The 57,671-nt window shown below is 70.6% G+C and carries 48 protein-coding genes, 2 tRNA genes and 1 pseudogene (1 of these 51 running past the window's edge); 33 read left to right on the top strand and 18 right to left on the bottom strand.

The genetic code is table 11. The annotated features are described in order from the left end of the window. The 7 genes and pseudogenes from ACZ4WH_RS13655 to ACZ4WH_RS13625 all read right to left on the bottom strand — a co-directional run. On the bottom strand, positions 1-356 hold the 5' end (the start) of the coding sequence (locus ACZ4WH_RS13655) for an amino acid permease (RefSeq protein ID WP_468179871.1). The gene continues 1,030 nt to the left of window position 1, outside the view; only the first 356 of its 1,386 coding nucleotides appear in the window; the start codon lies at positions 354-356; its stop codon lies beyond the left edge, outside the window. A gap of 122 nt (positions 357-478) precedes the next feature. Continuing rightward, positions 479-1,369 (bottom strand): TauD/TfdA dioxygenase family protein, encoded by an 891-nt coding sequence (locus ACZ4WH_RS13650; RefSeq protein WP_468179995.1) that lies wholly within the window; start codon positions 1,367-1,369, stop codon positions 479-481. Between the two features lie 21 nt (positions 1,370-1,390). After that, positions 1,391-2,725, bottom strand: a pseudogene (locus ACZ4WH_RS13645) (LLM class flavin-dependent oxidoreductase); the annotation flags it as partial. Beyond that, positions 2,722-3,456 carry an ABC transporter ATP-binding protein gene (locus tag ACZ4WH_RS13640; protein ID WP_468179869.1) on the bottom strand — a complete coding sequence of 245 codons (735 nt, stop codon included), beginning with the start codon at positions 3,454-3,456 and terminating at the stop codon, positions 2,722-2,724. The gene ACZ4WH_RS13640 and the pseudogene ACZ4WH_RS13645, both read right to left, overlap by 4 nt. Further along, positions 3,432-4,277 (bottom strand): ABC transporter permease, encoded by an 846-nt coding sequence (locus tag ACZ4WH_RS13635; RefSeq protein ID WP_468179867.1) that lies wholly within the window; start codon positions 4,275-4,277, stop codon positions 3,432-3,434. The genes ACZ4WH_RS13640 and ACZ4WH_RS13635 overlap by 25 nt, the downstream gene beginning before the upstream one ends. Continuing rightward, positions 4,274-5,317, bottom strand: a complete 1,044-nt coding sequence (locus ACZ4WH_RS13630) for an ABC transporter substrate-binding protein (protein WP_468179865.1) — start codon at positions 5,315-5,317, stop codon at positions 4,274-4,276. Before ACZ4WH_RS13630 ends, ACZ4WH_RS13635 begins: the two co-directional genes overlap by 4 nt. Before the next feature lie 206 nt (positions 5,318-5,523). Beyond that, the gene (locus ACZ4WH_RS13625) at positions 5,524-6,723 is read right to left on the bottom strand and encodes an ROK family protein (RefSeq protein ID WP_468179863.1); all 1,200 of its coding nucleotides are present in this window, start codon (positions 6,721-6,723) and stop codon (positions 5,524-5,526) included. 435 nt (positions 6,724-7,158) lie between these two features. Here ACZ4WH_RS13625 and ACZ4WH_RS13620 point away from each other — a divergent pair, with 435 nt between their 5' ends. Next, a complete protein-coding gene (locus tag ACZ4WH_RS13620; RefSeq protein ID WP_468179861.1) occupies positions 7,159-7,740 on the top strand; it encodes a biotin transporter BioY in 582 nt (193 codons plus the stop codon). A 387-nt stretch (positions 7,741-8,127) separates the two neighbouring features. Here ACZ4WH_RS13620 and ACZ4WH_RS13615 read toward each other — a convergent pair whose 3' ends face one another. Continuing rightward, a complete protein-coding gene (locus tag ACZ4WH_RS13615) occupies positions 8,128-9,546 on the bottom strand; it encodes an amino acid permease (RefSeq protein ID WP_468179859.1) in 1,419 nt (472 codons plus the stop codon). A 214-nt stretch (positions 9,547-9,760) separates the two neighbouring features. On the opposite strand from ACZ4WH_RS13615, the gene ACZ4WH_RS13610 reads away from it, so the two are divergent. Then, on the top strand, positions 9,761-10,249 hold the full coding sequence (locus ACZ4WH_RS13610) for a ribose-5-phosphate isomerase (RefSeq protein WP_468179857.1): 489 nt from the start codon (positions 9,761-9,763) through the stop codon (positions 10,247-10,249). Between the two features lie 31 nt (positions 10,250-10,280). Beyond that, positions 10,281-11,090, top strand: coding sequence for an Fpg/Nei family DNA glycosylase (locus tag ACZ4WH_RS13605; protein ID WP_468179854.1), 810 nt, complete (start codon positions 10,281-10,283; stop codon positions 11,088-11,090). A 65-nt stretch (positions 11,091-11,155) separates the two neighbouring features. On the opposite strand, the gene ACZ4WH_RS13600 is transcribed toward ACZ4WH_RS13605, so the two are convergent. Continuing rightward, a complete protein-coding gene (locus ACZ4WH_RS13600) occupies positions 11,156-12,397 on the bottom strand; it encodes a GNAT family N-acetyltransferase (protein WP_468179852.1) in 1,242 nt (413 codons plus the stop codon). Between the two features lie 160 nt (positions 12,398-12,557). Between ACZ4WH_RS13600 and ACZ4WH_RS13595 the strand changes: the two genes are divergently transcribed. After that, positions 12,558-13,730, top strand: a complete 1,173-nt coding sequence (locus tag ACZ4WH_RS13595) for a SpoIIE family protein phosphatase (RefSeq protein WP_468179850.1) — start codon at positions 12,558-12,560, stop codon at positions 13,728-13,730. Positions 13,731-13,798: 68 nt separating this feature from the next. Continuing rightward, the gene (locus tag ACZ4WH_RS13590) at positions 13,799-14,245 is read left to right on the top strand and encodes an HD domain-containing protein (protein WP_468179848.1); all 447 of its coding nucleotides are present in this window, start codon (positions 13,799-13,801) and stop codon (positions 14,243-14,245) included. Between the two features lie 46 nt (positions 14,246-14,291). Here the strand turns inward: ACZ4WH_RS13590 and ACZ4WH_RS13585 are convergent, their stop codons facing one another. After that, entirely contained in the window at positions 14,292-15,470 is a 1,179-nt protein-coding gene (locus ACZ4WH_RS13585) for an acyltransferase family protein (protein ID WP_468179846.1), read from the bottom strand. 440 nt (positions 15,471-15,910) lie between these two features. Here ACZ4WH_RS13585 and ACZ4WH_RS13580 point away from each other — a divergent pair, with 440 nt between their 5' ends. After that, positions 15,911-16,105 carry a hypothetical protein gene (locus ACZ4WH_RS13580; protein WP_030648672.1) on the top strand — a complete coding sequence of 65 codons (195 nt, stop codon included), beginning with the start codon at positions 15,911-15,913 and terminating at the stop codon, positions 16,103-16,105. A gap of 598 nt (positions 16,106-16,703) precedes the next feature. Here the strand turns inward: ACZ4WH_RS13580 and ACZ4WH_RS13575 are convergent. Next, positions 16,704-16,774 (bottom strand) — tRNA-Gly (locus tag ACZ4WH_RS13575). Positions 16,775-16,934: 160 nt separating this feature from the next. Here ACZ4WH_RS13575 and ACZ4WH_RS13570 point away from each other — a divergent pair. The 5 genes from ACZ4WH_RS13570 to clpX all read left to right on the top strand — a co-directional run bounded on the left by ACZ4WH_RS13570 (position 16,935) and on the right by clpX (position 21,621). Then, positions 16,935-17,011, top strand: a tRNA-Pro gene (locus ACZ4WH_RS13570). A 194-nt stretch (positions 17,012-17,205) separates the two neighbouring features. Beyond that, positions 17,206-18,594 (top strand): trigger factor, encoded by a 1,389-nt coding sequence (gene tig, locus ACZ4WH_RS13565; protein WP_468179844.1) that lies wholly within the window; start codon positions 17,206-17,208, stop codon positions 18,592-18,594. A gap of 229 nt (positions 18,595-18,823) precedes the next feature. Continuing rightward, positions 18,824-19,429: an ATP-dependent Clp protease proteolytic subunit gene (locus tag ACZ4WH_RS13560; RefSeq protein ID WP_365699986.1), complete on the top strand. Its 606-nt coding sequence runs from the start codon at positions 18,824-18,826 to the stop codon at positions 19,427-19,429. 67 nt (positions 19,430-19,496) lie between these two features. Next, positions 19,497-20,162 carry an ATP-dependent Clp protease proteolytic subunit gene (locus ACZ4WH_RS13555; protein ID WP_030648613.1) on the top strand — a complete coding sequence of 222 codons (666 nt, stop codon included), beginning with the start codon at positions 19,497-19,499 and terminating at the stop codon, positions 20,160-20,162. 172 nt (positions 20,163-20,334) lie between these two features. After that, positions 20,335-21,621, top strand: coding sequence for an ATP-dependent Clp protease ATP-binding subunit ClpX (gene clpX, locus ACZ4WH_RS13550; RefSeq protein WP_030648610.1), 1,287 nt, complete (start codon positions 20,335-20,337; stop codon positions 21,619-21,621). Positions 21,622-21,698: 77 nt separating this feature from the next. Here clpX and ACZ4WH_RS13545 read toward each other — a convergent pair whose 3' ends face one another. After that, on the bottom strand, positions 21,699-22,658 hold the full coding sequence (locus ACZ4WH_RS13545; RefSeq protein WP_468179842.1) for a hypothetical protein: 960 nt from the start codon (positions 22,656-22,658) through the stop codon (positions 21,699-21,701). 137 nt (positions 22,659-22,795) lie between these two features. On the opposite strand from ACZ4WH_RS13545, the gene ACZ4WH_RS13540 reads away from it, so the two are divergent. The 16 genes from ACZ4WH_RS13540 (at position 22,796) to ACZ4WH_RS13465 (ending at position 40,651) form a co-directional block, all read left to right on the top strand. After that, on the top strand, positions 22,796-25,420 hold the full coding sequence (locus ACZ4WH_RS13540; protein ID WP_468179839.1) for a valine--tRNA ligase: 2,625 nt from the start codon (positions 22,796-22,798) through the stop codon (positions 25,418-25,420). Between the two features lie 212 nt (positions 25,421-25,632). After that, entirely contained in the window at positions 25,633-27,147 is a 1,515-nt protein-coding gene (gene folC, locus ACZ4WH_RS13535; protein ID WP_468179837.1) for a bifunctional tetrahydrofolate synthase/dihydrofolate synthase, read from the top strand. A 9-nt stretch (positions 27,148-27,156) separates the two neighbouring features. After that, complete coding sequence (locus tag ACZ4WH_RS13530) at positions 27,157-27,519, top strand: DUF4233 domain-containing protein (RefSeq protein ID WP_468179835.1); 363 nt, start codon at positions 27,157-27,159, stop codon at positions 27,517-27,519. Positions 27,520-27,584: 65 nt separating this feature from the next. Further along, entirely contained in the window at positions 27,585-27,998 is a 414-nt protein-coding gene (ndk, locus tag ACZ4WH_RS13525) for a nucleoside-diphosphate kinase (protein WP_468179834.1), read from the top strand. Positions 27,999-28,259: 261 nt separating this feature from the next. Further along, a complete protein-coding gene (locus tag ACZ4WH_RS13520; RefSeq protein WP_014672705.1) occupies positions 28,260-29,279 on the top strand; it encodes a rod shape-determining protein in 1,020 nt (339 codons plus the stop codon). 165 nt (positions 29,280-29,444) lie between these two features. After that, complete coding sequence (gene mreC / locus ACZ4WH_RS13515) at positions 29,445-30,383, top strand: rod shape-determining protein MreC (RefSeq protein ID WP_468179832.1); 939 nt, start codon at positions 29,445-29,447, stop codon at positions 30,381-30,383. A 13-nt stretch (positions 30,384-30,396) separates the two neighbouring features. Then, positions 30,397-31,074 (top strand): rod shape-determining protein MreD, encoded by a 678-nt coding sequence (gene mreD / locus ACZ4WH_RS13510; protein ID WP_468179830.1) that lies wholly within the window; start codon positions 30,397-30,399, stop codon positions 31,072-31,074. Positions 31,075-31,214: 140 nt separating this feature from the next. Then, complete coding sequence (mrdA, locus tag ACZ4WH_RS13505; RefSeq protein WP_468179828.1) at positions 31,215-33,467, top strand: penicillin-binding protein 2; 2,253 nt, start codon at positions 31,215-31,217, stop codon at positions 33,465-33,467. Beyond that, complete coding sequence (gene rodA, locus ACZ4WH_RS13500) at positions 33,464-34,660, top strand: rod shape-determining protein RodA (protein ID WP_468179826.1); 1,197 nt, start codon at positions 33,464-33,466, stop codon at positions 34,658-34,660. The genes mrdA and rodA overlap by 4 nt, the downstream gene beginning before the upstream one ends. 76 nt (positions 34,661-34,736) lie before the next feature. Beyond that, the gene (locus tag ACZ4WH_RS13495; RefSeq protein ID WP_468179825.1) at positions 34,737-36,239 is read left to right on the top strand and encodes a CYTH and CHAD domain-containing protein; all 1,503 of its coding nucleotides are present in this window, start codon (positions 34,737-34,739) and stop codon (positions 36,237-36,239) included. A gap of 70 nt (positions 36,240-36,309) precedes the next feature. Beyond that, a complete protein-coding gene (locus tag ACZ4WH_RS13490) occupies positions 36,310-38,235 on the top strand; it encodes a TIGR03960 family B12-binding radical SAM protein (protein WP_468179823.1) in 1,926 nt (641 codons plus the stop codon). A gap of 2 nt (positions 38,236-38,237) precedes the next feature. After that, entirely contained in the window at positions 38,238-38,426 is a 189-nt protein-coding gene (locus ACZ4WH_RS13485) for a hypothetical protein (RefSeq protein ID WP_468179821.1), read from the top strand. Between the two features lie 166 nt (positions 38,427-38,592). Next, positions 38,593-38,802, top strand: a complete 210-nt coding sequence (locus tag ACZ4WH_RS13480; protein WP_468179819.1) for a hypothetical protein — start codon at positions 38,593-38,595, stop codon at positions 38,800-38,802. Further along, positions 38,786-39,283 (top strand): DUF6879 family protein, encoded by a 498-nt coding sequence (locus ACZ4WH_RS13475; protein WP_468179817.1) that lies wholly within the window; start codon positions 38,786-38,788, stop codon positions 39,281-39,283. Before ACZ4WH_RS13480 ends, ACZ4WH_RS13475 begins: the two co-directional genes overlap by 17 nt. Continuing rightward, on the top strand, positions 39,280-40,113 hold the full coding sequence (locus tag ACZ4WH_RS13470; protein WP_468179815.1) for a helix-turn-helix domain-containing protein: 834 nt from the start codon (positions 39,280-39,282) through the stop codon (positions 40,111-40,113). Before ACZ4WH_RS13475 ends, ACZ4WH_RS13470 begins: the two co-directional genes overlap by 4 nt. A 295-nt stretch (positions 40,114-40,408) precedes the next feature. Continuing rightward, positions 40,409-40,651, top strand: coding sequence for a DUF7848 domain-containing protein (locus tag ACZ4WH_RS13465; protein ID WP_468179993.1), 243 nt, complete (start codon positions 40,409-40,411; stop codon positions 40,649-40,651). A gap of 204 nt (positions 40,652-40,855) precedes the next feature. Here ACZ4WH_RS13465 and ACZ4WH_RS13460 read toward each other — a convergent pair whose 3' ends face one another. The 5 genes from ACZ4WH_RS13460 to ACZ4WH_RS13440 all read right to left on the bottom strand — a co-directional run bounded on the left by ACZ4WH_RS13460 (position 40,856) and on the right by ACZ4WH_RS13440 (position 45,837). Next, positions 40,856-41,440, bottom strand: coding sequence for a recombinase family protein (locus ACZ4WH_RS13460; RefSeq protein ID WP_274238907.1), 585 nt, complete (start codon positions 41,438-41,440; stop codon positions 40,856-40,858). Between the two features lie 277 nt (positions 41,441-41,717). Further along, positions 41,718-42,152, bottom strand: coding sequence for a hypothetical protein (locus ACZ4WH_RS13455; protein WP_468179813.1), 435 nt, complete (start codon positions 42,150-42,152; stop codon positions 41,718-41,720). 779 nt (positions 42,153-42,931) lie between these two features. Next, positions 42,932-43,282: a hypothetical protein gene (locus tag ACZ4WH_RS13450; protein ID WP_468179812.1), complete on the bottom strand. Its 351-nt coding sequence runs from the start codon at positions 43,280-43,282 to the stop codon at positions 42,932-42,934. Positions 43,283-43,689: 407 nt separating this feature from the next. Continuing rightward, positions 43,690-45,264, bottom strand: a complete 1,575-nt coding sequence (locus ACZ4WH_RS13445) for a recombinase family protein (RefSeq protein ID WP_468179810.1) — start codon at positions 45,262-45,264, stop codon at positions 43,690-43,692. 324 nt (positions 45,265-45,588) lie between these two features. After that, positions 45,589-45,837 (bottom strand): hypothetical protein, encoded by a 249-nt coding sequence (locus ACZ4WH_RS13440; RefSeq protein WP_468179808.1) that lies wholly within the window; start codon positions 45,835-45,837, stop codon positions 45,589-45,591. A gap of 462 nt (positions 45,838-46,299) precedes the next feature. Here ACZ4WH_RS13440 and ACZ4WH_RS13435 point away from each other — a divergent pair, with 462 nt between their 5' ends. Continuing rightward, on the top strand, positions 46,300-47,592 hold the full coding sequence (locus ACZ4WH_RS13435; protein WP_468179806.1) for a vanadium-dependent haloperoxidase: 1,293 nt from the start codon (positions 46,300-46,302) through the stop codon (positions 47,590-47,592). 74 nt (positions 47,593-47,666) lie between these two features. On the opposite strand, the gene ACZ4WH_RS13430 is transcribed toward ACZ4WH_RS13435, so the two are convergent. Then, a complete protein-coding gene (locus ACZ4WH_RS13430; protein WP_468179805.1) occupies positions 47,667-48,398 on the bottom strand; it encodes a hypothetical protein in 732 nt (243 codons plus the stop codon). 285 nt (positions 48,399-48,683) lie between these two features. Here ACZ4WH_RS13430 and ACZ4WH_RS13425 point away from each other — a divergent pair, with 285 nt between their 5' ends. The 5 genes from ACZ4WH_RS13425 (at position 48,684) to ACZ4WH_RS13405 (ending at position 57,552) form a co-directional block, all read left to right on the top strand. Continuing rightward, entirely contained in the window at positions 48,684-49,817 is a 1,134-nt protein-coding gene (locus ACZ4WH_RS13425) for a glycosyltransferase (protein ID WP_468179804.1), read from the top strand. Between the two features lie 217 nt (positions 49,818-50,034). After that, positions 50,035-50,634: a DUF3159 domain-containing protein gene (locus ACZ4WH_RS13420; RefSeq protein WP_468179802.1), complete on the top strand. Its 600-nt coding sequence runs from the start codon at positions 50,035-50,037 to the stop codon at positions 50,632-50,634. 37 nt (positions 50,635-50,671) lie between these two features. Further along, complete coding sequence (locus ACZ4WH_RS13415; RefSeq protein WP_468179800.1) at positions 50,672-51,784, top strand: hypothetical protein; 1,113 nt, start codon at positions 50,672-50,674, stop codon at positions 51,782-51,784. A 46-nt stretch (positions 51,785-51,830) separates the two neighbouring features. Next, positions 51,831-52,601, top strand: a complete 771-nt coding sequence (locus ACZ4WH_RS13410; protein WP_468179798.1) for a TIGR03936 family radical SAM-associated protein — start codon at positions 51,831-51,833, stop codon at positions 52,599-52,601. A gap of 262 nt (positions 52,602-52,863) precedes the next feature. Beyond that, a complete protein-coding gene (locus ACZ4WH_RS13405) occupies positions 52,864-57,552 on the top strand; it encodes an Rne/Rng family ribonuclease (protein WP_468179796.1) in 4,689 nt (1,562 codons plus the stop codon). Positions 57,553-57,671: the final 119 nt, after the last annotated feature.

Genomic DNA, 57,671 nt, shown 5'->3' with positions numbered 1-57,671 from the left:
CCCTCCAGACCCACCGCCGTACAGAGCAGGACCCAGAAGGACCAGCCCGCCGCGAAGCCCGCCCAGGGGCCGATCGCGCGTTCGGCGTGCGCGGAGAAGGAGCCCGAGGACGGGTAGGCGGCGGACATCTCGCCGAGCATCCGCATCACCAGCATCACCAGGACGCCGGAGAGGGTGTAGGCGATCACGATGGACGGGCCGGCGGCGGCGATGCCCGCGCCGGAGCCGACGAAGAGGCCCGCGCCGATCACCCCGCCCAGGGCGATCATCGACAGATGGCGCTGCTTGAGGCCGTGGGAGAGGGAGGCGTCCGCCCGCTGCTGCGGCGGCGTCTCCGTGGTCGTGCTGCTGGGCATGGGGGGCGGCTCTCCCAGTGCAATAGGCGGGCAAAAACTCCGCCAGTCTGGGCGGCCCGTCCGCTCACGCGGCAGGGCTGCCCATTATCCGGACACCCGGCGTACACAGGGTGAATTCACGGTTACGCCGCCACCGGCGTGTAGTGCGACGCGTCACCCTCGATGGAGTAGCTCTCCTTGCCCTCGACGCCGACCGGGACCTCACCGGCGACGGTCACCCGGTGCAGGCGGCGCGGCAGGCCGTCGTAGTTGTCGATGGCGTAGTGCTGGGTGATGCGGTTGTCGAACAGGACCAGCTGGTGCTCCGACCAGCGGTGGCGCAGCACGTTCTCCGGGCGGGTGACATACGCCTGGAGCAGGTCCAGGATCGTGCGGGACTCGCCCGCCGACAGGCCGACGATCCGCTGCGCGAACCCGCCGATGAACAGCCCGCGCTCGCCGGTCAGCGGATGGACCCGGACCACCGGATGGGCGGTGCGGTACGTGATGGAGGTGAACCGGGCGCGCTGGGCCGCCCGCTCCTCGTCGATCTCCTCGTCCGGCACCGCGTAGTCGTAGTCGTTCGTGTGCTCCGCCCACAGGGTGTCGGCGAGGCGGCGCAGCGGCTCGGGCAGGCCGCGGTAGGCCGCCGCCGCGTCGGCGATCAGCGTCTCGCCGCCGTACGGCGGGACGGTGAGCGAGCGCAGGGTGCTGGCCTGCGGCGGGTTGAGGACGAAGGTGACGTCCGTGTGCCAGTGGTTGGCGCGGCCACGCTCGCTGTCGACCGGCAGCACGTTCGGGGCGCCGTCGACCGCGCCGACCGTCGGATGGGCGGTGGTGAGGTCGCCGAGGTGCCGGGCGAAGGCCTGCTGGCCGGCGTCGTCCAGATGCACGCCGTCGAAGACGAGCGCCTTGTGGACGTTGAGCGCCTCCCGGATCGCGGTGACCTCCTCCGGGGCGAGCGGGCGGGAGATGTCGACGCCGGAGACGCGCGCGCCGATGCGGGCGGTGACCTTGGTGATCTCGATGGACATGACGGGTTCCTCTCGGACGAGGGCGGGCGCGGGCGTGAGGTACTGGTTGGCGGGGCGGGGCAGGCCGTAGCGCTCCCGCAGGGTCCGGCGGGGGCCGTACTCGCTGCGCAGCAGGCCACGGGCGCGCAGCAGCGGTACGACGTGCTCGACGAAGGCGTCCAGACCGGAGGGCAGCACGGCCGGCATGACGTTGAAGCCGTCGGCGGCGCCTCGCGTGAACCAGGTCTCGATCCGGTCGGCGACCTGCTCGGGCGTCCCGGCGAAGGTGAGGTGCCCGCGCCCGCCACCGAGCCGGCCGATGAGCTGCCGGACGGTGAGCCGGTCGCGCCGGGCCAGCTCCACGACGAGCGTGTAGCGGCTCCTGGCGCCCTCGATGGCGGACTCGGGCGGCAGGTCGGCGGGGAGCGGGCCGTCCAGCTCCAGCGTGCCCGCCGGGAGGTGCAGCAGGTTCTCCAGGCGGTCCACCCCGTGCCGGTACACGATGTGGTCCTCGAGCAGCTGCTCGGCGGCCCGCGCCTCGGCCTGCGTCGACCCGAGCACCGGGACGATCCCGGGCAGCACCTTCAGGCGCCCGGGGTCCCGGCCGGCCTGTGCGGTACGGGCCTTCAGGTCGGCGTAGAAGGCCTGGGCACCGGCGAGGGTCTGCTGGGCGGTGAACACCGCCTCCGCGTACCGGGCGGCGAAGGCCTTGCCGTCCTCGGAGGACCCGGCCTGGACCAGCAAGGGGTACCCCTGCGGGGTGCGCGGCACATTGAGGGGGCCGGCGACGCTGAAGTACGTCCCCCGGTGCCGGGGCGGGTGGATCTTGCCGTCGTCGCCCCAGACGCCGGCCGCCTTGTCGGCGACGATCGCGTCGTCCTCCCAGCTGTCCCACAGCTTGAGGGCCACGTCCAGGAACTCGGCGGCGCGCGCGTACCGCTCCGCGTGCGGGGGCTCCTCGGCGAGCCCGAAGTTGCGGGCGGCCTCCTTGCCCGCGGTGGTGACGATGTTCCAGCCGGCCCGGCCGCCGCTGATGATGTCCAGCGAGGCGAACCTGCGGGCCAGGTTGTAGGGGGAGTTGTAGGAGGTGGAGGCGGTGGCGATCAGACCGATGTGCTCGGTGGCCGTCGCCAGCGCGGTCAGCAGGGTGAGCGGTTCCAGCGCGCCGGCCGGCCGCTGGGCGAGGTCGCTCCACAGCTGGGGGCCGTCGGCGAGGAACAGCGAGTCGAAGGTGCCGCGCTCGGCGATCCGGGCCAGCTCGACGTAGTGACCCAGCTCCACGTGGGCGTACGGGTCGCTCTCGGGGAGCCGCCAGGACGCCTCGTGATGGCCGGTGTTCATCAGGAACGCGTTCAGACGGAGCTTTCTCGTGGTCACCGGTGGTCCTCCGTGACGCCGAGGGCGGCCAGCAGCCGCTCGCGGTACTCGCCCAGCAGCGGCTCGCGGTAGGAGCGCGGGTGGGGACGGTCGATGGTCAGGTCGAGGCCGATCCGGCCCCGGTCCAGGACGAGGACCCGGTCGGCGAGCACGATCGCCTCGTCCACGTCGTGGGTCACGAGCAGGACGGACGGCCGGTGGCGCGTCCACAGCTCGCGCAGCAGGTGGTGCATCCTGATCCGGGTGAGCGCGTCCAGCGCCCCGAACGGCTCGTCCGCCAGCAGCAGCTCCGGCTCGCGGACCAGGGAGCGGGCCAGCGCCGCCCGCTGGGCCTCGCCGCCGGACAGCTCACCGGGCCAGGCCCGCTCCCGTCCCGCGAGGCCGACCTCCGCCAGCGCGGCCCGGCCGCGCTCCTCGGCGTCCTTGCCGTCCAGACCGAGCAGGACGTTGTCCAGCACCCGGCGCCAGGGCAGCAGCCGTGAGTCCTGGAACACCACCGACACCCGCTCGGGCGCGGTGAGCCGCCCGCCGCCCGCCACTCCGTGGTCGAGCCCGGCGACCGCCCGCAGCAGGGTCGACTTGCCGGAGCCGCTGTGCCCGAGCAGCGCCGTGAACTGTCCGGCGGGCAGCTCGAGGTCGATGCCGTCGAGGACGGTACGGCCCGCGAACGACCGGGTCAGACCGCGCAGCCGCACGGCGGGCCGGGTCAGTTGCTCAGTGTGCGGCGCCATGACAGCACCCTCCGTTCGATCAGACGGACCACGCTGTCGGAGACCAGGCCGAAGACGCCGTAGATCAGCAGGCCGACCAGGATGACGTCGGTCTGGCCGTAGTTCTGCGCCTGGAACATCAGGTAGCCGAGCCCGCTGGTGGCGTTGATCTGCTCCAGGACCACCAGGCCCAGCCAGGAGCCGGTGACGCCGAGCCGGAGTCCCACGAAGAATCCGGGCAGCGCGCCGGGGATGACGACCTGGCGGACGAAGGCGAACCTCGACAGGCCCTGCGCCTCGGCGAGTTCGACGAACCGGCTGTCGATGCCGGACAGCGCGGCGTGCGTGTTCAGGTAGAGGGGGATGTAGACGACGATCGCGATGATGGCGATCTTGAAGGTCTCGCCTATGCCCAGCCAGAGGATGAACAGCGGGATCAGACCGAGGGTCGGGATCGCCCGGTTCAGCTGCACGGTCCCGTCGATCAGCGCCTCCCCGGCCCGGCTCAGGCCGGAGGCGAGCGCGAGCAGCACCCCGGCGGTCAGGCCGATCGCGAAGCCGTATCCGGCCCGCGTGAGGGAGGTCAGCACATCGGTGGGCAGGGTGCCGTCGGTCCACAGACGGCCGGCGGTGCGCAGGACGGTCCAGGGCGCGGGGATCGCCCCCGGATCAAGCGCTCCGGCGGCCGAGGCGGCGGCCCACACGGCGAGCAGCACCAGCGGGCCGGCCAGCCGGGCGGCGGGCAGCCGGCGGCCGGGGGAGAGCCGGCGGCGCCGGCGGACCTGGGGGAGGTCCCCGGCGGCGGTCCGGGGGACGGCGGTCGTCGTGGTCACGGCGGTCACCTCCGGTACTCCGCCGGTACGGACCGGGCGGCGATCGACTCGAAGCGGTGGTCGAACAGCGACGACACGTCGAACTTCTTCACGAAGCCCCCCTCGGCGAGCAGATCGGCGGTCTCCTGCTCCCACCTGATCGCCTCGTCCCAGCTGGGCGGGAACAGCGGCTTGTTGGCCAGTGCGGAGATGCCCCGTGCCTGCTCCGGGGTCAGGTTCTGCGTCTTGACGTAGAACTCCTCGTTCCACACGTCCGGGTGCTCGTACGTCCACACCTGGCCCTGGGCCCACCGGGGGACGTAGGCGGCGATCGCGGCGGCCTTCGCCGGGTCGTTCAGCACGGACTGCGGCGCCCACAGCAGGTTGAGCAGGTCGACCACGTCGGTCCTGATGACGTGGGCGCCCTTCCCCTCGTACTGCTTCAGATACGCCGGCGCCTGACTGTTGGCGAGCGGGGCGATGTCGACCTGGCCGGACTGGAGGGCGGTCAGGAACTGGTTGCTGGTCAGCGGGACCAGCTTCACCTCGTCGTAGGCCAGGCCCGCCCGCTTCAGCGCCCGCAGCAGGACGACGCCCTGGGCCTGTCCCTGGGAGAAGGCGAGCTTCCTGCCCCTGAAGTCCCCGACCGTGCGGATGTCGCTGCCGGGCTTGGTGGCGAAGAGGTAGTTGGGCTTGCGGGTGATGCCGATCGCCACGATCTTCGCGTCGAAGCCCTGGTAGTGGGCCTGGATCGGCGGGATGCCCGCGTTGTTGGCGAGGTCGAGGGACTGGGCGCGGAAGGCGTTGATCACGTCAGGGCCCGCCCCGATGTTCACCCAGTCCGCCACGGTGAACGGCGGCTTGGGCAGCTTCGCCAGCCGGAACTGGAGTTGCTGGGTGTTCTGGTAGGAGGCGATCTTCAGGCTGGTGCCGGCCGGGACCTTGTCGGCGAGCGGCCTGGTGGCGGCGCCGTGGGTGTCGGCGGCGGCGTTGCCCCGGGCGCAGCCGCTGAGGCCCGTGGCGGCGGCGGACGCGCCGAGCAGGGAGGCGAGAAAGACACGACGGTGCATGGGAGGACTCCCAGGAGAAAAAGAAGAGAAAAGCAGGAAGAATTCCGGGAGAAGCAGGCCGGAGGAAGAGAACTCACGCAGCGGGAAACACGCGCTTCATGCGCGGCAACATGTCAGCAACAGAGGGTGCGACAGTGCGTGAGAGGGCTCATGGCCAGGATGTTCCCGGCCGTGCTCGATCCCTGTCAACATTCCGAGTTTCTGAATTAAATACCCTCAGGTGACGCACCCAGCGGATCCCGGAACAACGCGTCCAGGACGACGGATCCGCCCGCCACCGCCAGCACGGAATACGGGAAACTCGTCGGGACGACAACGGCGGAACGCGTCGCACCGACGGCGTCCCGCAACGCGTCGAGGCAGCCCTCGACATGGATGACACCGACCTCGGTGACGACGACCGTCTCCGGGTTGAGCACGTCCAGCAGCAGCCCGGCCGCCCGTCCGGTCGTGCGCGCCCGCTCCACCAGCAGCCGCCGGGCCACCGGGTCCCCGCCCGTTGCCGCGGCCACCACGCGCATCGGGTTGGCCGAGTCGGTCACCCCGGCCGCCCGCGCCCGCCGGCACAACGTCCGTTCGCTCAACTCCGCTTGCAGGCAGCCGGTACGGCCGCACGCGCACGGCTCGGTGCCGCCGGGCACCGGCAGATGGGCGATGGCTCCGGCCGCCGACCGGGGGCCGTAGTGCACCGCGTCATGGGTGGCGAAGGCGGCGTCCACCATGTTGCCGACGAAGAGATGCAGCACGCTGCGGCTGCCCCGGGCCCGCCCGAACAGCCGCTCCCCGTGCACCAACGCCCGCGCGTGCCCGTCCACCTGGACCGGCAGGCCGGTGCGGGCGCCGAGCAGCTCCCGCACCGGCACGTCCCGCCAGCCCAGCAGCTCGTGCTCGACCACGGTGCCCGTCTCCCGGTCCACCCAGCCGCCGACCGCCACCCCGACCCCCAGCGGGCGCCGGCCCGGCACCCCGGCGAGCAGCCCCGCGAGCCCTTCGGCGGCGCGGGCCACCACCCAGCCCGGGTCGGTCCGTTCGTGCCGCAGCTCCCGCCGCGCCACCACCCGGCCCCGCAGATCCAGCAGCGCCACCGTGGTGTACGGCACGGCCACATGCACCCCGGCGACCAGGAAGCGGGAGTCGTCCAGGTCGACGGGGACGTGCGGCCGGCCGACCCCGTTCGAGCGGCGGGGCGCGGCCGACTCCCGGATCAGGCCCCGCTCGGTGAGCCGGGCGCAGTGCTCGGTCACCGACGCCGGGGACAGCCCGGTCAGCCGGGCGATGGTGCTGCGCGCCACCGGGCCGTGCTCCAGCACGGAGCGCAGCACGACACTGGCGCTGGTGCGCCGCCGGTCGCTGTCGGCGGCACGCGGCACGGGTGAGGGCAGGATGGGAACGGCGGTGCGGGGCATGGAGGACCGTCCTCGGGAGCGGGGCCGACACGTCTCGGAGACTCGGAGAGGCTGAGGCGTGCCGGACGGCCCGCCCCTATCCCGGGCGGCGACAGGTGGCCGTGCCCTGGCGTCGCAGGTCGACATAGCGACGCGAGGTGAGAAAGCGGGCCTGGGCAACCATGGCTGAAGGGTAGGGCAGGAAGAGGGAATCCGACCAGATGACCAGGGTTCGTTTGGTGAGACCGCACAGTTCCGCCGGCACCCGCTTCACGTGAGCGAAACGTCCCTGCCTCAGTGATCAGGGTCACGCCCGACCCGTGTATCCGGCACTCTTTGTCCGGAGCCCACGAAGCTCTTGTTCCGCCCTTTGTCGGGCGCTGACGGTGATCGGCCGCAGCCCGCTCGGATAGCGTCACCCTGTCCCAGCATGTCCCCGTCACCCGCGGAGTCCCCATGAGCACCGCCATCGCCACCGCCCGCCCCGGCGCCGTCCTCGCCGACCTGCTGCCCGCGTCCCGCGTCCGTGACGTCGCCCTCGTCGTCGGCGGCGCGGTGCTCACCGGTCTCGCGGCCCAGCTGTCCGTGCCGGTGCCCGGCTCCCCGGTGCCGGTGACCGGCCAGACCTTCGCCGCGCTGCTCGTCGGCACCTCGCTCGGCGCCCGGCGCGGTTTCCTCTCCCTCGCGCTGTACGCGGTCGCCGGTGTGGCGGGTGTGCCGTGGTTCGCGCAGGGCGACTCCGGCGCGGGCATGGTCTCCTTCGGCTATGTCCTCGGCATGCTGCTCGCCTCCGCCCTCGTCGGCGCCCTGGCCCGGCGCGGCGCCGACCGCTCCCCGCTGCGCATGGCCGGCACGATGATCCTCGGCGAGGCCGTCGTCTACGCGGTCGGCGTCCCCTACCTGGCCCTGGCCGCCCACCTGTCCGCGTCCCAGGCCGTCGCGGCCGGCCTCACCCCGTTCCTGATCGGTGACGCCCTCAAGGCCGCCCTGGCGATGGGCGTGCTGCCCACCGCCTGGAAGCTGGTCGACAAGCGCTGACGCCGTAGTACCCGCGGAAGAGGCTCGCCGGATCGCAGATCTCCTGCACCCCGGCGAGCCCTTCCGCGTCTCGGAACCGCGCAGCCCCGCCTGGACCACCCGCCCTCAGCGGACGCCGCCCGCACCCGGGACCGTACGCGCCGCGGGGCGACGGTGATCCCGCCCAGCCGCTTCGTCGTCGCCAGCAGCCCGCCCTCGTAGCCGCGCCGGGCGGCCGTCCCCGGTAGCCCGCACACCCACGGGCAGGCCCCGCCGGGCCGCGTACCGTACGGCGTCAGTCGGTGCGCCGGTCCGTGTGCGTCAGGGAACGCAGCACGGCCGCATGACCTGACAATTTCCGTCAGGTCATGCGGCCAGGTCATGCGGCCACGCCGGGCCGGTGTCGGATCAGCCGACGGACACCTTGTCGGCCGGGGCCTCGGCCGCGGGGGCCGGGCGGCCCGCCCGGATCCGCTCCTTCACCACGGCGATCACCAGCACGATCGCCGCGACCAGCAGCGACAGCAGCACGGTCTCGCGGCCGTCGTGCTCGGTGTCGGTCAGCATGTAGCCGAGGACGAACACGATCAGCGCGGCCGTCGCCCAGGTCAGGTACGGGTACAGCCACATCCGCACGACGAGCTTCTCCGGCGCCTCGCGCTGGATGATCTTCCGCATCCGCAGCTGCGAGAAGCAGATGACCAGCCACACGAACAGGGCCACCGCGCCGGAGGAGTTGACGAGGAAGAGGAAGATCTTGTCCGGGGACAGGTAGTTGAAGAAGACGGCGACGAAGCCGAACACCACCGACGCGAGGATCGCCGCCATCGGCACGCCCCGGCTGTTGACCCGTGCGAACGCCTTCGGCGCGTCGCCCCGCTCGCCGAGCGAGAAGGCCATGCGGGAGGCCGTGTACAGGCCGGAGTTCAGGCAGGACAGCACCGAGGTCAGCACGATGAAGTTCATGATCTGACCGGCGTGCGCGATGCCCAGCGAGTTCAGCGCGGCGACGTAGGAGCCGTCCTTCGCGATGGACGCGTCGTCCCACGGCAGCAGCGAGACCACGACCAGGATCGAGCCCAGGTAGAAGACGCCGATCCGCCAGATGATGCTGTTGGTGGACTTGGTGACCGCGCGCTGCGGGTCCTCGGACTCGCCGGCCGCCAGGGTGGCGATCTCGCTGCCCATGAAGGAGAAGACGACCAGCAGCACACCGGTGAGGATCGCGCCCGGACCGTGGGGGAGGAATCCGCCGTGCGAGGTCAGATTGCCGAAGGAGGCCTTGTCGGCGTCCACGCCCGGCAGCACGCCGAACACGGCGAGCAGGCCGACGACGATGAACGCGCCGATCGCCACGACCTTGATCCCGGCGAACCAGAACTCGAACTCGCCGTAGGAGCCGACGGAGACCAGGTTGGTCGCGGTCAGCACGGTCATCACGATGAGTGCCCAGCCCCACTGCGGGACGGCCGGGACCCAGCCTTCGAGGATCTTGGCGCCGGCGGTCGCCTCGACGGCGAGCACGACGACCCAGAAGAACCAGTAGAGCCAGCCGATGGAGAACCCGGCCCAGCGGCCCAGCGCGCGGTCGGCGTGCGCGGAGAACGAGCCGGAGGTCGGGTTGGCGGCGGACATCTCGCCGAGCATGCGCATCACGAGGACGACGAGCGTGCCGACGAGGGCGTACGACAGGAGGATGCCGGGTCCCGCGGTGGCGATACCCGAACTGGAACCGACGAAAAGACCGGCTCCGATGACGCCACCGATCGCGATCATCGACAGGTGGCGGTTTTTCAGTCCTGCTTGGAGGCCCGAACCAGGGGTCATGGACGGATTTCCTTTGCGCCAGGTAGAGCTGCCCGTACGAGCGGTGTACGAGTCGGTCCAGTGAATCCGAGGTGAACGAATTCGGGAACCTCTGAATCCGTATCGTTACTTGAGGTTCCCATGAGGTTCTATGGTCTGCCTCACATTTTTCCGTCTGTGTGTCCGCCGACACCCTGGGGCTGCTGCCCGGACAGGGGCGTGTCACACTCGTCGCATGCGCGTGTATCTCGGCTCCGACCATGCGGGCTACGAACTCAAGAACCACCTCGCCGAGTGGCTGAAGGCCGCCGGCCACGAGCCCGTCGACTGCGGGCCGCACATCTACGACGCCCAGGACGACTATCCGCCCTTCTGCCTCCGGGCGGCGGAGCGGACGGCCGCCGACCCGGACGCCCTCGGCATCGTCATCGGCGGCTCCGGCAACGGCGAGCAGATCGCCGCGAACAAGGTGAAGGGCGTGCGCGCGGCGCTGGCCTGGAGCGAGGAGACGGCCGCCCTCGGCCGGCAGCACAACAACGCCAACGTGGTGGCCGTGGGTGCGCGCATGCACAGCACGGAGGAGGCGACCAAGTTCGTCGAGGTCTTCCTCAACACCCCGTTCTCCGGTGACGAGCGTCACATCCGCCGCATCGACATGCTGTCGGCGTACGAGACCACCGGCGACCTCCCGCCGATCCCGGCCCACCACCCGCAGCAGGACTGAGCCCCCAGGGGGCGGGAAGGAACAGGGACCCGTGCCAGAGGGGCACACGATCCACCGGCTGGCCCAGGACTACGCCGAGCGCTTCTCGGGACGGGCCGCCCGCGTCACCAGCCCCCAGGGCAAGTTCTCCGACGCCGCCGCCCTTCTGGACCGTACCGAGCTGACCGCCACGGAAGCCCACGGCAAGCACCTCTTCCTGGGCTTCCGGGACAGCGACTGGGTCCACATCCACCTCGGCCTCTTCGGCAAGGTCGGCTTCGGGGACGCCCCGGCGCCCCCGCCGACCGACACCGTCCGGCTCCGGCTCGCGAACGACACGTCGTACGTCGATCTGCGCGGCCCCACCACCTGCGCACTGATCACGGACGCCGAGAAGCGGGCGGTCCACGACCGGCTCGGCCCCGACCCGCTGCGCGCGGACGCCGACCCGGGCACGGCCTACCGAGGGATCTCCCGCAGCCGTACGACGATCGCCGCGCTGCTCATGGACCAGAAGATCGTGGCCGGCGTCGGCAACGTCTACCGCGCCGAGGTGCTGTTCCGGCACGGCATCGACCCCTACCGCGCGGGCCGGGACATCACGCCGGCCGAATGGGAGGCGATCTGGGCCGACCTGGTCGCGCTGATGCGGGAGGGGGTGCGGAACAACCGGATCGACACCGTCCGCCCGGAGCACACCCCGGAGGCCATGGGCCGCCCGCCCCGCGTGGACGACCACGGCGGCGAGGTGTACGTCTACCGCCGGGCCGACCTGCCCTGCCACATCTGCGGCGACGAGATCCGCACCGCCGGCCTCGCCGCCCGCAACCTCTTCTGGTGCCCGACCTGCCAGAAACGCTGAGCCAGAGGCTCCGGACCTGCCGGAAACGCTGACTTGGAGGCTCCGGACCTGCCAGAAGCGCCGAGCTAGAAGCCGTGGGGCAGCCACGGGGCCACCGGTGAGCCGAACGCCACCGACGCCTCCGTCAGCGCCCCCGGCCGCAGCTCCCGCACCCGCCCGGCCGCCGCCAGCGACAGCAGGCTCACCCCGCCCAGATAGGCCGCGCCCAACTCCCGCACCGACAGGGCGAGATCGGCCGCGTCGGTCGTCCGCTCGCAGGACGCGCCCTTCGGGTCGCCGGTCAGCCGCCAACGCCCCGCGTTCCACGCACAGAAGGAGTCCTCGACCTCGAACACGACGTCGACGGACGTCAGATACGTACGAGCCGACAGGGCCGCTCCCACGTCCACCAGCCGGACGTGCCCGGCGTCCCGTGGCTGCGGCAGACAGCGGCGGAGGTCGGAGACCAGGTGCTGCCAGGCGTCGTCGACCGGCCGTGCCCGCACCTTCAGCGTCGTCATCAGGTCGATGCCGAACAGAAAACGCCACAGCGCGGCCTCGCTCGCCGGATCGAGCGCGGCCAGACCCTCCAGGGTCACCGTGCCGTCGTGACCACTCGGCCCCCAGCCCATCTTGGTACGGAAGCGCGCGTACCCGGTGATCTCGCCGTCCCGTTCGGCGACCACGCACTGGAGGGCCGACGCGCCCTCCCGCTCGCCGACCGGGTCGATCAGCGCGGCCCGCTCCCAGCCGGGCTGCCGCGCCAGCATGCCCGGGCGCCGGGGCACCAGGGCCGCGTACACCGCCTCGCACTCCTCCAGGACGTCGGCGGGCGGCGCGTAGCGCACCACCACCCCGTCGGTGCCCTCGGGGAGCGCCAGGGTCACCCGGCCGGTGTCGATCTCGGCGTTGAGCTGGAAGGTCGCCGTGCCGTACCCGAAGCGGCCGTAGATCGCGGGCTCGGAGGCGAACAGCGCGGCCAGCGGCTCGCCCTTGGCGCGCGCGTCGTCCAGCAGCCGCCGCATCATCGACGTCAGCACCCCGCGCCGCCGGTGCGTCGCGGCCACGCTGACCATCGTCACGCCGGCGGTGGGCACCACCGCCCCGCCCGGCACGGTCATCCGGAAGCTGAAGGCCCCGGAGGTGCCCACGAGCGCGTCTCCGTCCCAGACGGCCAGGGAACGGTCGAACTCGGTGAGCGATTTGTCCAGTTCGCGTTCCTCCTCGGAGGCCGCTCCGCCGCCGAACGCCCGGATCAGGTGGTCCCACCACCGGTCGAACTCCTCCGGGCGCAGCGTCTTCAACTCGGTCCCGTGTTCTGTCCCCATGGGCCATGCCTATCAGGGCGAAGGGGGACGAGCCAGTGATTTTCTCCCCGGCCCGGCCCTGCGAAACCCGGCCGACGGGCGACGAAGTGGAATCCCGCAGGGGGGACAAGTGGGACCTCCCGTGCCAAGCAGCCGGTCCGCTGGATAGGGTCGCGAACTAATGGCAGCAGGACGACAGCGGCGCGCGAAGGCCGAGACGTTCACGGCCCGGTGGAAGATGCAGTGGCACCGGGCCCGCGTCGGCCTGCGCAGAAGCGCCGTGGACTACTTCCGCGGGGACGGTTCCGACTGGATCGCCTTCGCCGGCCTGCTGCTGATGATCCCGGTCCTCGCGGCCATGACCCTCATCGACTCCGTGTGGTGCTCCCCGGCCACCCTGGTGCTGCCGATCGTCGCGGGCGGCCTGCTGCTGCGCCCGGCGAGCCTGCTCGGCCTGTACGCGGCGGCGGCCACCGCGCTGATCGTGGAGTCGGTACGGCTCGGCCCGTACACCGAGGGCCCCTCCCGGGTCACCCCGGGCGTGGTCCTGGTGGTGGCCGCGTGCGGCTTCTTCGGGCTGCTGACCGCGCAGTTCCGCAGCCGGGTCGGCGTGCCCTGGCGGCGCGGCGGCACCATGCTCTTCGACCTGCGCGAGCGGATCCGGGTGCAGAGCAAGCTGCCGAAGCTGCCGCAGGGCTGGCACCACGAGATGGCGCTGCGCCCGGCGGGCGGCCAGTCCTTCTCCGGTGACTTCGTCGTCGCCGCCCGCACGAACGGCGGCCGGACGCTGGAGGTCGTGCTCACCGACGTGTCCGGCAAGGGCATGGACGCGGGCTCACGCGCCCTTCTGCTGTCCGGCGCCTTCGGCGGCCTGCTGGGCTCCCTCCCGCCGCACGCCTTCCTCCCGGCCGCCAACGGCTACCTCCTGCGCCAGGACTGGGAGGAGGGCTTCGCCACCTCCATCCACCTGGTCCTGGACCTGGACTCCGGGGACTACGAGCTGTACTCCGCCGGCCACCCGCCGGGGCTCCAGCTCAGCGCGGGCAGCGGACGCTGGGAGGAGAAGGCCGCCGAGGGCCCGCTGCTCGGGGTGTACGACGGCGCCCAGTTCGACCCCGTCAAGGGCTCACTCCGCCCGGGGGACGTGCTGATGCTGTTCACGGACGGACTGGTGGAGACCTCCGACCGGGACATCGTGGAGGGCATCGACCGGCTCACCGGCGAGGCCGACCGCTATGTGGCCGGCGGCTTCGACGGCGCCGCCTGGCACCTCATCGAGGCGGTCGCCAAGGACGTCAACGACGACCGCGCCCTGCTCCTGATCTGCCGCCAGCCGACGGCGAACGGCCGCTGAGCCGATCGCCGGGCCGCGGTCGTTCTCCGTGGTGGCCGCCGGGCTCGGGCCGGGGGGACACTGGAGCCATGACCCAGCTCACGCTCGCGGAGGTCGAGGCCGTCGCGCGAGCCGCCCACGAGGGGCAGACCGACAAGGCGGGGCGGCCGTACGCCGAACACCTCGCGGCCGTCGCCGAGGGCGTGCGGGCCCGCGGTGGCGACCCGGAGCAGATCGCGGCGGCCTGGCTGCACGACTCCGTCGAGGACGACGCGCTCAGCCGGGAGTGGCTGGCCGCCGCCGCCCTGCCCCCGCGCACCAAGGCCATCGTGGACGCCCTCACCAAGCGGCCGGGGGAGGAACTGGAGGCGTACACGCGCCGCATCCTCGCCACCCCGGGCGCGCTGCTGGTGAAGGAGGCCGACCTGGCGCACAACGCCGATCCGGGCCGGCTCGCGGTGCTCGACGAGCCGACCCGGAAACGGCTGACCGAGAAGTACGCCCGGACGCGCGCACTTCTCGGCCTCCAGCCATGAGCGGAGCCGTGAACCGGGAGCGGACTTCCGGCGCCGGCAGAACCGGCTAGACGCCGGCCTTCTCCCGCTGCTTCTGCCGCTCGCGGGCCAGTTCGGCCGCGTCCTGCCGGAACGCCCACTCCATCCTCGGCTCCATCGCGAAGCGGAAGACGCGCTGCACCGGCCGGGTGCACAGCACCGTGACGGCCGCCGCGGCGACCACGGTCACCAGGATCTCGCCGAGCGGGCGGTGCAGCCCGGGGTGCTCGAACCAGCCCTGGTAGTCGCCGTACTTCACCAGGAAGCCGTGCAGCAGGTAGCCGTAGAGCGTGCCCGCGCCGAGCGCCGTGAACCACATCGTCCGGCGCGGCACCCAGGCGAAGAAGCAGGCCGTGAGCACCAGCGAGCAGCCCATCATGGCGAGCGTCATCACCGGGCCGCACCACCACGGGGCGCCCAGTTCCTGCGCCGAGTCACGGTGGTAGAACCACGCGGTGTTCATTCTCGGCACCGCCCACCAGCCGACCGCGAGCGCCGCCGCGAACACCGGCACCGAGGCGATCCGCACCGACCGGCGGCGCACCAGCTGGAAGTGCTCGGGCTTCATGCACAGACCCAGCACGAAGTACGGCAGGAATTGCAGGACCCGCTGGAGGTCGAGGTCGTCACCGATGTTCGGGGTGACGGTCGCCAGCATGGCGACGCCGAGGGCCAGCGGCAGCGGCCAGCGCACCAGCTTCCAGATGGGCGTGGTCAGCCGCCAGACGAACAGCGCGACCAGGAACCAGGTCAGGTACCAGGGATCGAGGAGACTGATCTCCTCGTGGGAGCCGGTGACGGCGTTCTTGAAGAGCGGGTACGCCGTCTCGAACAGGACGTACGGCACGGCGACCCCGGTGATCAGCCGCTTCAGCCGGTCCGGGCGCATGTCGAAACTGCGGGAGAAGAAGCCGGAGATGAGGATGAACGCCGGCATGTGGAAGCTGTACACGACGGTGTACACGCCCTCCAGAATCCGGCTGTCGCCCTTCAGCGGCTCCCACGCGTGCCCCATCGCGACGAGCACGATGGCCAGGTACTTGGCGTTGTCGAAGAACGCGTCGCGCTGCCGGCCGGGTCTGTCCGCCTTCGTCCGCCGTTCCTGCGCACTCAGCGGGGTACGCGGACCGGGCACTCCGTCCACCGGCGGCTGTGCCGGGGGGAGCGGCCTGCGGTTCTGGCCGGGGGACGAGGCGGCGTCAAACATCTCAGGCACCCTAGCGTCGTCTGTGGGATTTCGTAAAACTCCCGCAGTCATTCCTGGTTATCCCCTCCGAGTACCCACTGATTTACCGAACTTGCCACCCTTGTTCACGTGATGGTGGGCACACACGGGTCGTCCGTTCACCCGTGATGTCCCGATTCATCCTGACTAATTGGGGCATACGTCGCCTCTCTGTCATCAATTCGAATTACCTGCGCACATGATGTGTGGACGCGGAAACGAAGTCGCGTAATTTCCCGCCGAGTCATGTGCCGGTGCCGCGTCGAATTGCCGTGCGGGGCATCGCCCGCGCCGGGCCGCCGCCCGACGATCTGTCACGGGCCGCATACGGAGGGCGGGTTGGTGGCACGATGGTTCTGGCGGGGGTGCGCGGGCCGTACCTCCGGGCCGGGAGAGCGGACCGACCGAGGGTGTGATCAGTTGTGGCCATTTCACTGTCTGTGGTGCTGCTGTTGGCGATCATCCTGGTGGTGTTGATCCGAGGGGGGAACATCAAGGCCGGCCCGGCCATCGTCGCCATCCTCTTCGGTTTCTTCCTCGCCTCGACCGGCATGGCACCATCGATCAACCGCTTCCTGAACTCGATAGCGGAGTCCATCAACTCGATCAGGTTCTGACGGAGGCCGGCGGCCACCGGATCGAGCACCGCCTCGGCGGCGACCGGCGGCCCCCCGCTCAAACGCAGCCGAGAGCGAGGGAGGGCGTGGTCACCTCGCCCACTCCGCCGCCGGCCGCCGGCAAGCTCGTCACGGCCGGTACGCCGCCGACGACGATCTCCGCACCCGCTTCCGCCGCGAGGCGCCCGCCGCCCGCCAGGCCGGCGGCGCCCGCACAGCACCCGTGGCGAACGCGGACGCCGCCGGGCCGCGCCCCTGGATGGCCACCCTCCACATCCCCGGCGAGCCGGTCCGACGGACGGTCGTCGCAAGCTCTACTTGTCCTCGCCCACCGGCCGGCCGCCCCGGACCCGGCACCGGCAAGGTCGTCGGCACGCTCCCCGGCCGCGACGACAGCGACACCACGGCGCCTGCCTGTGACGATGCGGCCCGGCGCACTGCCGTCCGGGGAAACTCTTCTTCGCCGCCGCAGGAGCCGCCCTCACGGTCCTCGGCCCGGCGATCCTGCGGCACTGAATCGACGCGGCTGATCGCCCCCGCCGGGAAACGATCAGGGCCAGGTGGAGGAATCATCCTCCGACCTGGCCCTGTCGTGCAGAGCGGGCGACGGGAATCGAACCCGCGTAGCTAGTTTGGAAGACTAGGGCTCTACCATTGAGCTACGCCCGCAGCAGTGCGCCGCAGGTCGGTGACCGCGGCACTGAAGGCATCGTAGCGGGTCGCCCGCCACCGAGGCCAACGACTGGGCCACGCCGGTACCACGCGTCCCGCCTCGGAGAATGCGGCCGACGGATCGGGCCGGGGCATGTACCCTACGTGTCGCAACAGACGGGGTGTGGCGCAGCTTGGTAGCGCGTCCGCTTTGGGAGCGGAAGGCCGTGGGTTCAAATCCCGCCACCCCGACCACCGGCTCGTGACGTCCGGCTCAGTGACGTCGTGATGATCGCCTTTTGGGGCGCTGACCGGCTGCGGTTACTATGCAAGCTGCGCGCCCGTGTGTCCCGGCCCACTCGGCCTACGAACTCCTCCGGGCGGCGAAATCCGCCGGACCCGTCTGGCTCCGGCAGAAACCAAGAAGTCAGCCACAAGGAGACCGAACCGTGAAGAGCGCCGTGGAGACCCTGAACCCGACCCGGGTTCGGCTCACTGTCGAGGTGCCCTTCGAGGAGCTCAAGGACAGCCTCGACGCGGCGTACAAGAAGATCAACCAGCAGGTCACGGTGAAGGGCTTCCGCAAGGGCAAGATCCCCGCCCGGGTCATCGACCAGCGCTTCGGCCGTGGCGCCGTGCTGGAGGAGGCCGTCAACGACGCGCTGCCCAAGTTCTACACCGAGGCGGTCAACGAGGCCGAGCTGAACCCGCTGGGCCAGCCCGAGGTCGACATCACCGAGCTGAAGGACGGCGAGACGCTGAACTTCACCGCCGAGGTCGACGTCCGCCCGGCCCTGGAGATCCCGGACTACTCCGGCATCGAGGTCGAGGTCGACGCCGTCGAGGTGACGGACGAGGACGTCGAGAAGTCCGTGGAGCAGCTGCGTGAGCGCTTCGCGTCGACCTCTCCCGTCGAGCGCGCCGCCGAGGACGGCGACGTCGTCACCATCGACCTGGAGGCCAAGGTCGACGGCGAGGTGCTGGAGGACGGCATCGCCAACGGCGTCTCCTACACCATCGGCTCCGGCGAGCTGCTCGACGGCATCGACGACGCCGTCAAGGGCCTGTCCGCCGGTGAGGAGGCCACCTTCACCTCCGAGCTGAAGGGCGGCTCCGCCGCGGGCAAGGAGGCCGAGGTCACCGTCAAGGTCACCCAGGTCGCCGCCCGTGAGCTCCCCGAGCTGGACGACGAGTTCGCGCAGCTGGCCTCCGAGTTCGACACCCTGGAGGAGCTGAAGGCCGACAGCCGCAAGCGCCTCGCCAACATGAAGCAGTTCGACCAGGCCACGCAGGCCCAGGAGCGCGTCCTGGAGAAGCTGCTGGAGCTGGTGGAGGTCCCGGTCCCCGAGAAGCTCCTCGAGGACGAGATCAACACCCGCAAGCACAACCTGGAGCACCACCAGCTCGCCCAGATGGGCCTCACCCTCGACAAGTACCTGGAGATCCAGGGCAAGACCGCCGAGGAGTTCGAGACCGAGACCCGCGAGGCCGCGGTCAAGGGCATCAAGACCCAGTTCGTCCTCGACGAGCTGGTCAAGAAGGAGAACCTCAACGTCAACCAGGAGGAGCTCACCGAGCACCTCATGCGGCGTGCGGCCTCCTCCGGCATGTCCCCCGACCAGTTCGCCCAGGCCGTCGTCGAGGGCGGCCAGGTGCCGCTCCTGGTCGGCGAGGTCGCCCGTGGCAAGGCCCTGGCCGTCGTGGTCGAGTCCGCCACGGTGAAGGACACCAACGGCGAGATCGTCAACCTGGACGACGAGGAGGAGACCGAGGAGGCGCCGGCCGAGGCCGAGGCCACCGAGGCGTCCGACTCCGCCGAGGAGAAGACCGAGGGCTGAGCCGGCCCTACGGCGCCTGTAAGGCACGTACGACGGGCCCTGGGGGCTTCCCCCGGGGCCCGTTGCCTTCCCCCCGGAAACGCCCCCGTGGAGCGACCTGCGCTGACAGCGAACAGCTCACTTACCGGGATTCCCTGGAGGGAACGTCGCGTTAGGGTCCATGAAAGGCAGAACAATGAGACGGCCCGGCGCCGTCGTAAGACGAGCAGGTGGATACGTGACGAATCTGATGCCCTCCGCCGCCGGCGAGCCTTCCATCGGTGGTGGCCTCGGCGACCAGGTCTACAACCGGCTGCTCAACGAGCGGATCATCTTCCTCGGCCAGCAGGTTGACGACGACATCGCCAACAAGATCACCGCGCAGCTGCTGCTCCTTGCCGCCGATCCGGACAAGGACATCTACCTCTACATCAACAGCCCCGGCGGCTCGGTCACGGCCGGCATGGCGATCTACGACACCATGCAGTACATCCCGAACGACGTGGTGACGATCGCCATGGGCATGGCCGCCTCGATGGGCCAGTTCCTGCTGACCGGCGGTGCCGCCGGCAAGCGCTTCGCCCTGCCGCACGCGGACATCATGATGCACCAGGGCTCCGCGGGCCTCGGCGGTACGGTCTCGGACATCAAGATCCAGGCCGAGTACCTGATGCGCACCAAGAAGCGCATGTCGGAGCTGACCGCGCGGCACTCCGGCCAGACGGTCGAGACGATCATCCGCGACGGCGACCGCGACCGCTGGTTCACCCCGGAGGAGGCCAAGGAGTACGGTCTCATTGACGAGATCATCACGCACGCCTCGGGTGTTCCGGGAGGCGGCGGCACCGGTGCCTGACCGGTCCGGCCACGCCACGCACCGCCGAGACACCAGCCCCCCGAACGCCACCAGGACGGTGAACCCCATGAGCAACTTCCCCGGCGCCGCCAGCGGCATGTACGAAGGGCCCCGCCCCGACAGCCGCTACGTCATCCCGCGCTTCGTCGAGCGCACCTCCCAGGGCATTCGCGAGTACGACCCGTACGCGAAGCTCTTCGAGGAGCGCGTGATCTTCCTGGGCGTCCAGATCGACGACGCCTCCGCCAACGACGTCATGGCGCAGCTGCTGTGCCTGGAGTCGATGGACCCGGACCGGGACATCTCGATCTACATCAACAGCCCCGGTGGCGACATGACCGCCCTCACGGCGATCTACGACACCATGCAGTTCGTGAAGCCCGACATCCAGACGGTCTGCATGGGCCAGGCGGCCTCCGCCGCGGCCATCCTGCTCGCCGCCGGCACCCCCGGCAAGCGCATGGCGCTGCCGAACTCCCGGGTGCTGATCCACCAGCCGGCCGGCTCCACGGGCCGCGGCCAGCTCTCCGACCTGGAGATCATCGCCAACGAGTTCACCCGGATGCGTGAGCAGCTGGAGAACATGCTGGCCAAGCACTCGAACCGGCCGATCGAGCAGGTCCGCGAGGACATCGAGCGAGACAAGATCCTCACGGCCGAGGAGGCGCTGGAGTACGGCCTCGTCGACCAGATCATCTCCACCCGCAAGCTGAACAACAGCGCGGTCCGCTGACAGCGGAACCACGCACGTCCGGCCCCTCTTGGCACGGTGCACGTCAAAGTGAACCCTGCCAAGGGGGGCCCGAACACCGGGCCCGGCAAGGTACCGTCGGACATAAGGCAGCACCAGGAGCCGCTGGACTCGTAAGCGTCCAGGCGTCTCCCAGGCGAAGGGGAAGCACACCGTGGCACGCATCGGTGACGGCGGCGATCTGCTCAAGTGCTCGTTCTGCGGCAAGAGCCAGAAGCAGGTCAAGAAGCTCATCGCAGGGCCCGGTGTGTACATCTGCGACGAGTGTATCGATCTCTGCAACGAGATCATCGAGGAAGAGCTCGCGGAGACCAGCGAGGTGCGCTGGGAGGAGTTGCCCAAGCCCCGCGAGATCTACGAGTTCCTCGAGGGCTATGTGGTCGGCCAGGAGGCGGCGAAGAAGGCCCTCTCCGTCGCGGTGTACAACCACTACAAGCGGGTCCAGGCGGGCGAGAACGGCGGCGCGAGCGGCCGGGACGACGCCATCGAGCTGGCGAAGTCCAACATCCTGCTGCTGGGCCCCACGGGCTCCGGCAAGACGCTCCTCGCGCAGACGCTGGCGCGCATGCTGAACGTCCCGTTCGCGATCGCCGACGCCACGGCGCTCACCGAGGCGGGCTACGTGGGCGAGGACGTCGAGAACATCCTGCTGAAGCTGATCCAGGCGGCCGACTACGACGTCAAGAAGGCCGAGACCGGGATCATCTACATCGACGAGATCGACAAGGTCGCGCGGAAGAGCGAGAACCCGTCGATCACCCGTGATGTGTCGGGCGAGGGCGTGCAGCAGGCCCTCCTGAAGATCCTGGAAGGCACCACGGCCTCGGTCCCGCCCCAGGGCGGCCGCAAGCACCCCCACCAGGAGTTCATCCAGATCGACACGACGAACGTGCTGTTCATCGTGGGCGGCGCCTTCGCCGGGCTGGAGAAGATCATCGAGGCCCGGGCCGGCGCCAAGGGCATCGGCTTCGGTGCCACGATCCTCTCCAAGCGCGAGCTGGAGTCCAAGGACGTCTTCGAGGACGTCATGCCGGAGGACCTGGTCAAGTTCGGCATGATCCCCGAGTTCATCGGCCGCCTGCCGGTGATCACGTCGGTCCACAACCTGGACCGCGAAGCGCTCCTGAAGATCCTGGTCGAGCCCCGCAACGCGCTCGTCAAGCAGTACCAGCGCCTGTTCGAACTCGACGGCGTGGAGCTGGACTTCGAGCGCGAGGCGCTGGAGGCCATCGCCGACCAGGCGATCCTGCGCCAGACCGGGGCCCGCGGCCTGCGCGCCATCATGGAGGAGGTCCTCCAGGGCGTGATGTACGAGGTCCCGTCCCGCAAGGACGTGGCCCGAGTCGTCATCACCGCCGACGTGGTCCTCTCCAACGTCAACCCGACCCTGATCCCCCGGGACGCCCGCGGGCGGGGTTCGGGGGAGCAGAAGACGGCGTAGGCGGAAGCGGACGTACGAAGGGGCCCCGGTCGACCGACCGGGGCCCCTTCGCCGCTGAGAGTGCCGAGCGGAACGCGTCAGGCCTTGACGCGGACCTGGCTGCGGAGCTTGGCGGCCAGCTCGGCGTCGGCGGCCGGGTCGCTGCTGCGGCCCGCCACGAGGTTGGCGTAGTCCATCGGCATGACGAACCCGATGGTGCTGTGGTCGCCCCAGACGCAGATGGAGAGCGTCACGTCCTTCGGGCCGCCACTGTTCGCGCCGGTGGGCGCCGTGGCCTGCTGGCACTTGAGGACCGCGCCGTCGAGCCCGGCCGGCTTGTACTCCTTCGGCTCGCCCTTCAGGGCGACCTCCGCGCTGGCACCGTCTTTCTGCGACTCGGACTTGAAGTACGCGAACATCGCGTCGACGGTCTTCTCGGGGTCGTCGATGGTGCCGTAGACACCGCCGAAGTTGATCCCCTTCTTGCTCAGCGGATTGTCCGGGTCTCCCGCCTCGTACGCGGCGCTGACGTCGTGGGGATTCTTCACGCCCCACTTCTCGGCGTCCTTCATGTCGTTGTCCGACATGGTGCCGCTGTCGCCCTTGGACTTCTTGTACTCGGACAGCACCGTCGCCGGAGTCGTCAGCTTGTGCGGGCCGTCGTCCGCGACACCGCCGCTGCTGCTGCCGCCCAGCAAGAAGTACGCGCCCACCGCAACGGCCGCCACCACGGCCACCGCGCCGATGATCAGCCCGGTCTTCTTCTTGCCCCCGCCGGGCTGCGGCGCCTGCGGCACGCCGTACGGCTGCTGCTGCCCGTAGGGGTTCGGCTGCTGGCCGTACGGGGCGGGCTGCTGGGGCGCGCCCTGCTGCGGGTAGCCGTACCCCGGCTGCGGGGCCTGCGGGGCCTGCTGGGGGTAGCCGTAGCCGGGCTGGGGGGCCTGCGGCTGCTGGCCGTAGGGGCCCGGCTGGCCGTATGGCCCAGGCTGCCCCTGCTGGCCGTACGGACCCGGCTGCTGGGGCTGCTGGCCGTACGGGCCCGGCTGGTTGTTGCTCATTCCTGGGTTCCCCTCCAGAAGCTTATGTGTTCCTGACATCCTCACCCAGGCGCGGGAACAGCACGGCACCGGGGGCGGCACCGTTACAGAACAAAGGCGTTTCGGGACCACCCCGTGACACCTCTAAACTGACCCCCGTGACCGAGAACGCTCAGCAGCAGCCACCCGCGCCCGACACCGAACTGCCGACCCAGTACGCGCCGGCCGATGTAGAGGGGCCGCTGTACGAGCGCTGGGTGGAGCGGGGTTACTTCGAGGCGGACGCGAAGAGCGACAAGCCGCCGTACACGATCGTCATCCCGCCGCCGAACGTCACGGGCAGCCTGCACCTCGGGCACGCCTTCGAGCACACCCTCATCGACGCGCTGACCCGGCGCAAGCGCATGCAGGGCTACGAGACGCTGTGGCAGCCCGGCATGGACCACGCCGGCATCGCCACGCAGAACGTGGTCGAGAGGGAGCTGGGCAAGGAAGGGAAGTCCCGGCACGACCTGGGCCGCGAGGCCTTCGTCGAGCGCGTCTGGCGGTGGAAGGCCGAGTCCGGTGGGCAGATCTCCGGGCAGATGCGCCGCCTCGGCGACGGCGTCGCCTGGTCCCGTGAGCGCTTCACCATGGACGAGGGCCTGTCCCAGGCCGTCCAGACCATCTTCAAGAAGCTCTACGACGACGAGCTGATCTACCGCGCCGAGCGCATCATCAACTGGTGCCCGCGCTGTCTGACGGCGATCTCGGACATCGAGGTCGAGTACCAGGACGACGACGGCGAGCTGGTCTCGATGCGCTACGGCGACGGGGACGAGTCCATCGTCGTCGCCACCACCCGTGCCGAGACGATGCTCGGTGACACCGCCGTCGCCGTCCACCCGGACGACGAGCGGTACAAGCACCTCGTCGGCAAGCTCATCAGGCTGCCGCTCACCGACCGCTCCATCCCGGTCGTCGCGGACACGCACGTCGACCCCGAGTTCGGTACCGGCGCCGTCAAGGTCACCCCGGCCCACGACCCGAACGACTTCGAGATCGGCCAGCGCCACGACCTGCCGTCCATCACGATCATGGACGAGCACGCCGTCATCACGGCCCACGGTCCCTTCCAGGGCCTGGACCGCCTGGAGGCCCGCTCCGCCATCGTCGCCGCGCTGCGCGCCGAGGGCCGGATCGTCGCCGAGAAGCGGCCGTACGTCCACTCCGTCGGCCACTGCTCGCGCTGCAAGACCACCATCGAGCCGCGCCTGTCCATGCAGTGGTGGGTCAAGGTCGGCCCGCTGGCCAAGGCTGCCGGCGACGCCGTCCGCGACGGCAAGGTCAAGATCCACCCGCAGGAGATGGAGAAGCGGTACTTCGACTGGGTCGACAACCTCCACGACTGGTGCATCTCCCGCCAGCTGTGGTGGGGTCACCGCATCCCCGTCTGGTACGGCCCGAACGGCGAGGTCGTCTGCGTCGGACCGAACGAGGAGCCGCCCACCGGCGAGGGCTGGCACCAGGACACCGACGTCCTCGACACCTGGTTCTCCTCCGGCCTGTGGCCGTTCTCCACGCTCGGCTGGCCCGAGCAGACCGAGTCGCTCGCGAAGTTCTACCCGAACTCCGTCCTGGTCACCGGCTACGACATCCTCTTCTTCTGGGTCGCCCGGATGATGATGTTCGGCCTGTACGCGATGGACGGCACCCCGCCGTTCCACACCATCGCCCTGCACGGCATGGTCCGCGACCAGTTCGGCAAGAAGATGTCGAAGTCCTTCGGCAACGCGGTCAACCCGCTGGACTGGATGGACAAGTACGGCTCCGACGCCCTCCGCTTCACCCTGGCCCGCGGCGCCAACCCGGGCGTCGACGTGCCGATCGGCGAGGACTGGGTCCAGGGCTCCCGCAACTTCGCCAACAAGATCTGGAACGCGACCCGCTTCGCGCTGATGAACGGCGCGACGGTCGAGGGCCCGCTGCCGGACCCGTCGGCGATGTCGGCGACGGACCGCTGGATCCTCTCCCGCCTCAACTCGGTGGTCGCCGAAGTCGACGCGTACTACGACGACTTCCAGTTCGCCAAGCTCTCCGACGCCCTCTTCCACTTCGCGTGGGACGAGGTCTTCGACTGGTACGTCGAGCTGTCCAAGACGGTCTTCCAGGCGGGGGGCGAGCCGGCCGAGGTCAGCAAGCGCGTCCTCGGCGAGGTCCTGGACGTCACCCTCAAGCTGCTGCACCCGGTGGTCCCGTTCGTCACGGAGACCCTCTGGACGACGCTGACGGGCGGCGAGTCGGTCGTCATCGCCGACTGGCCGAAAGACAGCGGCTTCCGTGACGCGGCGGCCGAGCAGGAGATCTCCACCCTCCAGTCGGTCATCACCGAGGTCCGCCGCTTCCGCGCCGACCAGGGCCTCCAGCCCGGCCAGCGGGTCCCGGCCCGCCTGACGCTGGACGGCACGCCGCTCGCCCCGCACGAGGCCGCCATCCGCCAGCTGCTCCGCCTCCAGCCCGAGGGCGACTCCTTCACCGCCACGGCCACCCTGCCGGTGGCGGGCGCCGAGGTGGCCCTCGACCTCTCCGGCACGATCGACGTCGCCGCGGAGCGCAAGCGTCTGGCCAAGGACCTCGCCGCCGCGGAGAAGGAGAAGGCCCAGGCCACGGCCAAGCTCGGCAACGAGGCGTTCCTGGCGAAGGCGCCGGACCACGTGGTGGACAAGATCCGCACGCGCCTGGCCAAGGCGGACGAGGACATCGCCCGCATCACCGCCCAGCTGGAGAAGCTGCCGCAGGCGTGAGTCACTCACGCTGGGGAGCGTCAAATGTTTGACGTTGGCGAAGGCCCCGGTGCCGTGAGGCGCCGGGGCCTTCGCGTGCCCCGAAGGGACGCGGGGAACTGCGCGAGAGGCGATCGACGGCCGGCACTCGCACGACATCACCGGCCGCCCCCTTCCGTAGGCGCACCCAGCCACCGCACCCTTTGTCAGTCCCGCTCCGTAGACTGGGCCCCGTGAGCGACCACCCCGGCACCAGCGACACCCCCGACCCCCTCGACTCCTTCGAAGAGATCATCGAAGCCGAGACCACCCGCGACCCCGACCTCGCGGTCATCGAGGCCGGCAGCCGCACCCTGCGCACCCAGGGCGGCCCTCCGCAGGCGGACGTGCCCGCCCGCCCCGAGGACCCCGAGGTCGACAAGGCCCTGCGCGAGGTCGAGTCGGAGCTGGCCACCCGCTGGGGCGAGACGAAGCTGGAGCCCTCGGTCAGCCGCATCGCCGCGCTGATGGACGTGCTGGGCGAGCCCCAGCGGTCGTACCCCTCGATCCACATCACGGGCACGAACGGCAAGACCTCCACCGCCCGCATGATCGAGGCCCTGCTCGGCGCCTTCGAGCTGCGCACCGGCCGCTACACCAGCCCCCACGTGCAGTCGATCACCGAGCGGATCAGCCTGGACGGCGCCCCGATCACCGCCGAGCGGTTCATCGAGACGTACCAGGACATCAAGCCGTACGTTGAGATGGTGGACGCACAGCAGGAGTACCGGCTGTCCTTCTTCGAGGTGCTCACCGGCATGGCGTACGCGGCCTTCGCGGACGCCCCCGTGGACGTCGCCGTCGTCGAGGTCGGCATGGGCGGCTCCTGGGACGCCACCAACGTGATCGACGGCGACGTCGCCGTCGTCACCCCCATCGATCTCGACCACACCGACCGGCTCGGCGAGACGCCCGCGCGGATCGCCGGGGAGAAGAGCGGCATCATCAAGCAGGACGCGACCGTCATCCTGGCCCAGCAGCCGGTGGACGCGGCGCAGGTGCTGCTGAAGAAGGCCGTCGAGGTGGACGCCACCGTGGCCCGCGAGGGGCTGGAGTTCGGCGTCGTGGCCCGGCAGGTCGCCGTCGGCGGTCAGCTGCTCACGCTGCGCGGCCTCGGCGGCGAGTACCCCGAGGTGTACCTCCCGCTGCACGGCGCCTACCAGGCGCACAACGCGGCCGTCGCCCTCGCCGCCGTGGAGGCGTTCTTCGGCGTCGGCGCGCAGCGCGCGCAGCCGCTGGACATCGACACCGTGCGCAAGGCGTTCGCGGCCGTGTCGTCACCGGGGCGGATGGAGGTCGTACGGCGGTCTCCCACCGTCGTGCTGGACGCCGCGCACAACCCGGCGGGTGCCGAGGCCACCGCCGAGGCCGTACGGGAGGCGTTCGACTTCACCCGGCTGATCGGGGTCGTCGGCGCGAGCGGCGACAAGAACGTGCGCGGGCTGCTGGAGGCATTCGAGCCGATCTTCGCGGAGGTCGTCGTCACGCAGAACTCCAGCCATCGCGCCATGGACGCGGACGAGCTGGCCGCGATCGCCGTCGAGGTGTTCGGCGACGAGCGGGTGCAGGTCGAGCCGCGGCTGCCGGACGCCCTGGAGGCCGCGATCACGCTGGCCGAGGAGGAGGGCGAGTTCGCGGGCGGCGGCGTGCTGGTGACCGGTTCCGTCATCACGGTCGGCGAGGCCCGGCTGCTGCTGGGAAGGGGCTGAGAGGCGACCATGCGTACGCTCTGTGCATCGACCCTGATCGGCGAGTTCTTCGTCATCGGCTTCGCCGGGCTCGTCGCCATGAAGGACCCGGACCTGTCCACCTCGACGGTGTGGCTGGTCAGCGGCATCGCCATGCTGCTGTGCGTGCTGCTGTGCGGCATGGTGACCCGGCCCGGCGGAGTGGCCCTCGGCTGGGCCCTCCAGATCGCCCTGATCGCCTCCGGCGTCTTCGTCCCGACCATGTACTTCCTGGGCGCGGTGTTCGCGGCGCTGTGGTGGGCGTCGGTCCACTTCGGGAGAAAGGTGGACGAGGCGAAGGCCCGCTTCGCGGCCCAGGCCCGGTCCTCCTCCTCCACGGCTGACGCTGCGTAACAAAGGCCCCGACACGCCCTGTAACCTCGTCCCACCGCACCCGTAAGTCGTGTAAGGAGCCCCCCGTGAGCCAGCGCACCCTCGTCCTCCTCAAGCCCGACGCCGTCCGTCGCGGCCTGACCGGCGAGATCATCAGCCGCATCGAGCGCAAGGCCGGCTGGCAGATCACCGCGCTGGAGCTGCGCACCCTGGACCGCGGCACGCTGGAGCAGCACTACGCCGAGCACGTGGGCAAGCCGTTCTACGAGCCGCTGGTCGAGTTCATGTCCTCGGGTCCGGTCGTCGCGCTGATCGTCGAGGGCGAGCGGGTCATCGAGGGCGTGCGCGCGCTCGCCGGCCCGACCGACCCGATCGCCGCCGCGCCCGGGTCGATCCGCGGTGACTACGGCGTGATCGTCCGCGAGAACCTGATCCACGCCTCCGACTCAGAGGAGTCCGCCGAGCGCGAGGTGAAGATCTTCTTCCCGGGCCGCGTGTAACGCCCGCCCGCCGCGGACGAGGTCCGGGACCGCGCCCGGACCTTTCCGGCACAGTCCCGGCATTTGAGGGAACGAGCGCCCCCGAACGCCCGTCTCCACAAGCGAGGCGGCACGCCATCTGGTGACAATGGCGGAGACCCTCGCGCAGTGTTCGTGCAGGCGCGTTTACGATGGAAGCCTTCACGTCACAGCACCCGCCTCGCCGACCTGACATGCCCTCAAAAGCTCAGGAAGGCCAGATGAATCCGGATGGGGAACTCAATGTCGTTCATCGGCCGTGACATGGCTGTCGACCTCGGGACCGCCAACACGCTGGTGTACGTCAGGGGTCGCGGGATCGTACTGAACGAGCCGTCCGTCGTGGCGATCAACACCAACACGGGTGGGATCCTCGCGGTCGGTGCCGAAGCGAAGAAGATGATCGGCCGGACGCCGGGCAACATCGTGGCGGTCCGTCCGCTGAAGGACGGCGTGATCGCCGACTTCGAGATCACCGAGCGGATGCTCCGCTACTTCATCCTGAAGATCCACAAGCGGCGGTATCTGGCCCGGCCGCGGGTCGTCGTCTGCGTGCCCTCCGGCATCACGGGCGTCGAGCGCCGGGCGGTCATCGAGGCGTCCTCCCAGGCAGGAGCCCGCCAGGTACACATCATCGAGGAGCCCATGGCCGCCGCCATCGGCTCCGGTCTGCCGGTCCACGAGGCCACCGGCAACATGGTGGTGGACATCGGCGGCGGCACCACGGAGGTCGCGGTCATCTCGCTCGGCGGGATCGTCACCGCCCAGTCCATCCGCGTCGCCGGCGACGAACTGGACAACGCGATCATCCAGTACATCAAGAAGGAGTACAGCCTCCTCCTGGGTGAGCGGACGGCGGAACAGATCAAGATCACGATCGGTTCGGCGTACGACCTCGACACCGACGAGCACACCGAAGTCCGCGGCCGGGACCTGGTGTCCGGGCTGCCGAAGACCGTCGTCATCTCGGCGGCCGAGGTCCGCAAGGCGATCGAGGAGCCGGTCAACGCCATCGTGGACGCGGTGAAGACCACCCTCGACAAGTGCCCGCCGGAGCTGTCCGGCGACATCATGGACCGAGGAATCGTTCTGACCGGCGGCGGAGCCCTGCTGCGCGGGCTCGACGAGCGGCTGCGGAGGGAGACCGGCATGCCGATCCACATCGCCGAGGACCCGCTGGACAGCGTCGCGCTCGGCTCCGGAAAGTGCGTCGAGGAGTTCGAGGCGCTCCAGCAGGTCCTGGACGCCCAGCCGCGCAGATGACGTAACTCTTCGATTCCGCCGTACGAGACGTTCTCCTCTCGTGCGGCGGATCGTTGATATAGAGGCATAAGCTCCCACAAATGGGCCTCTTGGGTCGCGCCGCAGCATTCGCGTTTTCCAGGGGTCCGACGAATTCCTACTTGAGGAAGGGCACGGCCGCCGCACGTGAGGGACACGAAAGAGAGCCGGTTGCTCCTGGTCCTGCTGGTCGCCATCGCGTTCGCGCTGATCACGGTGGACATCCGTGGAGGCCGGAACTCCCCGGTCGACGGTGCCCGGCACGCCGCCGCGGCGGTGTTCGGCCCGGTCGAGAACGGGCTGTCCTCCGCGGTGGACCCGGTCGGCAACGCCGTCTCCGCGATCCGCGACTCCGGCAGCCGGCACGACCGGCTCGCCGCGCTGGAGAAGGAGAACGCGGCCCTCAAGGCCAAGCTCGGCAGCGACGACCGCAACCGCAGCCGCCTCAAGCAGCTCGACAAGCTGCTGAAGGTCGCCGGCGAGGGGCAGTACGGCATCAAGGGCGCCCAGGTCATCGCCATCGGCTCGGCCCAGGGCTTCTCCTGGACCATCACCATCGACGCCGGCGCCAACGACGGCATCAAGCGGGACATGACCGTCCTGAACGGGGACGGCCTGGTCGGCCGGGTCACCACCGTCGGCCCCAGCACCTCCACCGTGCTGCTCGCCAACGACCCGGACTTCACCGTCGGAACCCGCATGGAGGCGGGCGACGAACTCGGCTTCGCCTCCGGGCAGGGTGACCGCCCGCTGCGCGTCGAACTGCTCAACGGCAAGGCGGAGGTGAAGAAGGGCGACCGGCTCGTCACCTTCGGCTCGCAGGCCGACAAGCCGTTCGTGCCCGGTGTCCCGGTCGGCGTGGTCTCCCGCGTCGACCCCTCCGGCGGCGGCCTGACCCGCACCCTCTACGTCACCCCGTACGTCAGCTTCACCAAGCTCGACATCGTCGGCGTGGTCGTGGCGGCACCGAAGAAGGACCCGCGGGACACCGTGCTCCCGGCCAAGCCGAAGCCGGTACCGACGCCGACGGTGACCGTGACGGTCACCCCGTCGGCCGACGCCCCCGTCACCGACGAGCAGCAGTAGGAGCTGTATCCCCATGCGTGTCAACCGGATCCTGCTCTCCACCGCGCTGGTCGTCGTGGCCCTGGTGATCCAGGTGAGCGTCCTCGCCCGGCTGCATCTGCCGGGCGCCGTCCCCGATCTGCTGCTGCTCACCGTCCTCGGCCTGGCGATGGTCTACGGCCATGTCGGCGGCGCCCTCGTCGGATTCGGCGCCGGTCTCCTCGCCGACCTGGCCCCGCCGGCCGACCACGCGGCCGGCCGGTACGCGCTCGTCCTGTGCGTCATCGGCTACTTCGCCGGGCTCATCAAGCCGGAGAACGGCCGGCTGAAGTCGGCGACCGGCCCGATGGCCGTCGTGGTCGCCGCCGCCATCGGCTCCACCCTGCTCTACGCCGGCGTGGGCGCCCTGGTCGGCGACACGGCCGCCCGCCATGTCGGCCTGCCCGGGCTGCTGTTCTCGGCCGCCCTGTACGACCTGCTGCTCGCCCCGTTCGTGGTGCCCGGGGTGATGTGGCTGGCCCGCCGCGCCGACAACGACCCGCTCACCGACACCGGGCCCGCGGCCAAGGCCGGGGACATCTCCTCCGGTTGGCTCTCCTCCGGCACGGGCCTGCGCATCGGCAGCCAGCGCAGCGGCCTCGGCGCCCTGAAGGCCAAGGCCCGCACGCGCTCCGCCCGGGTCGGCCGCATCAAGGGGGTCAAGCGGCTGTGAGGAGCGGGGAGTTCCGCCCAGGTGAGTTCACTCGAACGGGTCAGCTTTCCTGGAACGCGGGTTCACAGGCTGGTCGTTCATCATTCGTACGTGCTGACGCATCCGGCACATTCGCGCACTGAGAGGGGGAGACAGCCGCAGTGACCAACATCCCCGAGACCGGTCGGACCCCACGGGTCCAGATCCGGCTCGTCGTGATCCAGATCCTCGTTCTCTCCCTCCTCGGCACGCTCGGCGGCCGGTTGTGGTACCTCCAGATCCGCGAGGGCGCCGAGTACCAGAAGGAGGCGTCCGGCAACCACGTCCAGCAGGTCGTCGACCCGGCCGTGCGCGGCGACATCCTGGACGCCCGGGGCGTCCCCCTCGCGGACAACGAGACCCGCCTGGTGGTCTCCGCCTCCCGCACCGACCTGCTGAAGCAGAAGGACGACGGCAAGGCCGTCCTCACCAAGCTGGCCGGCGTCCTCGGCATGAGCCCCGAGGAGGTCATGCAGAAGGTCCGGCTGTGCGACGCCAAGACCCCCCAGCCCTGCTGGAACGGCTCGCCGTACCAGCCGATCCCGATCACCGACGAGGCCACCGTCAAGCAGGCCCTCCAGATCCGCGAGCGCTCCGAGGACTTCCCCGGTATCACCGCCGAGCCCGAGGCCGTCCGCCGCTACCCGGGCCCCGGCAAGTCCAACACCGCACAGGTGCTCGGCTATCTCTCGCCCGTCACCGACGCCGAGATCCAGCAGGCCAAGGACACCGACTCGCCCTACCTGCGCTCCGACATGGTCGGCCGCTCCGGCCTGGAGCGGACGTACGACAAGGTGCTGCGCGGCAAGGCCGGCGTCACCCGCTACGAGGTCGACAACCTCGGCCGGGTCATCGGCAAGGCCAAGTCGGACGCGGCCGAGGCCGGTTCGAACCTGGTCACCAGCATCGACTCCCGCGTCCAGCGGGTCGCCGAGTACGAGCTGGACAAGGCGATGAAGGCCGCCCGTAAGCAGTTCGACAAGATCACCGGCACCAACTACAAGGCCGACTCCGGTGCCGTCGTGGTGATGGAGGCCAGGACCGGCCGGATCGTCGCCATGGCGTCGGCGCCGACGTACGACCCGAACGTCTGGGTCGGCGGCATCTCCGGCAAGGACTACAGGGCCCTCACCGGCAAGGACTCGGACTACCCCCTGCTCAACCGGGCCATACAGGGCCAGGCCGCCCCCGGCTCGACCTTCAAGGTGGTCTCCACGGCCGCCGCGGTCGAGGCCGGCTACGACTTCAACGGCCGCTACCCCTGCACCAGCTCCTACTCGGTCGGCAGCCAGGTCTTCAAGAACTTCGAGGGCGAGAGCTTCGGCCCGATCCCGCTCGGCCGCGCCCTGGAGGTCTCCTGCGACACCGTCTTCTACTACCTGGCCGACAAGGAGTGGAAGAAGGACGGCGGCATCAACCCCAAGAAGGGCCAGCCGAAGGACTACTTCTACAAGGCCGCCCACCAGTTCGGCCTCGGCAGGGAGACCGGCGTCGACCTGCCCAACGAGGTCACCGGCCGCGTCCCCGACCGCCAGTGGAAGCAGGCGTACTGGCAGGCCAACAAGGACGCCTGGTGCAAGACCGGCAAGAAGGACGGCTCCTACGTCGAGAAGATCGCCTACGAGAACTGTCTCGAAGGCAACAAGATGCGCGAAGGCGACTCGATCAACTACTCCATCGGCCAGGGTGACACCCTCGTCACGCCGATCCAGGAGGCCGTGATCTACGGAGCCGTCGCCAACGGCGGCACGATGTACCAGCCGACCATCGGCAAGGCGATCGTCAGCGCCGACGGCAAGAACGTGCAGGAGATCAAGCCGAAGAAGCGCGGCAAGCTGCCCGTCAGCCAGGCCACGCTCAAGGGCATGGACGACGCCTTCGCGGGCGTCATCACCCGCGGTACGGCGGCCTGGAAGTTCGGCGGCTGGCCGCAGGACGAGATCCCACTGCACGCCAAGACGGGTACGGCCGAGGTCTACGGCAAGCAGACCACGTCCTGGCTGGCCACCTACTCCAAGGACTACACGGTCATCATGACGATCGCCCAGGCCGGTACGGGCTCCGGCGCCTCCGGTGAGGCCGTGCGCAACATCTACAGCGCGCTCTACGGCGTCCAGGGCGACGGCTCCATCGACAACAAGAAGGCGCTGCTGCCCGAGCCGCAGAAGGGCCTGCCCAAGGTCCGCACGGACGGCACCATCGCCGCCCCGAAGGTCACCGGCGACCCGGCGAAGGACGCCGAGGCCGCCCAGAAGAACAACCCCACCAACGGCGACGACGAGCAGCCCGCGGGCACCACGCCCCCGCCCGCCACGGGCAACCGCGACACCCGCAGGCGGCCTCGCAGGAGGGGAAGCCGGAGGATGCCCTCATGACCGGCGTGAACAGCTTCTCCGTCTCCGGGTACGGCCCCGAGCGGGCCGGCTGGACCAGGCTCTTCGCCCGCGACTCGCTCACCCGCCGGCTGGACTGGCCGATACTGCTCGCGGCCACCGGCCTGTCCCTGCTGGGCTCCCTGCTGGTGTACTCGGCGACCCGCAACCGCACCGAGCTGAACCAGGGCGACCCGTACTTCTTCCTGATCCGGCACCTGATGAACCTGGGCATCGGGATCGCCCTGATGATCGGCACGGTCTGGCTCGGCCACCGCGCCCTGCGCAACGCCGTGCCGATCCTCTACGGCCTGTCGGTGCTCCTCGCCCTGGTGGTCCTCACCCCGCTCGGCGCCACGATCAACGGCCAGCGCAACTGGCTGGTCATCGGCGGCTTCTCGCTCCAGCCGGCCGAGTTCCTCAAGGTCACGATCATCCTGGGCATGGCCATGCTGCTGGCCGCGCGGGTGGACGCGGGCGACAAGCCGTACCCCGACCACCGGACCGTGTTCCAGTCCCTGTGCCTGGCCGCCGTCCCGATCCTGATCCTGCTGCTCATGCCCGACCTCGGCTCGGTGCTGGCCATGGTGGCGATCATCCTGGGTGTGCTGCTCGCCTCCGGCGCCTCCAACCGGTGGGTCTTCGGTCTGCTCATCGCCGGTGTCATCGGCTGCGTGGCGATCTGGCAGCTGCACATCCTGGACGAGTACCAGATCAACCGGTTCGCGGCCTTCGCCAACCCGGACCTGGACCCGGCCGGTGTCGGCTACAACACCAACCAGGCCCGTATCGCGATCGGCTCCGGCGGACTCACCGGGGCAGGACTGTTCCACGGCTCGCAGACCACCGGGCAGTTCGTGCCCGAACAGCAGACCGACTTCGTGTTCACGGTCGCGGGGGAGGAACTGGGCTTCCTCGGCGCGGGCTTCATCATCTTCCTCCTCGGGGTCCTCCTGTGGCGCGCCTGCCGGATAGCGCGTGACTCGACCGAGCTGTACGGGACGATCGTCGCCGCCGGGATCGTGGCCTGGTTCGCCTTCCAGTCCTTCGAGAACATCGGCATGACCCTCGGCATCATGCCGGTCACCGGTCTGCCCCTGCCGTTCGTCTCGTACGGCGGCTCGTCCATGTTCGCGGTGTGGGTCGCGGTGGGACTGTTGCAGTCGATCAAGGTGCAGCGGCCCATGTCGGCGTAGGCCTCGTCGCCTCTGCCGTCGGCGTGGGCCTCGTCGCCCTCTGCCATATCGGAGCACCGGACACTAGATTCGGTGCATGGCGGACGCGAAACGCGAGATCGAGCGCAAGTACGAATCCGACGACAGCGGGCTGCCCGACCTGACCGGCGTCGGAGGGGTGGCCGCGGTCCTCGACAAGGGCCTGGTCGAGCTGGACGCCACGTACTACGACACCGCCGACGAACGCCTCACCGCGGCCCGGCTCACCCTGCGCCGCCGCACCGGCGGCGCGGACGCCGGCTGGCATCTGAAGTTCCCGGTCGCTCCCGGAGTCCGCGACGAGATCCAGGCCCCGCTCTCCGACACCGTCCCCGAGGAGATCGCGGCCCTCGTCCGCTCCCGCGTCCGGGACGCCGAGCTGGTCCCCCTGGTCCGGCTGCGCTCCGCCCGCGATGTCCGGCACCTGGTCGACGCCGAGGGCGCGCTGCTGGCCGAGGCGAGCGTCGACGCGGTGACCGCCGAGCGGTTCAGCGGCAGGGGCGGGGCCGCCCAGTGGACCGAGATCGAGGTGGAACTGGCCGACGGCGGCGACCCGGCCCTCCTCGACCAGCTGGAGAAACGGCTGGGCAAGGCGGGCGTGCGGCCGTCCCGGTCGCCGTCCAAGCTGGCCCGCGCCCTGGAACAGACGGCCGGCGGCCGGCGCCGGAAGAAGGCCGGGCCCCCGCCGCCGGTGACCGCCGGCGACCATGTCCTCGCCTACCTCCGCGCCCAGCGGGACGCGCTGGTCGAGCTGGACCCCGCCGTCCGCCGCGACCTCCCCGACTCCGTGCACCGCATGCGGGTCGCCACCCGCCGCGCCCGCAGCACCCTGCGCACCTTCGGCGCCCTCCTGGACCGCACCGTCACCGACCCCGTCGGCGCCGAGCTGAAGTGGCTCGCAGGCGAACTGGGCGTCGACCGCGACCAGGAGGTGCTGGCCGACCGCCTGACCACCGCCCTCGACGCGCTCCCGGCCGCCCTGGTCGCCGGCCCCGTCCCCGAGCGGCTGACCGCCTGGTCCCGGGCCCGGCACGGCGGCGCCCACGCCCACCTCACCGGCGTACTGGACTCCCGCCGCTATCTGACCCTGCTGGACACCCTGGACGCCCTCCTCGCGGACCCGCCGCTGCGCAAGGCGGCCGGCAGGAAGCCGGAGAAGGCGCTCACCAAGGCCGTACGCAAGGACGAGCAGAAACTCACGGACGTCGTGGAGCACGCGCTGCGACTGCCACCGGGGCAGGACCGCGACCTCGCCCTGCACGAGGCCCGCAAGAAGGCCAAGCGCACCCGCTACGCCGCCGAGGCCGCCACCGAGGCGCTCGGCACCCCCGCCCGCACCCTCACCAAGGCCATGAAATCCCTGACCACCCTCCTGGGCGACCACCAGGACAGCGTCATGGCCCGCCACACCCTCCGTGAACTCGCGGCGGTGGCGCACGCGGCGGGGGAGAGCGCGTTCACCTACGGCGTCCTGTACGGCAGGGAGGAGGCCCGGGCGGCGGCGACGGAGGCGGCGCTGCCCGGACGCTGGAAGGAGATCAGGTCCGGGGCGGCTCGCTGAGCGTTCGGGGGAGGCCGCCGGGCGGGTTAGGCTTGATGGTCCCCCCTGTCAGCTCATGAAGGTTCGCGAGATGCCTGTCGAGTCGGTTTTCCCGCAGCTCGAAGCTCTGCTCCCGCACGTGCAGAAGCCGATCCAGTACGTCGGCGGAGAGCTCAATTCCACGGTCAAGCCGTGGGACGAGTGCGACGTCCGCTGGGCGCTCATGTACCCGGACGCCTACGAGGTCGGTCTGCCCAACCAGGGCGTCATGATCCTCTACGAGGTCCTCAACGAGCAGGAGGGGGTCCTCGCCGAGCGCACCTACAGCGTGTGGCCGGACCTGGAGGCGCTGATGCGGGAGCACGGCGTCCCGCAGTTCACGGTCGACAGCCACCGCCCGGTGAAGGCCTTCGACGTGTTCGGCCTCAGCTTCTCCACCGAGCTGGGCTACACGAACATGCTCACCGCCCTGGACCTGGCCGGTATCCCGCTGGAGGCCAGGGACCGCACGATCGACGACCCGATCGTCCTGGCCGGCGGCCACGCGGCCTTCAACCCGGAGCCGATCGCCGACTTCATCGACGCGGCCGTCATCGGCGACGGCGAGCAGGCCGTGCTCGACATGACCCGGATCATCCGCGAGTGGAAGGCCGAGGGCTGCCCCGGAGGCCGCGAGGAGGTCCTGTTCCGCCTCGCGAAGACCGGCGGGGTCTACATCCCGGCGTTCTACGACGTCGAGTACCTCCCCGACGGCCGTATCGCCCGCGTGGTCCCGAACAAGTCGGGCGTCCCGTGGCGCGTGTCCAAGCACACGGTCATGGACCTGGACGAGTGGCCGTACCCCAAGCAGCCGCTGGTCCCGCTGGCCGAGACGGTCCACGAACGCATGTCGGTGGAGATCTTCCGCGGCTGCACGCGCGGCTGCCGCTTCTGCCAGGCGGGCATGATCACCCGCCCGGTGCGCGAGCGCTCCATCACGGGCATCGGCGAGATGGTCGACAAGGGCCTCAAGGCGACCGGCTTCGAGGAGGTCGGCCTGCTGTCGCTGTCGTCGGCCGACCACTCGGAGATCGGCGACATCGCCAAGGGCCTCGCCGACCGCTACGAGGACGACAAGATCGGCCTGTCCCTCCCCTCCACCCGCGTCGACGCGTTCAACATCGACCTGGCGAACGAGCTGACCCGCAACGGCCGCCGCTCGGGTCTGACCTTCGCCCCGGAGGGCGGCTCGGAGCGCATCCGCAAGGTCATCAACAAGATGGTCTCGGAGGAGGACCTGATCCGTACGGTCGCCACGGCCTACGGCAACGGCTGGCGCCAGGTGAAGCTGTACTTCATGTGCGGCCTGCCGACGGAGACCGACGACGACGTCCTCCAGATCGCCGACATGGCGACCCGCGTCATCCAGAAGGGCCGCGAGGTCTCGGGCTCGAACGACATCCGCTGCACGGTCTCGATCGGCGGTTTCGTCCCGAAGCCCCACACCCCCTTCCAGTGGGCCCCGCAGCTCTCCGCCGAGGAGACGGACGAGCGCCTGGCGAAGCTCCGCGACAAGATCCGCGCCGACAAGAAGTACGGCCGCTCCATCGGCTTCCGCTACCACGACGGCAAGCCCGGCATCGTGGAGGGCCTGCTCTCCCGCGGCGACCGCCGCATCGGCGCGGTCATCCGCGCGGTGTACGACGACGGCGGCCGCTTCGACGGCTGGCGCGAGCACTTCTCCTACGACCGCTGGATGCGCTGCGCCGACAAGGCCCTCGCCCCCTACGGCGTGGACGTCGACTGGTACACCACCCGCGAGCGCACCTACGAGGAGGTCCTGCCCTGGGACCACCTCGACTCCGGCCTGGACAAGGACTGGCTCTGGGAGGACTGGCAGGACGCCCTCGACGAGACGGAGGTCGAGGACTGCCGCTGGACCCCGTGCTTCGACTGCGGCGTCTGCCCGCAGATGGATACGGCTATACAAATCGGCCCCACCGGCAAGAAGCTGCTCCCGCTCACGGTCAAGAAGTAGCCGTGACCAGCGGCGATGCCATCCAGCGGATGGCTGAGGCGCTTGCTGAGGTACCCGAGGCGGACGGCATCGAGGCCCTGCGAGGGCTCGGCGCGAAGGAGCGCGAGCAGGCTCCCCGCCCCGCGCGGCGTACGCCGCTCCCCGCCCCTCGACGGGACTCGGGCATCGTCTCGGCGGTCGAGTGGGTGTAGACGAAGAGAGGCGTTCGGACGATCCGGTCCGGGCGCCTCTCGGCGTTCTCGGGGCCCGGTTTATGCGACAACGCGCATAGTCGCGTTTCCGCATAGACGGAGCATCGGCGCCGCTCGTACGGTCGTGGCGACCGGCCCGCAGAGGGCTCGCAAGAGGGGGTTCAGCATGGCGCGCGAAGAACTCACAAGGCTCACCGGCAACTCCAACGGCGGCAACTGCGGGCAGGGAGACTGCCCCAACGTCTACCGCACCGCCTCCGGCTCGTTCGTCGTCCAGGGCGACGTGTCCACCGCCTTCACCCCGCCCGCCGGGGAAGGGCTCGTGGAGATCCCCGAGGAAGTCCTGAGGGAGGCCGTCCGTGCTCTTGGATGGTGAAGCCTGGGCGGACAAGTTCAAGACGTTCCAGACCGAAGCCTGGCGGCTGGAGACCCTGCCGCAGTACCTCGTACCGCAGGAGGCGGAAGAGTTCGCCGCCTTCAAGGCGGGGGCCCGCTTCCCCGGACCGTACGAGGACGCGTGGATGGCCATGGTCCGCACCCGCAGCGTGGGCCGCGTCCACATCGTCACCCGGCCCCTCACGGACTACCTGCGGTTCGAGTTCGAGCGGTACTACCAGCACCAGGCCCCGGCGGGGGAAGACATCCGCATCCTCGACATCACCGACCAGCCGAACCCGCTCCCCGACGTCCAGGACTTCTGGATGTTCGACCGCTCGACGGTCGTCCTCATGAAGTACGAGGCCGACGGTACGCAGATCGAGCGGGAGCTGTACGAGGGCGACCCCGCCCCGTTCCTCGAATACCAGCGCATCGCCATCGCGGAATCGGTCCCGTTCCTGGAGTACGTGACCGAGTGACGTTCGAGCCCGAGCAGCTCGGCCAGTCCTCCCAAGAACTCGCCGCGACACTGCGCAAGCTGCGGAAGCAGGCCGGTCTCTCAGGGGACCGGCTTGCCGCGCGCTGCAACATGTCGCAGTCGAAGGTGAGCCGGATCGAGAGCGGGAAGGTGCGCCCGTCCCTGGTGGACATAGAGCGCATCCTCAGAGCTTTGGACGCCCCGCCGGCCTTGGTCGCGGAGGTGTCCGCACTGGCCCGCATCGCCGCTACGGAGTGGCAGGACGCACGGTCGATGCGGCGGAAGGGTCTGGACAAGAAGCAGCTTGAGCTGGCTGGGCTCGAAGCGTCTTCGACGGAGTTCCGGTTCTTCCTGCTGTCGATGCTCACGGCCTTGCTCTCCACCCCGGAGTACATCAGGGCCAGCCTCGCTCACATCCCCGGAGACCACAGCAAGGCCGTGGCGAGGAAGCTGGAGCGGCAGGAGGTCCTGTACGACCGCCGGAAGAAGTTCACCTTCATCGTCACCGAGCAGGCGGCACGCTCCCCGTTTGCCTCCCCGGATGCCATGGCGGTACAGCTCGACCGCCTGGCTTCGCTGACCCACCTGCCGAGCGTGCGTCTTGGCGTGCTCCCGATCGAGACGCGGCTGCCGGGATGCCCGCTGAACACGTTCACGGTGTATGACGAACGGTTGGCCACGGTGGAGACGACGGCCGGGGTGATGGTGTTCCGCGACCCGAGAGACGTCCGGATGTACCTCGATGAATTCGCCGGATACGACGAGCGCGCCCTCTTCGGCGAAGACGCGCGGGAACGGCTGGCCGAGTGGTCGACGGCGTTCCGATCCTGATCTTTAGTCCAGTACGCGACTGAACCTCGAATCGCCCCCTGCCAACGGGCAAGGATGCCGTGCCATCGGAGAACGCACGGGAGGCGTACGAGATGAGCAGCGAGCAGACCACCATGTCGGGACCTGTACAACTGTCCCTTCCGTCTCCACCTCCGGACCCCGTGTCGGGTTGCCGTGAGTGCCTTGGCTTCGCAGTGAGCAGAGCGAACGCCACCTCTGTGGGCGACTACTCGAAGGCTTCGGATGTGAACGTGTCCTTCCGGGCCCACCTTCGGAACGAACATCGGGGGTGCTGATGGTGCGCACGGCCCTGCGGTTCGTGACGCACCGGATCACGCAGCATCCGGACACGGACGTGACCTTCGAAGCTGAGTGCCTGCACTGCAAGTGGAAGGCGGAGCCCTCGACAGACGGCGCGGCGGTCGACGTCGAGTGCGTGAGCCACACCGGCCTGAGCAACCATCGTGGCTTCCGGCGAATCTGTACGTCGTTCGCCGTAGTGGTACGGGCCGAGCAAGACAGACCCCCGGCGCACTGAGGGACGGCAAGCAACACAGACCAGAGGCACGGGAAGGGGCGCAGCGTGAGCGACATGCGCCCCTGTGCTGGCCCCTGTCGACTGCCCCCATGGGTCCGCAGGGGCCAGCATCGTTGCAGCCGTCGGACAGTGTTGTACGTCCACGCACGACAACGGCTCCCGGCCGTAGAGCCGAGGGCCTGTCTGAACTGCTGTGCGCCTGTCTCAGGCGCTCTCTCCCAGGTGTCGGTACAGCGTGGCGCGGGAGACGCCGAGGGCCTTAGCGATGGCGCTGACGCTCTCGCCCTTGGCCTTCCTGGCACGGGCCACGGTGAGTACGTCCTCGTCCACCACAGACGGCCGGCCGCCGGTACGGCCCTGCGCCTTGGCTGCTTCCAGTCCGGCCCGCGTGCGGTCCTTGATGAGCGACCGCTCGAACTCCGCCATGGCCGCGATGATCTGGAAGAACAGGCGTCCGTCGGCCGACGTGGTGTCGACAGAGGAGAGCGCACCGTCGAGCACGCGGAAACCTATGCCGCGCTCGCGCAGGCCGTCGACGATGGACACAAGGTCGATGAGCGACCGGCCGAGCCGGTCAAGCTTCCACACGCACAGGACGTCGCCCGGTCGGGCGTAGTCCAGTACGGCCGTCAGTTCCGGCCGGTCGGTGCTCTTCCCACTGGCCTTGTCCTCGAAGATGCGGACGCACCCTGCGGCCGTCAGCGCGTCGCGCTGAAGCTGCGCTTCCTGGTCGTCAGTGGAGACGCGGGCGTAACCGATGAGCTGGCCAGTGATCGTGTTCGTCGTCATGGCACGAACTGTCTCAGAACTCGTCTCAAAAGATCAAGTCCGAGGCGGGGATTTCGAGACGGGTTTTGAACAGGGCTGTGCCCCTGTGAGGGGCGCTCCGTCTCTCGTCTCACAAACCTTGGTTTTCGAGACGGTCCACGCTTGCCTGTGTGGGGCGACTGTCGCACCCGTCGGGACGCTTGCCCGTCAGTACGCACTTCTTTTGGGACCAGGGCTCCAAGTTCTACTGCCCCCACTCTGATCGGGTGACTCCACTGGTAGGGGGCAGAGCGTCTCGCTAATCCTCCTTGCCCTGGTCAGCTTCATCGTCCGTCCAGGGGTACAGGGTGGCGAAGTGACGGATTCGCTCCTGCTCGGCGGCTTCGTCGGCGGCGTCGTAGTGCCGTATCTGCTTCCACCAGCGGTCGTAGTCGTAGCCGTCGCAGTGGTTGAAGTCGAGGGCGGTGCTGCGTAGCCGCTGCCACTCACGCACGATCGCAGCCCGCTGCCACGGCTCGGGCCGCTCCACCGTGAGGAGTTGGTGCAGGAAGCCCGCTGAGTCGCTGACCAGGATGAGCAGGGACCGCATCGCGAAAGAGGTCTCGCCGGTCTCACCGACATCCTCGGACACTCGCCCCAACTGCGCGTTGAGGAACGTCTCCAGGGCGCGGACGTTCTCGGGGGTCAGATCGACGGCGTAGATGAGGGTGCGTTCAGGCGGTGAGTTCGTCATACGGATGGGTCCTACCTTTCGTGCGGTGCCAACTGGAGCACCCGGGGTGGAGCTGAATCAACCTGGTATTCCGTGGGCCAGAAGACCCTGGTGGGCGGGGACCAAAGAAGTGCGTGCAGACACTTGCCCCTTCGTCCACAGCAAGGCGCTTCGCGCCCGTCTCGCGGCCTGCCCCGGTGTTCGACGGGCAAGGCCAGGCGTGCGCCCCGTCTGGCGCTCACGCCAGCGCACAGCCGTCCGCCTGTCGATGGCAGGCAGACGTGACGGCAGGGGCAGGGGGTGGGGTATGACCCCCCGAAGGGGGCAAGCCCGACCGCCATGTCATAGCAGCCAAGGTTCCGCCACGGTTCCAGGGTCCGTCTGCCCTGCCCGCAGGCTGCCACGGCGAGAGTGTATGGCCTGGTCACAGGCCTACCCTGCCTTGCTCGCAGCGGCGGAAAGCTGCAAGGAACAGGGCCTAACGGCTGTACCTGCGGGGCGCGGCAGCGCCCCCCTAGGGCTTGCTCCTGTCGGCCCCCTCCGGGGCCGCACTGTCGTTGAGTACTGCGACTGTGGCGGCCGGGAGGCCGCACCTTGCTGCCTTTCTCTGCGCCGTTGTCTTTCCCTAGTGAGGGCGCTGCCGCGCCCCTACTTTCCCTTGAAGCAGGCTGCTTCCTTCAGTCGGCCTCGACAGAGGCCGGACTGGGCCAAATAGATAAGAGAGGGCGCGAAGGTTTTCGCAGGTCGGAGGCTGTGCCGGTACACCCCGGACGTGCTCTGACTACACGCAGCGCGTGTACTCACCGATCCTGGTGGAGGCGGCAGGGGACCGGCGCGCCCTTGCCCTTCTGGAACAGGTGAGACGGAAGCACAAGGCACGCGGCCCCGGAACGGGACGACACGAGGTCTAGTTCCTTGGCGCGGGCCACCGCGTTGCGGGTGCTCTGGTCGGACAGTGGTTTGCCCTCCTTGCCCAGCAGCACGGCCAGCCGGCCGGGCTCGAAGGCTGCGTGTCCTTGCCGGTCTGCCCAACCGATGGCGGCGAAGTGGACGCGGTAGGCGAGAGGGTGCCCGGGGTGCTGCGCCATGCGCCGGTACTCGTGCTGGGAGACACCACCCCACGGGCGGTTGTGGCCGAAGCTGATCGTCACCGGCTACCCCCTCCCTGCGGGGAGCGGCTGCACTCGTGCGCTTCGTTGTCGACAAGAGGCGACGCGCAGACCTCACAGGTCCAGACGACTTCGATCGTGATGTTCAAGGGCTGGCGACTCCTGGCGCTGGCCGAGGGCAGCACGGAGCCGCGCCTCAGCATCGGGTGGAAGTCGCGCAGTACCGTCCTGCGCTTCGGGATGTCCTCGACGTCCCTGCGAGCCCCTCGGGATCGCGGCCTCTCGCGGAGTGGCCAGCTCTACCGCCGCTGAACGGCGGGAGCTACGGTGTCCGCTCCCAGAAGGAGCGGAAGAGTCTTCCTATCCGGAGCCCGGGCCGGCCGTCAAGCCGGACCACCTCCGGGCCTGGCTGGTCGAGCCGCCCGGAGATGTCTGTCCCTACTTCCTCGTCAGAGCCTTGCTGCGAAGTCGTCACCCTTGATGACCAGGCGTTCGCGGACGTCGCGCGGGATCTTCAGTCGCAGGTGTACGGACGGGGCGCGCACCCCCTTGACCTTCGTACGGGTCACCTCGCACGTGACGCCCACCCGGCGCAGGTCCTCGGCCATGGCCTCCATGCCGCCCGCTTCCCACATCTCCCGGAAGGTCTTGCCGTTATGCACGAGGACCCAACGGTCTTGCGTGGTCTCGGGATCGATGGCGTTCAACTCTTCCGTGAGCTTGTCGAGCGTCTTCTCCGCCCGCTCGCGAGTGAACCGCGTCTTCGAGAAGCGGCCCTCTGGTTCGAGCTCCGCCATGTAGTAGGAGATGGCGTCTTCGAGCCGCTTCACCTCGGCGCGCGCCTCGGCTCCCTTCGCGTACTCCCGGACCTGGACGGGGAAGTCACCGAGGACCCGCAGTACATCGCCCACGAGGACGTCGTACACGTCCTGCGGGTTGGGTGCGCCGAGCCCGCCGCCCTTGCACTTCCCGCAGCGCAGGTAGGTGTAGCTCCGGCCGTTGCTCATGTTCTTCTGCACGGTCATGTTGGTCGAGCAGTCGACGCAGATGAGTACGCCGAGGAACTGGGTCGCTCCGCCCGCCTGTCGGGTGGGCTGGCTCTTACCCCGTTGGTCGAGTGCCGCTTGAAGGGTCTCGAACTCCTCCTTGGTGAAGATCGGGGGGCCGACTCGCATCGGCTTGCCATCGTTACCGAGGACGAGCCTGCTCCGCCGCTTCCCGCCCTGCTTGTTCTCCTCGACCCGGTAGCCCATGAGCGCGGGGTTACGAAGGCGTCGGAGGAGAGTCGACGTGGTGAGTCCTGCCGACATGAGTCCGGAGCGGACGAGACAGAGGGCCATACGTCGGGCGGAGACGCCCCGGAGCGCCATGCGCCGGGCCCAGTGCAGTGCCTTGTGTGCGCTCGGCTCGATGGCGAGCGCGGGTTTACCGTCCACCTTCGTCGTGACGTATCCGTACGTCGGCTTACCGACGAGCCACGAGTCCTGCGTGCGGGCGTAGTCCCACAGCGACGTGACGCGGGTCGACGTGTTCGCCGCCTCGATCTCCGCGATGCCGCCGATGAGCGTGACCATGATCCGGCCCACGGTCGTGCTGAGGTCGATCGCGTCGTTCTTCGACACGAGGTTCTTCCCGTACCGCTCGCACCACTCGATCATCGTGGACAGGTCCGTCATGCGACGGATGAAGCGGTCAAGCTTCCAGAAGAGCAGAGCATCGAACTCCGGGGCCCGGTTGTTGAGCCACTCGCCGAGCTCCTTCCGCTTCCACGGCGGAACCTTCGTCGCCGACACGTTGAGATCGGAGGCGACGCCGACGACGCGATACCCCTTCTCTCTGGCCAGGAGACGCAGGTCGAGTTCCTGCCGCACCGGCGATGTCGTGTCCTCCGTAAGTACGGACAGGCGGACGGAGAGGAGTGCCCGTGGAGCGTCCTCGGGGAGCAGAGCCTCCGCCCGCTTCAGATCCTCAAGGAGGGCCAGGTCCGAGGCGGTCCACTCGCTCTCGATGTCGTACGTCTTCATGGTCGCGGAGCGTACAGGCTGGATGTGGAGCTGTTTCGTTATGGCCTCAGATGGACACCCGCATCCAGACCGGCCCGACGGGTAAGAAGCTGCTCCCCCTGACGGTCAAGAACGGCGGCCCGGCGCCGGCTTCGAGCGGTCACGCGCACTGACGTGAGTGAGGTTTCCTCGCACCGGCCGGAGCAGTGGGCGCAGACCGTCGGACATGGTCGGCAGGGCGGCCGGGAAGAGGGATCCTGTCCCTGTTCCTGACCGCCCTGCGTCGGGTGGAGTTGACATGTGCGGTTGTGCGGGCGACGGGCAGGAACTGCCGTGGTCTGTCCGTCAGTTGCAGAAGTTGAGGATGGGCAGGAGGCCGTTGCCGCACTGGAACTCGTCGCCACCGCCACCGCCACCGCCGCCGTGGCCGTAGGCTGGGGCGGCCTTCGTGACGACGTGCGTAGCGGGCGTCGCTGCCACGGCGGACGTGGCAGTCGCCACCCCCGTCGCACATACGATGCCCACGGCGGCGCTCACCGCGAACAGTCGCGGAATCCGGGAAACGGCCTTCTTGGAGTGAGGTGTTGTGTTCATGAACTCACCATGCACACCCCCGCGACCAGTTGCTCGCCGAGCGCATCCGAGCGGGTGAGCCACCCCCGGGCCGGATCGGAATGCGCTTTTGGGGGCCACGTCGGCGTGGGCCGACCGCGGTCCACGGCACACCGCTCAGTGAGCCCGTGCGGTTGAGGAAGGAGTGCGAGGTCCCAACCCGCCGGTGCGGGGGGCGGATTGACTTCCTGGGCGTGCGATGTCTCACGCACGGCATGGGGACCAGGCCGCGACGCGATCCAGGATCCCGTTCACCAGACGGCCCATGAGCAGATGCACGTCGGCGTTCGGCGGCGCGTTGTCTTGCTCACACACCGGGCCGCTGTTACGCCTTGGGCACCCCCCGACTCCAGGGAGCACGCCGTGCCTCAAGAGCCCCCTCTTGCCGCTCCTCCGCGTTCGTCTGTCCGGTCGATCCTCTGTACCGTCGCGGCCATCGCCCTCGTGACGCTCACCGCCGCCACACGTCCCCCCGACCCGGACACCCGGACCGCGGCGGATCCGGCAGCCGTGGTCCGCGAGTGGAACGCCATCGCCACCGACACGATCACGAGCAGCCTCGGTCCGCGCCCTTCCGGGCAGGTGGCGATCTGGGAGGGGTTCGTCTCCGTCGCCGTGTACAACGCCGTGGTGGGGATCGAAGGCGGCTACACCCTGTACGAATGGCACGGGCTCGGTCCGGCCGAGGCCTCCTCCGCGGCGGCCGCCGCCACCGCGGCCCACGACGTGCTGCTCACCTACTTCCCTGCCTTCAGGGAGCGGCTCGACACCGCCTACGCGGACTCGCTCGCCGCTCTTCCGGCCGGTCGGGCCAGAGACCGGGGCGTTGACTACGGCCGGCGCGCTGCCGCCCGCATCATCGAACTCCGGGAGGAGGACGGCAGGTTCGCGGACGTGCCTTTCACCGCTTCCCCGGCACCGGGGGTCTGGCGGCCCACCCCGCCCGGGTTCCAGCCCTTCATCGACACCTGGCTCGCCAGGCTCCGCCCCCTCCTGCTCGTCTCCCCGCGGCAGTTCCGCCCCGGCGGACCGCCCGCGCTCTCCTCGGCCGCATACGCCGAGGACGTCCAGGAGCTGAAGGCCATGGGTGCGAAGACCGGCTCGGGCAGGAGCGCGCGGCAGACCGAGACCGCCCTCTTCTTCAGTGGCAACCTGGTCGAGCAGGTCCAGACAGCCGTGCGAGACCACGCGGCCCGGCACCGGCTCGGCATCGCCGAGACGGCCCGGCTGTTCGCGGCGGTGAACGCGGCGGCGACCGATGCCGTCGTCACCGCGTGGGACGCCAAGCTCCACTACGGCTTCTGGCGGCCGATCACCGCCATCCGCCTCGCCGACACCGACGGCAACCCCGCGACGACGGCGGACCCGGCCTGGGAGCCGCTGCTCCTCACCCCACCTCACCCGGATCACATCGCCGGTCATACGACCGTCGCCGCTGCCGTGGCACGCGCCCTGACCGGTGTTCTCGGCACCTCGCGCATCGACCTCTACGTCCACTCCGAGGTCACCGGCACCACGCGGTTCTACGGGTCCGCCGACGACCTCAACCGGGATGTCGTCGACGCCCGTGTATGGGGTGGCGTCCACTCCCGCACGGCGGACGTGGCGGGCTGCCGGGCCGGCACCCACGTGGCCGCCTGGGCGCTGGACCACTACTTCCAGCCGGTTGCCAGGAAGGCCACCCAGCCGTCCCCGCCGAGGCCGGCCGAGCCGGAGTGCGGCGGCGACACGGACTGAACGAGGGGCAGCGGAGTGACGCGGCGGGGCGAGCCTCCTCCCGGGGGAGGAGGCTCGGGTGCGGTGGGGGAGCGCTAGCCGTTGACGGCGTCCGGGGTCGGGGAGTGCTGGAGGACCCAGGGGTTGGTACAGGTCAGGATGGGATGGATCGGGGGCGGGGGCGGGGAGTTGGTTTCCGAACAGGTCGTTTCCCAGACCTGCCCGCTGGTGGTCAGTACGTCGATCTTGACACTGTCGGGAGCGTTGCTGTGTTCGTTGATGGCGACGCCGCAGGCCGTGCTCGGATAGTTGGGCAGGTTGCTCAGATCGGTCCACAGGAAGCCGGGCACGGCACCGCTGATGTCCCGGATGCCCGCGTAGGTCCGGCCGCCGGTGAGCGCGGCCCGTAGCTCGTAGTTGTTGTTGAACTGGACCGCGTCGATGTCGGAGCACGGCCCGCCCGGTCCGGTGGAGCCGGTCGGCCCGGTGGAGCCGGTCGGTCCCGTGGCGCCCGTGGAGCCGGTGGGTCCGGTCGGGCCCGTGGAGCCGGTGGGCCCGGTCGTCGGGCACGAGCCGTCGTCGCCGCCGCCCGCGCGGGGGGACGTGGCCGGGGCCTTCGGAACGTGGTGGGAGTGATCGTCGCACCCCTCGCCGCCCGCCGTGTGGGCCGTGGCGGCCGCCCGGCCGCTCATGCTCTGGGCCGCCGCGGCGGCGGGGCTGGCCACTCCGGCGGCGAGGACCAGGGCGAGCGAGGCCAGCATCCCGGCCTTCCTGACCCTGTCCCGGGCCAGTGGCCCGAGCAGGGACGTCCTGTGGTCAGGACTCATAGTCGTGCTCCTTGACTCGAAGCGGTCCGGGTGAGGTCCGGACTCTTGTCCGGGGGAGATCCCGGACTCCAGTGCGAGCGTGACCCGAACCTTCGGGACCGGCCGATTCGGGCGAGCCAAAAGGGGCCTTTTATCCCCAAGTCGGACGAATCCATGCCGTCTGATGGGGCATTGTTTACTCTCTGTCACCCGATCGCCCCATCGCACGGCCATTCGGGGTCCCTCGGCACCGGCACCGCGCGTGGAGCGGCGGCCCGGCGAGGGACATGTGCCACATTGGCCGCCGTGAAGCCGCAGACCCTGTGCCTGTGCATGATCGTCAAGAACGAGTCCCTCGTCATCGAGCGCTGTCTGACGTCGGTACGGCCGCTCATCGACACCTGGGTCATCTCCGACACCGGGTCCACCGACGGCACCCAGGAACTGATCCGCAAGGTGCTGGACGGCATCCCCGGCGAACTCGTCGAGGAGGAGTGGGTCGACTTCGGGCACAACCGCACCAGCAACATCCGCCGCGCCCGCGGCAGGGCCGACTACCTGCTCACCCTCGACGCCGACCACGTACTGCGCCAGGACGCCGCGCTGCCGAGGCTCACCGCGACGTCGTACATGCTGCGCTACGACACTCCCGGCACCCAGCACCGGTTCAAGCACCTCATGCGCGGTGACCTGGAATGGCGTTACGAGGGCGTCACCCACGAGTACCCGTGCACCGACGCCCCCGACACCCAGGAGAACCTGGACGCGCTGGTCATCGAGGACCACGCCGACGGAGGTTGCCGCGCCGAGAAGTTCGAGCGGGACGCCCGGCTGCTGCGCCGCGAACTCGACCGCGACCCCGACAACCCACGCACCGTCTTCTACCTGGCCAACACCGAACGCGACCTCGGACACACCGAGGAGGCCGTCGCCCTCTACGAACGCCGCGCCGCGATGGGCGGTTGGCCCGAGGAGGTCTACGTCTCCCTGCTGGAGTCCGGAATCCTGCGGGCGGAAAGCGCCGACGACTGGCCCGGCGCGATGGACGCGTTCAGCAGGGCCTGGGAGGCGCGGCCCCAACGGCTCGAAGCCGTCTACGAGTTGGCGTCCCGGCTGCGGGTGAAGGGCAGACACCGTACCGCGCACGCCCTCCTCGCCCAGGTGATCGGCCGGACGGAACCCGACGACCTGCTCTTCACCCGGTCCTGGGTGTACCGCTGGGGGCTGCTGTTCGAGTTCTCCATCACCGCCCACTGGATCGGCGACCACACCGCCGCCGTACGCGCCTGCGACCTGCTGCTCGCCCTGCCGGACCTGCCGGAGGCCATCCGCCAACAGGTGATCGCCAACCGGCGGTTCTCGGCACCGCACGTCACCTCCGTCCCCGTGCCCGCCTCGCCCGGTCGACGGCAGCGGTCCGGCCGGAACCGCAGGAGGTGACACGCCCGGGCGCGGCGCTGGAGCGAGGCCAGGACGGTGCCCAGCCGGTCCCGTGACGCGCCCGGAGAGAACCGCTCGCGGCGGGGCGGTGATCAGCGGCGGGGTGGTGATCCGGCCGGCGACGGGCGTGACGCCGTACGACGGGCGGCGGGCGGTCTCCCGGCGGCACGATAGGAGGAAGCAGGGGGGTGGCCGCGCGACCCGACGGGAGGCCCCCATGGCTCAGCAGACGGCGACGAAGACCCCGGTCAAGAAGCCCGTCAGCCCCGGTGGTGTCTTCTTCTCGTTCGCCCCGTGGATCATCTTCGGGGTGGTCGCCAGTCCCAGCACCTGGGAGTACGCGGCCCTCGCCGCACTGGTCGCCTCGATCGTCCTGTCGGCGCAGGACATGCTGCACGGCACACTTCGCGTCCTCGACGTGACCGGCATCGTGTTCTTCGCCGTGCTCTCGGTCCTGGCACTGGCCCTGAACCGCGGGGAACTCGCCTGGCTGGAGACGTACGCCCAGGTCATCTCGAACGGGCTGGTGGCCGTCGTGGCGCTCGGCTCGCTGCTCAGCGACCCGTTCACCGCGCAGTACGCCCGGGAACAGACGCCCCGGGAGTTCTGGGACTCGCCCGTCTTCCGGCACATCAACCGGGTCCTGACCGCCTTGTGGGGCGGGGCCTTCGCCCTGATGACGGTCTCCACCTGGCTGGCCGTCCGGTACCCGTCCCAGGACGACTGGTTCAACTGGGTCGTCCCCATCGCCCTGCTGGTCGTGGCCGTCAGGTTCACGGAACGCTATCCGGAGTCCTACAAAGCGCGCGTCACCTGACCGGATCCGAACGGGCGGTGCGCGCGTCTACCCCTGTATGGACCTCCAGAAGCCGCCGCCCGCGACCCACCGGCCCGAAGGATGCCTCGTCGTCGCCGTCCGCCTCCCGGTGCGGATCGTCGTCCTGGTGCTGGTCGTGCCGGTGCGGATGGTGTGGGACACGCTCGTCGTCACCGGGCGGTTTCTGCGGGACACCCTGTTCAGGCCGCTCGGGCGGGCCCTGCTGTGGGCCGGCCGGGCCGTGTTCGTGTGGCCGCTCGTGGGCCTGTGGCGGTACGTCCTGGTACCCGCCGGCACGGCCCTCGCCTGGCTCGGGAACGTCCTCGTCGTGGTACCGGCCGTGTGGCTCCACCAGTACGTCCTCACCCCCGTCGGGCACGCCCTCGCCTGGCTGGCGCGCGGGGCCGGTGCCGGGCTCGCGTGGGTGTACGCGCGCCTGCTCACCCCGGTCGGGCACGCGGTGGCCTGGCTGCTCAAGGGCATCGGCGCGGTGCTGGCCGCCCTCGGTGTCGGGGCGTACACGGCCGTCGCCTGGCTGGTGCGGTACCTGCTCGTCGTACCCGCGCGGTGGCTGTACACCTGGGTCCTGGCACCCGTCGGCCGGGCCGTCGCCCGGTGCGGACGGGGACTGGCGTGGCTGCTGGGACTGCTCGTCACCGGGGTCGGCGTGGCCCTGTACTGGACCGCCCGTGTCCTGTTCGTGCTGCCCGCGCTCGCGCTGTGGCGCTGGGTGCTCGCGCCCGTCGGCCGGTTCCTGGCCGTGGTCGCGCGCGAGGTGGGGGAGGCCCTCGGGCACGCCTGGCGGGTCGCCGGGCGGATCTCCCTGGCCGTTGGGCGGGCACTCGGGACCCTCTTCCGGTGGATCTTCGTGGAGCCGGTGCGCTGGGTGTACCGGACCGTCCTCACCCCGGTCGGACACGTCGTACGGGACGCCGTCCTGCGGCCCGTCGCCGAGGGCCTGCGCGCGGTGGGCCGGGTCTCGCGGGAGGCGCTGACCACGGCCCGGGACACGGTGCGGCAGGCCCGCGCGGACTTCCGCCGGATGCTGTTCGGCGAGCCCCGGCAACCGGTCGCGGTGGACCGGCGGGAACCCGAGGCCCGCGACACACGTACTCTTGGTAGGAGTACGACCGCACTCACGAAGGACTAGGACACTGGGCAAGCGACAGCCCGAAGGCCCGCCGCCCGCACCCGCGGTGCAGCGCATCCGACTGCGCTACACCAAGCGCGGCCGCCTGAGGTTCACCAGCCACCGAGACTTCCAGCGCGCCTTCGAGCGTGCGCTGCGCCGCGCCGAGGTGCCCATGGCGTACTCGGCCGGGTTCACGCCGCACCCGAAGGTGTCGTACGCCAATGCCGCACCCACCGGCACGGGCAGTGAGGCGGAGTACCTGGAGATCGCGCTCACCGAAGCGCGCGATCCCGAGACCCTGCGCGTCCTCCTCGACGAGTCGCTGCCCGCCGGGCTCGACGTCGTCGAGGCGGTCGAGGCGCGGACCTCGGGCCTCGCCGACCGGCTGACGGCCTCCGTCTGGGAGCTGCGGCTGGACGGCGTCGACCCGGTCGACGCCGAGCGCGCGGTCGAGGCCTTCACCAAGGCCGACGCCGTCGAGGTGCAACGGATGACCAAGAACGGCGTCCGCACCTTCGACGCCCGCCCGGCCGTGGTGAGCCTGGAAACGCACGGTACGCCGGCTGATAGGCCGAGCGACCAGCCCTGTGCGATACTGCGGCTGGTTGTTCGGCACGTGACGCCTGCCGTACGACCCGACGACGTCCTGTCCGGTCTCCGCGCCGTGGCCGACCTGGCGCCGCCGGTCCCCGCAGCGGTGACCAGGCTGGCGCAGGGGCTGTTCGATGAAGAGACCGGCACGGTGACCGACCCGCTCGCGCCCGACCGCGAGGCTGCCGGGGCCCTGACGGCCCAGTCGGCCGCCGCCGCGACGGCGCTGGAAGGTCCCGCGTAGGGACGGACGTCGTAGCGCCGCCCTCGTACTCGGGAGCCACCTGGGTCGGGCAGCGCACCGACCAGAAGACTTTCGCCAGGCCGTACCGACAAGGCGTACGGAACCGGCGAGACAGGACACAGAGTGCTCCCGTGCGGCGCCCGCGCCCCGGACGGCGGCCATCGCGCATCGCGCGGGCCGCGGACGTCAACGGCGGACGGTCCCCTGAGACCGGCGCCGGACCAGGTGCGGCGCCCGGGAGCCTGACGGGAGAAACGCCCGCATGCTCGAACCGACCGAACCCACTGAGGGTTCCGAACTGAACACTCCCAGCGACACCCTGCCGCCGCGCAGGCGTCGCCGTGCCGCCTCTCGCCCGGCGGGCCCGCCCGCCGCGCCGGCGGAGGCGCCCGCGGAGGTCACCGTGCCGGCCGTACCGGCCGCGGAGACCGACGAGGTCACCGAGGTGACCGAGGACGTCACCGAGGCCGTCGAGGCCGGCGAGATCGCCGAGGCGGAGGGGACCGAAGAGGCCGCCGCGGCTGTGCCGGCGGCTGCCGCCGAGGAAGCCGCTCCCGCCGCGCGTCCGCGTCGCCGGGTCGCCCGCCGGGCGTCCGCGCCCGCCGGTTCGCCCGCGTCCGCGGAGGCCGCCGAGACCGTCGTACCGGCCGAGCCGGAGCAGACCGCCGCCGTCCCCGAGGCCGGCGCGGTCGTCGTCGGCGAGGAGGCCGCGCCGCGCCGCGTCCGGCGCCGGGCCACGCGCGGCGCGTCGACGCCGACTGCCGGTGCCGCTGAGGTCGATGTGGCCACTGAGACTGCTGCTGCCGAGGCTTCGGTGACGGAAGCCGCTGCCGCCGACACCGCTCCCGCCGAGGAGACCGCTCCCGCGCGTCCGCGTCGCCGTGTGGCCCGCCGGGCGTCCGCGCCCGCCGGTGCGCCGTCGTCCGCCGAGGGCGCCGAGACCGTCGTCCCGGCCGCCGCCGCGTCCGCCACGGCCGCTGCCGCCGAGGCCGGGACCGCGCAGGAGCCCGCCGCCCCTGCCGAGGACGCCGAAGCCGCTCCCGCCGCGCGTCCGCGTCGTCGGGCCACCCGCCGGGCGTCCGCGCCCGCCGGTGCCCCGAAGGGCGCCGAGGAGGCTCCGGCCGCCGCCCCGGTGGCGCGGCCGGAGGCCGTGTCCGAGGTGGAGGCCGCTCCGGCCGCCGAGGCCGCCGAAGAGGCGCCGGAGGCCGTCGCGGCCGAGGAAGCCGCTCCGCGCCGTACGCGTCGTCGCGCCACGCGTCGGGTGTCCGCACCCGACACCACGCCCGGCACCGAGGAAGCCGCAGAGGCCGAGGAGGCTCCCGCCGCAGCGGAGCCGAAGGCCGCTGAAGAGGCGCCGGAGGCCGTCGCGGCCGAGGAAGCCGCTCCGCGCCGTACGCGTCGTCGCGCCACCCGTCGGGTGTCCGCGCCCGACACCACCCCTGCCACCGAGGAAGCCGTAGAGGCCGAGGCCGCGGTGGCCACCCACACCCCGGAGATCCCCGCGACCACGCACACCACCGAGCCGGCCCCCGCCACCCAGCAGCCCGCCCAGGCGCCGCAGGCTCCCGCACAGGCCGCCGAGACCGAGGCCGGGGCGCCGCGTCGGACCCGGCGCCGGGCCGTCCGCGCCGCGTCCGGGTTCGCCGAGCCCGCGCGGTCCGCCGCTCCCCGGGCCGCCGAGCCGGAGGAGGCCGACGCCCCGCGCCAGCCCGCCCGCCCCGCCGTCGCCGTCTTCCAGGCGCCGGTGTTCACCGAGCCCAAGTTCCAGACCCCGGAGCGGGCCGCCGCCGAGGCGGCGGCCGAGGCCGCCGAGGTCGACGAGGCCGGCGAGGCGGAGGAGACCGAGGAGTACCCGGAGGAGCGCGTGGAGACCGGTGGCCGCCGGCGCCGGCGTCGCCGTGGTGCCGCCGAGGAGAGCAAGCCGGTCGAGGCCGCTGCCGAGGAGGAGCCGGAGGAGGCCGAGGAGGCCCCGGAGAACGCCGAGGACCTCGCCGAGGGCGAGGAGGGGGACGAGACCGAGGGCGCCGAGGGCTTCGAGGAGTCCGGCTCGCGCCGTCGCCGCCGCCGTGGCGGACGCCGTCGCCGGCGCGGTGACGCGGGCGAGGGCGAGTCCGGCGAGGGCGCGGACGCCGACGCCGATGAACTGGCCGCCGAGCAGGCCGCGCAGGACGCCGAGGACACCGCCGAGCAGGAGGAAGAGGACGACGAGGAGGCGCACGGCGAGGAGCCCGGAGGCTCCAGCTCCAGCAGCCGCCGTCGCCGTCGCCGTCGTCGTCGGGCCGGTGACACCTCCGTGGACGCCGAGCCGTCCGAGGACGACCCGGAGCGCACGGTCGTCAAGGTCCGCGAGCCGCGCAAGGCCAGCGAGCCGTCCGACGAGGTGCAGTCCATCAAGGGCTCCACCCGTCTGGAGGCCAAGAAGCAGCGCCGCCGGGAGGGCCGTGAGCAGGGCCGCCGGCGCGTTCCGATCATCACCGAGGCCGAGTTCCTGGCCCGCCGCGAGGCCGTCGAGCGCGTGATGGTCGTCCGCCAGCACGGCGACCGTACGCAGATCGGCGTCCTGGAGGACGGCGTGCTCGTCGAGCACTACGTCAACAAGGAGCAGGCGGTCTCGTACGTCGGCAACGTCTACCTGGGCAAGGTCCAGAACGTGCTGCCGTCGATGGAGGCCGCCTTCATCGACATCGGCAAGGGCCGCAACGCGGTCCTGTACGCCGGTGAGGTCAACTTCGAGGCGCTCGGCATGGCCAACGGGCCGCGCCGTATCGAGTCCGCGCTGAAGTCCGGGCAGTCCGTCCTCGTCCAGGTGACGAAGGACCCGATCGGGCACAAGGGCGCGCGGCTCACCAGCCAGGTCTCGCTGCCGGGCCGTTACCTCGTGTACGTCCCCGAGGGCTCGATGACCGGCATCAGCCGCAAGCTGCCCGACACCGAGCGGGCCCGGCTGAAGACCATCCTCAAGAAGATCGTCCCCGAGGACGCGGGCGTCATCGTGCGCACCGCCGCCGAGGGCGCGAGCGAGGACGAACTGCGCCGGGACGTCGAGCGGTTGCAGGCGCAGTGGGAGGACATCCAGAAGAAGGCCAAGAACGGCGGCAACGCGCCGACGCTGCTGTACGGCGAGCCGGACATGACCGTCCGGGTCGTGCGCGACATCTTCAACGAGGACTTCTCCAAGGTCATCGTCAGCGGTGACGAGGCCTGGCAGACGATCCACGGGTACGTCTCGCACGTCGCCCCGGACCTGGCCGGCCGGCTGTCGAGGTGGACCTCCGAGGTCGACGTCTTCGCCACCTACCGGATCGACGAGCAGCTCGCCAAGGCGCTGGACCGCAAGGTCTGGCTGCCCAGCGGCGGTTCGCTGGTGATCGACCGGACCGAGGCGATGGTCGTCATCGACGTCAACACCGGCAAGTTCACCGGCCAGGGCGGCAACCTGGAGGAGACGGTCACCAGGAACAACCTGGAGGCGGCCGAGGAGATCGTGCGTCAGCTGCGGCTGCGCGACCTCGGCGGCATCATCGTGATCGACTTCATCGACATGGTCCTGGAGTCGAACCGGGACCTGGTGCTGCGCCGCCTGCTGGAGTGCCTGGGCCGCGACCGTACGAAGCACCAGGTCGCGGAAGTGACCTCGCTGGGCCTCGTCCAGATGACCCGTAAGCGGGTCGGTCAGGGCCTGCTGGAGTCCTTCTCCGAGACCTGTGTCCACTGCAACGGGCGCGGAGTCATCGTCCACCTGGACCAGGCGACCGCGAACGGTGGCGGCGGCAAGCGCAAGAAGCGCGGCCGGGGCGCCGAGGCGTCGGAGCCCGTGCACGAGCATGTGCACGAGACCGCCGCCGTGGCCGTGGAGACCGGCGAGGCCGTCGAGCCCGAGGTGGAGACCGCCGTGGAGGTGGCCGCCGAGGTCGCCGAGCCGGTGGCCCTGCCGGCGCCCGACTTCGCGCCGGACGAGGAGCTGTACAGCAGCGTCGCCGAGGCGGAGGCGGCGGCCACCCGTGGCCGTTCGCGGCGCCGGGCGAGCCGCCGGGTGTCCGCTCCGGCGGGCGCGCCGAAGGCGGAGAAGGCCGGGCGTGCGCCCAAGGCCGAGCGGGCCGCCGCGAGCGACAAGGCCGCTGGGACCGAGAAGGCCGCCGCGAGCGAGCAGGTCGCGGCGGCCGGGGTTCCGACCGCCCAGGACGTCACCGCCGAGGAGGCGGCGGCGCGCCCGGTGCGGCCGGAGCCGGCCGCCGAGGCGCTGGCCGAGCCCGTGGCCGTCGAGGACCAGGTGGTTCCGGCGCCGCAGGCCGAGACGCCGGCCGCCGAGGAGGCCGCGCCGAAGGGCCGTACGCGCCGTCGGGCGACCCGGAAGGTGTCGGCCCCGGCCGGCTCTCCCACGGGCGCCGAGGCGGCCGTGGTGACGGTGCCCGAGACCGCGCCCGCGGCGGAGGCCCCGGCGGAGCAGCCCGCTCCGGTCGCCGAGGCTCCGGCCGAGAAGCCGGTGGAGGTGTCGGCGGAGGCCGAGAGTGCCGCCGCCCCGGCCCGCCCGCGCCGCCGTGCCGTGCGCAAGGCCACCGCGCCGACCGCGCCCGAGGAGGCGGCCGTCGTGGTCGTCCCGTCGGCCACGGCGGAGGAGGCCACGGCGGAGGAGGCTCCGGCGGCTGAGGCCCCGGCCGCGGCTGCCGAGGCCCCTGCGGCGGAAGCACCGGCTGCCGAGGCTCCGGTGACCGAGGAGGCGGCCGCCGCCGAAACGGCCGCCGAGGAGGCCGCGCCGGCCAAGAAGACCGCCCGTAAGACGGCGGCCAAGAAGGCCACGGCGAAGAAGACGGCCGCCAAGAAGACCGCGGCCAAGAAGACGGCCGCCAAGAAGACGACGGCCAAGAAGGCGACGAAGACCGCCAAGACGGCCGCCGCGAAGTCGACGGCGAAGAAGACCACCACGGTCTCCACCGCCGGCGACGAGGGCTGACGCCCGCAGTGGGGGGGGGGGGGGGGGGGGGGGGGGGGGGGGGGGAGGGGGGGGGGGGGGGGGGGGGGGGGGGGGGGGGGGGGGGAGAGGGAAGGGGGGGGGGGGGAGAGCGGGGCAGG

It is taken from the genome of Streptomyces sp. NPDC029138 (genome assembly GCF_055564375.1).
This window is presented reverse-complemented; position numbering and strand designations above follow the sequence as displayed.

What these genes read in the sequence shown, in the direction of transcription:
- ACZ4WH_RS13650 (WP_468179995.1), bottom strand. Translation starts at nt 1,369, where the DNA reads ATGTCCATCGAGATCACCAAGGTCACCGCCCGCATCGGCGCGCGCGTC.
- ACZ4WH_RS13640 (WP_468179869.1), bottom strand. Translation starts at nt 3,456, where the DNA reads ATGGCGCCGCACACTGAGCAACTGACCCGGCCCGCCGTGCGGCTGCGC.
- ACZ4WH_RS13630 (WP_468179865.1), bottom strand. Translation starts at nt 5,317, where the DNA reads ATGCACCGTCGTGTCTTTCTCGCCTCCCTGCTCGGCGCGTCCGCCGCC.
- ACZ4WH_RS13625 (WP_468179863.1), bottom strand. Translation starts at nt 6,723, where the DNA reads ATGCCCCGCACCGCCGTTCCCATCCTGCCCTCACCCGTGCCGCGTGCC.
- ACZ4WH_RS13620 (WP_468179861.1), top strand. Translation starts at nt 7,159, where the DNA reads ATGAGCACCGCCATCGCCACCGCCCGCCCCGGCGCCGTCCTCGCCGAC.
- ACZ4WH_RS13615 (WP_468179859.1), bottom strand. Translation starts at nt 9,546, where the DNA reads ATGACCCCTGGTTCGGGCCTCCAAGCAGGACTGAAAAACCGCCACCTG.
- ACZ4WH_RS13610 (WP_468179857.1), top strand. Translation starts at nt 9,761, where the DNA reads ATGCGCGTGTATCTCGGCTCCGACCATGCGGGCTACGAACTCAAGAAC.
- ACZ4WH_RS13600 (WP_468179852.1), bottom strand. Translation starts at nt 12,397, where the DNA reads ATGGGGACAGAACACGGGACCGAGTTGAAGACGCTGCGCCCGGAGGAG.
- ACZ4WH_RS13595 (WP_468179850.1), top strand. Translation starts at nt 12,558, where the DNA reads ATGGCAGCAGGACGACAGCGGCGCGCGAAGGCCGAGACGTTCACGGCC.
- ACZ4WH_RS13590 (WP_468179848.1), top strand. Translation starts at nt 13,799, where the DNA reads ATGACCCAGCTCACGCTCGCGGAGGTCGAGGCCGTCGCGCGAGCCGCC.
- ACZ4WH_RS13585 (WP_468179846.1), bottom strand. Translation starts at nt 15,470, where the DNA reads ATGTTTGACGCCGCCTCGTCCCCCGGCCAGAACCGCAGGCCGCTCCCC.
- ACZ4WH_RS13560 (WP_365699986.1), top strand. Translation starts at nt 18,824, where the DNA reads ATGCCCTCCGCCGCCGGCGAGCCTTCCATCGGTGGTGGCCTCGGCGAC.
- ACZ4WH_RS13555 (WP_030648613.1), top strand. Translation starts at nt 19,497, where the DNA reads ATGAGCAACTTCCCCGGCGCCGCCAGCGGCATGTACGAAGGGCCCCGC.
- ACZ4WH_RS13545 (WP_468179842.1), bottom strand. Translation starts at nt 22,658, where the DNA reads ATGAGCAACAACCAGCCGGGCCCGTACGGCCAGCAGCCCCAGCAGCCG.
- ACZ4WH_RS13530 (WP_468179835.1), top strand. Translation starts at nt 27,157, where the DNA reads ATGCGTACGCTCTGTGCATCGACCCTGATCGGCGAGTTCTTCGTCATC.
- ACZ4WH_RS13520 (WP_014672705.1), top strand. Translation starts at nt 28,260, where the DNA reads ATGTCGTTCATCGGCCGTGACATGGCTGTCGACCTCGGGACCGCCAAC.
- mreD (WP_468179830.1), top strand. Translation starts at nt 30,397, where the DNA reads ATGCGTGTCAACCGGATCCTGCTCTCCACCGCGCTGGTCGTCGTGGCC.
- rodA (WP_468179826.1), top strand. Translation starts at nt 33,464, where the DNA reads ATGACCGGCGTGAACAGCTTCTCCGTCTCCGGGTACGGCCCCGAGCGG.
- ACZ4WH_RS13495 (WP_468179825.1), top strand. Translation starts at nt 34,737, where the DNA reads ATGGCGGACGCGAAACGCGAGATCGAGCGCAAGTACGAATCCGACGAC.
- ACZ4WH_RS13490 (WP_468179823.1), top strand. Translation starts at nt 36,310, where the DNA reads ATGCCTGTCGAGTCGGTTTTCCCGCAGCTCGAAGCTCTGCTCCCGCAC.
- ACZ4WH_RS13480 (WP_468179819.1), top strand. Translation starts at nt 38,593, where the DNA reads ATGGCGCGCGAAGAACTCACAAGGCTCACCGGCAACTCCAACGGCGGC.
- ACZ4WH_RS13465 (WP_468179993.1), top strand. Translation starts at nt 40,409, where the DNA reads ATGGTGCGCACGGCCCTGCGGTTCGTGACGCACCGGATCACGCAGCAT.
- ACZ4WH_RS13460 (WP_274238907.1), bottom strand. Translation starts at nt 41,440, where the DNA reads ATGACGACGAACACGATCACTGGCCAGCTCATCGGTTACGCCCGCGTC.
- ACZ4WH_RS13455 (WP_468179813.1), bottom strand. Translation starts at nt 42,152, where the DNA reads ATGACGAACTCACCGCCTGAACGCACCCTCATCTACGCCGTCGATCTG.
- ACZ4WH_RS13445 (WP_468179810.1), bottom strand. Translation starts at nt 45,264, where the DNA reads ATGAAGACGTACGACATCGAGAGCGAGTGGACCGCCTCGGACCTGGCC.
- ACZ4WH_RS13440 (WP_468179808.1), bottom strand. Translation starts at nt 45,837, where the DNA reads ATGAACACAACACCTCACTCCAAGAAGGCCGTTTCCCGGATTCCGCGA.
- ACZ4WH_RS13430 (WP_468179805.1), bottom strand. Translation starts at nt 48,398, where the DNA reads ATGAGTCCTGACCACAGGACGTCCCTGCTCGGGCCACTGGCCCGGGAC.
- ACZ4WH_RS13420 (WP_468179802.1), top strand. Translation starts at nt 50,035, where the DNA reads ATGGCTCAGCAGACGGCGACGAAGACCCCGGTCAAGAAGCCCGTCAGC.
- ACZ4WH_RS13415 (WP_468179800.1), top strand. Translation starts at nt 50,672, where the DNA reads ATGGACCTCCAGAAGCCGCCGCCCGCGACCCACCGGCCCGAAGGATGC.
- ACZ4WH_RS13405 (WP_468179796.1), top strand. Translation starts at nt 52,864, where the DNA reads ATGCTCGAACCGACCGAACCCACTGAGGGTTCCGAACTGAACACTCCC.